A 57545-nucleotide genomic window follows, 5' to 3' on the forward strand; every position below is an offset into this window, starting at 1 on the left:
CCGGACCGTCCGCCACTGGCCGCGGGACCGGCCGTCGGTGCCGTCTGCGGTGAGTTGACCGAGGGACAAGGCGTCGGACTGCGCTGGCCCGACGGAGAGATCACCGAAGCGGTCACCTCCACCGTGACCGGGATGGGAGCCGCATGAGCACGCTGCGCATGGCCGCCGTGGCCGCCGAGTTCGGCCGCGACCTGGAGGAGGACTTCGCGATCGCCGAGCGCCTGATCAAGGAGGCACGGGAGGAGGGCGTACGACTGCTGGCGCTGCCGGAGGCCTGTCTGGGCGGTTATCTGCTGAGCCTGGACGACGGGGCCGAACTGGACGAGGGGCCACCGGCGTTGGCGCTCGACGGCCCGGAGATCCGCCGACTGGCCGCGCTGGCGGGCGAGTTGACGGTGGTCGCCGGCTACTGCGAGGCGGATCCGGACGGCAACCGCTACAACAGCGTCGTCTGCGTGCACGGCGACGGCGTCCTGGGCAACCACCGCAAGGTGCACCAGCCGTTGAGCGAGGACGCCAGCTACTCGTCGGGCGACCGCTTCCACGCCTTCGACACACCGGTCGGGCGGCTCGGCATGATGATCTGCTACGACAAGGCGTTCCCGGAGTCGGCGCGGGCGTTGGCGCTGGACGGCGCGGAGATCGGCGTCTGTGTGTCGGCCTGGCCGGGCGCCCGCACGAACGCGACGGCGGACCTGGCCGAGGACCGCTGGAAGCGCCGTTTCGACCTCTTCGACCGGGCCAGGGCGCTGGAGAACCAGATCATGTGGCTGTCGGCGAACCAGTCAGGCACCTTCGGCTCGCTACGCTTCGTCGGCAGCGCCAAGGTCGTCGACCCGGGCGGCGAGATCCTGGCCGACACCGGCGTCGGCGCGGGCGTGGCGATCGCCGAACTGGACGTCGTACAAGCCCTGGAGACCGCTCGCCGGTCGATGGGTCACCTGCGCGACCGGCGTCCGGAGACCTACACACCCGCGGGAGCAGTCACCGTATGAGCACCGTCCGGATCGCGGCCGTGGCCGCCCACTTCGGCCGCGACCTGGAGTTCGACCTGGCGAGGATCGCCAAACTCATCGACGACGCACGGGCGTCGGGCGCGGGCCTGCTGGTCCTGCCGGACGCGGCACTGGGCGGCTATCTCGCCGACCTGCGCCACCCGGACCCGGAGGCACTGCCCCCCGCCCTGAAGCCGGACGACCCCCTCCTCCTCCAAGTCGCGCGCCTGGCCGCCGAGATGGTGGTCTGCGTCGGCTACTGCGAGGACGGCGGCACCGAGCGCTACAACGCCGCGGTCTGTGTCTCCGGCGACGGCGTCCTCGGCCGCCACCGCAAGGTCCACCTCCCGGCGGGCGAGGTCGCGGCCTACTCCCCCGGCGACCGCTTCGACGCCTTCGACACCCCGGTGGGGCGCGTGGGCATGCTGATCGACTACGACAAGACCTTCCCGGAGTCGGCGCGTTCACTGGCGCTGGACGGAGCGGAGATCCTGGCGTGCCTCTCCGCGTGGCCGACCAGCATCACCAACCGCGCGCCCCGCATGGCCCAGGACCGCCAGGCCAAGCTCTTCGACCTCTACGACCAGTCCCGCGCCGCCGAGAACCAGGTCGTCCTCGCCTCCTCCAACCAGACCGGCGCGATGGGCGGCATGCGCTTCCTCGGCCAGGCCAAGGTGGTCGGCCCCGGCGGCGACATCCTCGCCCGCACCTGGTCCAAGGCGGGCCTCGCGGTGGCCGAGATCGACATCGCGGCGGAGATCGACCGGGCACGACGGGTGCTGCGGCATCTGGACGAGCGGCGGCCGGGGGCGTATCGGGAGACGCGGTCGTGACCGCCGAGCGGGAGTACGTCCGGGTGGCTGGGACCGCCCTGCGAAGGGAGCACGTCCGTTGAAGATCGCCCTGCTCAGCTACTCCACCAAGCCGCGCGGCGGGGTCGTGCACACCCTCGCCCTCGCGGAGGCGCTGGCCGCGCTGGGCGAGGACGTCACGGTGTGGACGCTCGGCCGAGGCGGGGATCAGGGGTTCTTCCGGCCGGTGGACGCGCGGGTGCGGCTGCGGATCGTGCCGTTCCCGGACGGCCCCGCCGACGAGTCGACCGGTGCCCGCATCCTCCGCTCCATCGCCACCCTCCGCGCGGCCTTCGACCCCGCCCCCTACGACGTCGTGCACGCCCAGGACTGCATCAGCGCCAACGCGGTGCACGGCCGCTGCGTCCGCACGGTCCACCACCTCGACCGGTTCACCACCCCCGAACTGGCCGCCTGCCACGAACGCGCCATCGTCGAACCCCACGCCCACATCTGCGTGTCGGCGTCCGTCGCAGCCGAACTCGCCGAAGGCTGGGGCATCCAGGCGACGGTCATCCCCAACGGCGTCGCGTACGACCGCTTCGCCGCCGCGGCCCAGGACGCGGAGGGCAGGTCCAACTGGCGCCGCCGCCTGGGCCGTTACATCCTCACGGTCGGCGGCATCGAACCCCGCAAGGGCTCCCTGGACCTGCTGGAGGCGTACGCGCTGCTGCGCGCCCGGCATCCCGACGTACGGCTGGTGATCGCGGGCGGCGAGACCCTCTTCGACTACCGCGACTACCGGGCCCGCTGGGAGACGCGGGCGGCCGAACTCGGCGTAGAGCCGGTCGTGTTGGGACCCGTCCCGGACCCTGACCTGCCCACCCTCGTGGCCGGCGCCGACGCCTTCGCCTTCCCGTCCCTCAAGGAGGGGTTCGGGCTCGCGGCGATGGAGGCACTGGCGGCGGGCGTACCGCTGGTGGTGCGTGATCTGCCGGTGCTGCGGGAGGTGTTCGACGGGGCGGCCCGATTCGCGGGCACGGCACGGGAGTTGGCGGAGGAGTTGGGGCGGGCGCTCGCGGACGACGAGGGGACCGCACGGCGGGAGTCCGGGCGGAGGCTGGCCGCGCAGCACACGTGGGAGGCGGCGGCTCGGGGCCACGTCGACTTCTATCGCGGCGTCGAGGAGAAGCACTCCCCGGACGAGAGGCGCTCGGAGGAGGAGACGCGCTAGTACGGCGGAACTGATCCCCGGCCGCGGATTCGGTCCCGTACGCATGCCGGGCATGGACGGCACGACGAAGACCGACTCTCGGGCCGGGTGCAGGCGGTGATCTTCGCGCACGAGACGGGGTTGGCAGGGCCGGCCCGGCTCCGGCGGCGCGGCCACCGCCGTACGGTCAGCTGCCCTCGATCAACTGCCCTCGATCAACTGCCTACGGTCAGCTCCGCCGGGGGTCGTCCAACAGCGCCTGGCTCTGCCCGCCGAACCACGACATCCCGTACGCTTCGGCCCCGCGCGACGCCTCCCGCAACAACCGGACAGCGTGTTGCTCACTCCCCTGCCCCGCGGCCCGGCGCAGCGCACGGGCGCGGGCCAGGCGGAGGCGGGCGAGTTCCGGTTGGGAGGAGCGGGCCGGGACCTCGGCCTGCCGAAAGTGTTCGAGGGCGGTCTCCGGCTCCCCCGCGGCCAGGGCGAGCAGCCCGCAGGCCCGGGCGGTCGGCCCGAGAAGAACGGTGGGCCACCCGGCGAGCGCGATCTGCTCACCGTCGTGCGGTGAGAGATGCGCACGTAGTTGAGGAACCACCTGCGCCAGCTCCCCCTCGAATCCCCCCTCCAGATCGAGCGCGGCGCAGACCTCCGCGAGGATGACGAGGGTGGGCACGGCCCAGCCGGACGGCGGAAACAGTTCGACGTCGGCGGCGCAGCCGAGGAAGAGATCAGCCCCTTCCGCGTACTGCCCGGTCTCGCACAGGGCGAGGGCGAGTCCGGCGCGCCAGATCGGGAAGTAGGCGTGCCGCTCGACGTCCCCGGCCAGGTCGGAGGTGAACAGCTCGGCCAGCCGCCCCTGTTGACGCAGCAGCCAGTAGGCCTGGCCGAGCCGGGTCTGGCGCAGGTTGTCGGCGGGTACGGCGAAGTCGGCGCTGAGGAGCTCGGTGAATTCGAGGGACTCGCGGAAGACCCAGTCCGCGGCGGCGTCGAAGCGGCCGTGCCAGAGGTCGAGGAGGGCGTCGAGGGTGCGCTGTTGCCAGACGACGAGGGTGCTGTGGGTGTCGGCGGCGTGCTTGCGGTACTGGTTCGCGGTGGCCAGGCCGCTGAAGATCTTGCCGTTGCGCAACTGGTCGATGGCGAGGGCCATGAGCGCCTCGCCACGGAAGTAGGGCGAGTCGTGCCGAGCGGCGGCGTCGCGGAGCTGTTCGGAGAGGACGAGCGCGTCGGGAGCGGACATGAAGTCGTAGCGGGCCCACCGGCATTCGGTGAGCACTTCGCAGCGCACCTCGTCGTCACCGACGTCGGGTAATCGGCGCAGCGTGTCCTCGGCGAGCCGCGCCCCCTCGCCGGGACCGGCCAGGCCCGCCGCGGTGTCCTGGCTGACCGCCAGGGACGTCTTCTTCGCCAGGTGGGCTTCCAGACGCAGTCGCAGGCCCGCGGCCTCGATGCTGTCATCGCCCTGTAACGCGGCCAGACACCTTCGGAGCGACTGCAACAACTCACGGTCGACCTGCCCGGGATCGGACCACCGCCGAGCCATCCGGATCACGGCCTCGGCCTGCGCCCGCGAATCCCCGGCGGCGCTGCGGAAGGCGGCGGTGTAGTGCCGCTCGGCGTCCCGCATCTCACCGGCGGCATGACTGAGATCACCGCGCCGCAACAACCGCCGAAACTCGGCACGGTCCTGCGCGGGAGCCGAACCCGGCTCTCTCCGGGGCGACTTGACCAGGTCGATCGCCCGCTCGCCGGAACCACGCCGACCAGCCCTCTGCTGGGTGTCGGACCCCGGCGCCGGCACCAGACCGACCAACGCCCCCTTGGCACGCAGCACTTCATCACACAGCTGGGCCAACTCCAGTGAGGCCCTGCGCCGCCCGTTCTCGACACGGCTCAGGAAGCTTCGACTGCAGTACACCTTGCCGGCCAGCTCACTCAGCGACAGGCCGGCCGCGATGCGGCGCCGACGCAATTCGGCACCGAATCCGTCGTGCTCGATGATCATCCCCCCAACAGCGCACCGTCCGCCACGTGTTGCCAAAATGCCACTGGCAACAGCCCACCCCTGCAGACCGGCGCGCTTACGAACGAATCTGTTGGTGCCGGAGCCTACCGGGCCCCTGTGCCTGCCGACCGGCAGAACAGGAGCACTGCCCATGACTTCGTGCAATCCCGGGGCGACGACGGCGCCCACCCACCCGTTCTGACACCGACCTGGGGGCAGGGTCAGAACGGGACCTCCGGTCCGGGGCGCGCGGGGGGCGCTCCGGGCCGGGGATCGACATGCAGGGCGGTCTCCCCATCCGGGCCTTTTTCGCGGCTTTTTATCCGGTTCAGGCATTTTATTTGCCAATGATTTACTGGTTTAGACTGCCCCCAGGGTTGATTTGATCTTGTTTGCTTCGCTTTCAGTCTCGATATGTTTCACGGCGCCTCACATCTGTGGGGTTTCTGTGAACAAGGAGATTGAGTGCGCAAGAGAGCCTGGAGCAGGCAAGGACACGGCTTGCCGAGACCCGAGCGGGGGTGGGGTCGGGGCATAGCCGGCTCGCTCGCGCTGGTGATAGCCGTGACCACGTTGGCGGAGGCATCGCCGACGTTCGCTGCCGATTCCGCCGGGCAGAGAGCCGAGTCGGCCTCGTCGCACCGGAGCAAGCACTATCCGTCGGCCGCCGCCGACCTGGCCTCGGCGCGCGTACTGGCACGGTTGTCGGGGAAGCGGATCGAAGCGCTCGGGGAGCGTACGGAGACGGCGACGACGTGGGTGAACCCGAACGGTTCACTGACGACGGAGTTGTCGGCGGGGCCGGTGCGGTTCCGCGACGGGGGCAAGTGGCGTGCGGTCGACCTGGACCTCCAGGCCGCCGGTGGCGCCGTCGCCCCGAAGGCACATCCGCGAGGGCTCCGGTTGGCCGGCGGCCGGGCCGGGTTCAAGGCCGCGGCGGGGAGCGGGCGTTCGGGCCCGTCGACGGACCTTGTCACGCTGGGCGAGGGCGACCGGCAGATCGGTCTGCGCTGGAAGGGCGATCTGCCCAAGCCCCGGCTGAAGGGAAACCGGGCCACCTACCGTGGCGCGGTACCCGGTGGTGACGTGGTCGTGGAGGCGACGCGCACCGGGTTCGAGCAGTTCGTGAACGTCAACGCCCGGCCGCAGGGCGGGGGTTACTCGTACACACTGCCGCTGAGGGCGAAGGGGCTCAAGGTCGTCCAGCAGAAGGACGGCGGCCTGCTCTTCTCGGACCGGAAGGGCAAGAAGCAGGCGGTCATGCCGGCGCCGGTGATGTGGGACGCCCGCGTCGACCCGGTTTCGGGCGAGCACACCCACCGGGCGCCGGTGAAACTCACCGTGCGGAAGTCCAAGGGTGCGATCGATCTGGTCTTCACCCCGGACGCGAAGTTCCTGGCGGACCCGGAGACGAAGTTCCCGGTGACGGTGGACCCGTCGACGTCCGCGCTGTCGAACGTCTTCGACACCTATGTCCAACAGGGTGAGACCGTCGACTGGTCCAGCGATGTGGAGCTGGACCTGGGTAATCCGGGGACGAAGAACAGCGACGGCACCGCGCGGATCGCGCGGTCGTTCGTCACCTGGAACACCGCACCCGTCAGCGACGCCCTGGTATCGAGCGCCAAGTTGTCGTTGTGGAACTTCCACTCGGGCAACACCGACTGCAAGGCCTATCCCTGGGACGTCTGGGCCGCGGGCAAGGCGTCCACCGCATCGCGGTGGACCGCTCAACCCGCCTGGACCCAGAAGATGGCCACGTCCACCGAGACCAAGGGCAACCCCGGCTGCACCTCGGCCCCTGACGGCTGGGTCAACGCGGATGTCACCGACCTGGTGCAGAGCTGGGCGTCCGCGAAGAACGCGACGTCCGGCATGGGTCTGCGCGCCCCCGACGAGGCGTCGGTCATGCAGTGGAAGCGGTTCAACTCGGCCAACGCCGCCTCGAACGTGCCGAAGCTGACCGTCACCTACAACTACCGGCCCAAGACCGGCACCGATCAGCAGGCCGGCCCGCCGTTCTTCCAGGACGGGGCGGGGGCGTGGTTCGTGAACACGACCACTCCGACCCTGAGCGACGCGTTCATCGACGCCAACAACGACAAGGTCAACGGCACCTTCGAGGTCGACGACGCGGCCACCGGCACGCAGGTCGGGAACTTCCTGGTCTCGCCGTATGTGCCCAGCGGCCGGACGGCGTCGGTGACGGTCCCTTCCGGTCTCCTGGCGAACGGCAAGACGTACAAGTTCCGTACCAACCCCTACGACGGAACCCACTACAACCTCGACTGGTCACCGTGGACCACGTTCACCGTGGACACCTCTGCCCCTTCCGCGCCGACATCGGTGACGTCCACGGACTACCCCTCGACCGCGTGGGTCAAGGGCGCCGGCCAGGCCGGCGTGTTCAAGGTGACCCCTCCGTCGGGCGACCAGAACGGCGTCGAGTGGTCGCTGGACGGCACCACTTGGACCAAGGTCGCCACCAGCGGCACGAGTCCGGTCAACATCACCGTCAAGCCCGCCAAGGCAGGCACCAACACCCTCCAGGTACGGGCGACGGACCGAGCGGACAACAAGTCCGAACCTCTCACCTACACCTTCCATGTCGGCCCCGGCGGAGTCACCAGCCCCGACGAGGGCACCCGCACCGCCGCCCGCCTCCCGCTCACCGCGGAGGCCGACGGCGCCAAGTTCGACCACGTGACGTTCTCCTGGCGCCGCGGTGACGCCGACACCTGGACGAGCGTCCCAGCAGCCGACGTGTCGGTGGGCGGACAGCCGCTCACGGCGTGGCCCGTCGTGTTGACCTCGGGCAAGAGCCCCAAGATCACCTGGAACGCCACCACCACCGTCAACCCCGACGGCGCCGTGCAGATTCGCGCCGACTTCAGCGGCCCGAACAACGCGACCGCGTCCTCCGACCCGGTCGCCGCGGTAGTGGACCGCACCGCGGACGGCGCCGCCACGGAGGAGGTGGGTCCCGGCTCGCTGAACCTGCTGAACGGCGACTACACCCTCGCCGACAACGACGCGTCGTTCTTCGGTCTCTCGATCGACCGCACCGCGTCGTCGCGCTCCCCGCAGGCAGGCGGCGGCGACGGGCAGCAGGCGCCGATCTTCGGCAAGGAATGGCTCTACGGCGCTTCCAGCGAGCAGACCACCACACCGTGGTCAGGCATGTCGAAGACCTCGTCGACGTCGGTGAGCGTGCTGGCCGCCGGCCACGACAGCCACCTGGACTTCACCCAGAACTCCGCGAAGACCGGCTGGATCCCCGAGACGGGCTCCGAGGACTACGACCTCACCGGCGCCTTCGGCGGCACCTTCACCCTGAAGAACTCCGACGGCGAGACCACCACCTTCACCCCGGTCAGCGGCAGCTCGACGCTCTACAACGCCACCACCTCCTACCTGGACGGCCTGTCCGACACCACGACGACCACCGTCAGCGAGCCGGTGACGCTGGGCGAGTACCGGACCTCCCGCCCCAAGATGATCGTCGCGCCGACGTCGGCGGTCTCCGCCTCGACCTGCGTGACCACGCCGGCCACCAAGGGGTGCCGCGTACTGGAGTTCGGCTACGCGCCGGCCACCACCGCGACCTCGTCGGCACTGGGCGACGTGAAGGACCAGGTGTCGTCGATCAAGCTGTGGTCGACCGCGCCGGGCGCCTCCGCCGCCACCGCGCAGACCGTCGCGCAGTACGCGTACGACAACAGCGGACGGCTGCGCGAGCAGTGGGACCCGCGGATCAGCCCCGCGCTGAAGACGGCCTACACCTACGACAGCGCCGGCCGTGTCGGCACGCTGACGCCTCCCGGGCAGCTGCCGTGGACGTTCACCTACGGACAGGCCGGATCCAACCCGGCCGCCGGTGCCGGCATGCTGCTGAAGGCCTCGCGCCCCACCCTCACGCCCGGCAGCGCCGACCAGACCAACGGCACCGCCGCGACCAGCGTCGTCTACGGAGTGCCGCTGTCCGGCACGGCCGCCCCGGAGAACCTCGGTTCCTCCGCGACGGACTCGTGGGGGCAGACGGACCGGCCCAGCGACGCCACCGCGGTGTTCCCCGCCGACCAGGTGCCCTCGGGCAACGACGGCAGCTCCCTGACCGCGGGAAGCTACACCCGCGCCGACATCCACTACTTGAACGCCTCCGGCCGTGAGGTCGACACGGTCACCCCGGGTCACCACATCGGGGTCACCGAGTACGACCAGTTCGGCAACACCGTGCGCAGCCTGAGCGCGGGCAACCGTGAACTGGCCCTGGGCACCACCGCCGACCAGCGGGCCAGACTGACCGCGCTCGGCATCATCAACCTGTCCTCCGCCGAACGTGCCCAGCTGTTGTCGACCGTCACTCTCTACAACGACGCCGGCACCCGCGAACTCGAAGAGGACGGGCCGCTGCATCCGGTCACCCTCGCCGCCAAACTCATGAACGGCACGGCGACGGTCGCACAGGCCGGCAGTACGGTCATGGCCCGTACCCGGACCGTCAAGGACTACGACGGCGGCCGGCCCACGGACGGCACCGCCGCCGTGCGGGACCAGGTCACCCAGCAGACCGTGGGCGCGCAGCTGCGGTCCTGGCCGTCGCTGACCGCGGACGCCAGGGTCACGGCCATCGGCTACGACTGGACCAAGGGTGTGGCCAACAGCAGCACCGCCGACCCGGGCGGGCTGGCACTGACCGCGACCACGTCCTACGACAACCAGGGCCGCGTCACCAAGACCCAGCGGCCCGCTGCCACCGGCACCGACGCCGGAACGACCCTCACCAGCTACTACACGAGCGACGGAACCGGTACCTGCGGCGGCAGGCCCGAATGGGCCGGCGCGGTCTGCCAGACCGGTCCCGCCGCGGCCGTCACCGGCGGCGGCTCCAACCCGGGCCAGCTCCCGGTCAGGACCGTCGAGTACGGCACGTTCGGCCAGACCACCAAGATCACCGAGACCGCCAACGGCGTCACCCGCACCACCGTGAACGGCTATGACACCGCCGGCCGGCCCACCACGGTCACCGTCTCCGGCGGAACCGGTTCAGCCGTTCCGGCCACGACCACGTCGTACGACCCCGCCACCGGCGACGAGAACAAGCAGACCTCGACGGCCGGCGGCACCATCACCAAGACGTTCGACCGGCTCGGCCGCCAGATGTCCTACACGGACGCCGACGGCGGTACCACCAGCACTCGGTACGACGCGCTCGACCGGCCCACCACCGTCACCGACACCGTCCCCTCGACCACCACGTACACCTACGACACCGCGATCGACCCCCGGGGACTGGCCACTTCGGTGGGCGACTCCGTCGCCGGCACCTTCTCCGCCCGCTACGACGCCGACGGGACTGTGGCGAGCCAGGGTCTGCCGGGTGGCTACACCATGGAGCAGGACCTGGACCCGGCAGGACGTCCGGTCGCACGCACCTACACCCGTGACAGCGACGGCACCGTGCTGGTCTCCGACAGTGTCACCGCGACCGTCCAGGGCCAGGTGGCCACCCACACCGGCACGCCCGGCGTGACGGCTTCCCAGGCCTACACCTACGACAAGGCCGGTCGTCTCGGCCAGGTGCAGGACACCGGAGCCGACGCGGTCTGCACCACCCGCTCCTACACCTTCGACAAGAACAGCAACCGCAAGACGCTCGCGACCGCCGTCTCGGCCCCGGGCATCGACTGCACCACGACCGGCGGTACGAGCACCGCCTACACCTACGACAGCGCGGACCGGCTGGTGAACACCGGCTACACCTACGACGCTTTCGGGCGCACCACCGCGCTGCCGGGCACCACGCTGGCCTACTTCGCCAATGATCTCGTCCAGCAGCAGACCGCCGGCTCCCAGCGCCAGACCTGGGCCCTGGACTCCGCCCTGAGGTTCCGCTCCTGGACCACAGAGTCCAACGCGTCCGGCACCTGGACCCAGACCGGATCCAAGCTCAACCACTACGACTCGGATGCGGACGACCCGCGCTGGATCGTGGAGAACACCGCCAGCGGAGCCCTGGCCCGCAACGTCGACGGCCCCGACGGCGATCTCGCCGCCACCACCGGCAAGACCGGCGACACGGTCCTCATGCTGTCGAACCTGCACGGCGACATCACCCTCGCGCTGCCGGTCGACACCAGTACGGCGCCGATCGTCTTCGACGCCGACGAGTACGGCAACCCGCGGGCCGACCAGCCGGCGACCCGCTACGACTGGCTGGGCGGCAAGCAGCGTTCGTCCGAGACCGTCACGGGCCTCATCTTGATGGGCGTCCGCCTGTACGACGCGACCACCGGCCGGTTCCTCCAGGTCGACCCGGTCGCCGGCGGCAGCTGCAACAACTACGACTACGTCTGCGGCGACCCGGTCAACATGGTCGACCTCGACGGACGCATGGCCGCGATCGCCCTGGTCGGGCTCGCGGTGGGCGGAGCGAGCGCCAGTACGGTACTCGCCATCATCGGCGTCGCCGCAGTCGTGGCGATCATCGGCCTCATCTGGTGGTACGGCAAGAGCTGGGCGATCCACAAGGTCCAGGTCCTGTGGAAGGAAGCCAAGAAGTCCGGCAAGGCCAAGGGCAACGACGTACCCAACTTCGCCAAGGGCCAACGCAGAGGCTCCGGTGAGTCACTGGATCACGCGACGGACCGGGTGATGAAGCACGGCGGCTACCGCCCGCCCTACAAGAAGGGGCCCGGCTCGATCTACAACAAGGTGCGGAAGTACCTCTCCCGCAACTAGAAGTACCTGTACCCCGATCAACCGCCCGCAGAAAGAAAGCAAAGGCTACGAGACCGCATGAACGGACCCTCAAAGGTGTACCTGCTGTGGCACGTGCATCATCAGGCCGAAGAGGACGGCGTGGTCCGGCACTTCACGGAACCCGACGACTTCTGGTCCGACGAAGAAGCCGGTGACGACGTCAAGCATCTCGGCACCTATTCGAGCCGGGACGCCGCCCAGAGCCGCATCGAGCGCGCCCGGCTGCTTCCTGGGTTCGCCGAAGAGCCCAACTGCTTCTATGTGGAAGAGGCGGTGATCGACGAGGACCAGTGGACGGAAGGCTACGTGACGGAACCCGAGGCTTCCGCGTAGCCGTCCGAGCGTCGGCGGTGCACTCCCTTCGGGGCGTGCACCGCCTCGTCCACCGAGCCGACAACAAGCAAGTCAGGATCCTCAAGGCTCGGAGTCACCACGCCGACCAGGCCGATTCATGCGCACTGGCCGATACGCCAGGCTACAAAACGGCCCCCCAAAGTACGACCGACTGCGCAGACGGCGAAAGCCCGCCCTGGTGTGACCCTGCGCAAGGATCAGGCCACGATTCCCACAGCGAGGGGTCCGTCGGGGAGAATGCCTGAACGATGACGTCGATGCCTTCCGGACCGGCCCGGGCCGGGTATACGCCCTTCGCTCATCTGACCGTGCCCAACGCCGCCCTCTACCGCCAGGTGATGGGAGCGTTCCTGGCCGCGAAGGAGCGCTTCGCCGTCCATCTGCGGCCTGAGGATGTGGTCGCCGCGCTGCCGCCGGAGCACCGCCCCGGCGACGTGGACACGGTGGTCAAGGCATTGGACAGGCTTGTCGATTGGGGCAACCTGCGGGCGGATCCGGACACTTCCCGGGTCACCGCGGTCGAGGACTTCTACCGCAAACGCTTCATCTACCAGCTGACCCAAGCCGGCGAAGCCGCCGAGCAGGCGCTGTCCACGTACGACGAGGCGCTGGGGCGGCGCGGTGCACTGCAAGCGGTGGCCCTGCACGACATCGTCACCCAGTTGCGGGTCCTGCTGGTGCTCTCCGCCGAGCAGGAGGAAGGCGAGCCGGACGCGGCCAAGACGCAACTGGCGCTGTCTGCTCTGACGAGCAGGTTCGAGGCTCTGGCGGAGAACGCGCGGGCCTTTATGGGCTCCCTGCAGCGCACCATCGATCTGCACGGTGTGGAGGTCGATGTCTTCCTCGCCTACAAGGACCGCCTGATTCAGTATCTGGAGCGGTTCATTCAGGACCTGATCACTCTGGGAGGGCGGATCGCCCTGCTCATCGGCGAGTTGGAGGAGCGGGACCGGGTCGGTGTGCTGTTGCGGCTGGCGGCGGTCCGGGAGGCGGCCGACGCCGCCCCGGACGAGGCCGAGAGCGCCGAGGCACGAGCGTATGAGCGGTGGTCGGGCAGGTGGTCGGGGCTGGCCGCATGGTTCGTGTCGGCGGACGGTCGCGAGTCACAGGCCCGTCTGCTCCGTGGCCGCGCCCTGGGAGCTATCCCGCAACTACTCGCGGTCGTTCGGCAGTTGAACGAGCGACGGGCCGGACGCTCGGACCGCTCGGCGGACTTCCGCACGCTGGCCCGCTGGTTCGCCGAGGCCCCCGACGACGCGGCGCGGCACCGGCTGTGGCGTGCCGCGTTCGGGCTGTATCCCGCACGTCATCTCACCGTCGACGCCGACACCCTCGACCGGCGCTCGGCCCACCCGGTGACCGCCTCCACCCCGTGGGCCGAGGCTGAGCCGCTGCGGATCAGTCCGCAACTGCGCCGCACCGGTAGCTACGAGAGGCGCGGCAGGACCCGCCGGGTGCTGGACCGGTCCGAGCAGCGCAGGCATCTGGCCGAGTTCGCCGCCAAGCAGGCGCAGGAGATCGCGGCAGCGCGCGCTCGGCTCGCGACGGACGGCACCACGAGGCTGTCCGCGCTCGGGGAGCTCGACCCGCTCGCCTTCGGGCTGTTCCTGCAGCTGCTCGGCGACGCCCTGGCCACCTGGCGGCCCGGCACGACGGCCACCGTCGCGACCAGCAACGACGGCACGATGGAAATCCGGCTCACGGCTTTGACGAACGGCACGAGGGCCCAGATTCGCACCCCAGGTGGCACTTTCCGCGGCCCCGACCACCTGGTCGAGATCACGGATCTCACCCGGGCCGGCCGGGCGAGCGGCGTCGACACTTTCGACGGGGAGGCGCTTTGACCACACCTCTGGGCGAGGTGCTGGAGGGCCGGCGCACCTCCGAGTTCCACAGGGCCGCCCGCGCGTTGCTGAAGGAGCCGCTGCTGCTCGCGCACGGGCCGCACGTGGAGGAGTTCCGGCTGGTGCGCCGGCACGCCGGGGACCTGCGCGACTGGTTCGACCGCAACACCGGGTGGCCGCTGCGGGTGGACGCGGACGCGGCGCGGCTGGCCAGAGCACCCGGCACCCTGGCCGACCCCACCCATCCGGCCCGCGAGGCCTCCCGTGCCCGCGCGCCGTTCACCCGCCGCCGCTATGTGCTGCTGTGCCTGGCGCTGGCCGCACTGGAGCGCGGCGAGGCGCAGATCGCGCTCGGCCGGCTCGCCGAGCAGGTGGTCCTGGACGCCACCGATCCCCATCTGGCCGCCGCCGGGATCGAGTTCACGCTGGAGCGGCGCGAGGAACGGCTGGATCTGGCCGCGGTGGTACGACTGCTCATGCGCTACGGGGTGCTGCGCCGGGTTGCCGGGGACGAGGACGCCTACGTCAGCGGGTCGGGCGATGTGCTCTACGACGTCCAGCGTCGAGTCCTGGCCGGACTGCTCGCCGCCCGCCACGGCCCGTCGATGATCACCGCGGACGGTTTCGAGGACCGCCTGGCCGAGCTGACCTCCGAGAGTGCGCTGGACAGCGACGAACTGCGCTTCCGTGCCATCCGCCAGCGGTTGACCCGGCGGCTGCTGGACGACCCGGTGCTGTACTACGCCGAGTTGACCGACGAAGAGCTCGCCTACCTCACTCGCCAGCGCGCCTTCATCACCGCCCGGATCGCCGAACTGACCGGCCTGGTCGCGGAGGTGCGTGCCGAGGGCATCGCCATGGTCGATCCTCTGGACGATCTGACCGACGTACGGATGCCCGAGCAGGGCACCCACGGACACGTCACCCTGCTGCTCGCCGAGCACCTCTCGACCGCTGACGGTGCGGTCGGCCGTGGTGAGCTGGAGCGCAGGGTGCGCGAGTTGGCCATCGAACACGGCGGCTTCTGGTCCAAGAGCGCCAGACAGCCGGGCGCGGACGCGGAGTTGGTCGACCAGGCCCTGACCAGACTGACCGCGCTCGGCCTGGTCGCCGTCACGCCCGCCGGCATCGTCGCACTGCCTGCGCTGGCTCGCTACGCGGTCGGCGAGACCGTGGTACGGGAGCCCGGAGTCCCCACCCCTCGTACCTCTCAGCGAAAGGCATGACCGCCGTGACCGCCCTGCCCACTCCCGCACCCGGCCGGTGGCGGCCGCTGCGGATCGGCCTGGTCGATCTCTTCTACTACGACACCGAGGAGTTCTGGTTCCGAGATGGACGGCTGCTGTTGCGCGGCAACAACGGCACCGGCAAGTCCAAGGTCCTCGCCCTCACCCTGCCCTTCCTGCTGGATGGCGACCTGTCCGCGCGCCGCGTGGAGCCCGACGCCGACCCCGGCAAGCGCATGGAGTGGAACCTGCTGCTGGGCGGGCAGCATCCGTACCCCGAGCGGCTCGGTTACACCTGGATCGAGTTCGGCCGCCACGACGAGGCCACGGGACAGAACCGCTTCCTCACCCTGGCCTGCGGACTGAAGGCGGTGGCGGGGCGGGGCATCGCCCGTCACTGGTACGCCGTCACCGACCAGCGGATCGGACCGGAGCTCAGTCTGCTCGACGCCACCGGCACCGCACTGTCGCGGGACCGGCTCGCGGAGGCTCTCGCCGGGCGCGGCATGGTGTACGACACGGCCACGGCGTACCGCAGGGCGGTGGACGAGGCGCTGTTCGGGCTGGGTGAGCGCCGGTACGCGGCCCTGGTGGACCTGCTCGTCCAGTTGCGCCAGCCGCAGCTGTCGAAGCGGCCCAATGAAACGGCGCTCTCGCGTGCGCTGACCGAGGCGTTGCCGCCCATGGACCAGGCGGTGATCGCCGATGTGGCCGAGGCCTTCCGGTCCTTGGACGAGGAGAAGGAGGAGCTGCGGGCGGCCACCGAGGCCGAGCGCGCCGCCTCCGCCTTTCTGGACCACTACCGCCGTTACGCCCGCGTCGCCACCCGCCGCCGTGCCCGGCTCCCCCGTCACGAGCACGCCCGCTACGAACAGCTGAACCGCGACCTCGCACAGGCCCAGACCGAGCGGTCGCAGGCCGAGGAGGACAGGCAGCGGATCGCCGGGCGGCTCGCGCAGCTGGAGGAGAGTGCCGCGCGGCTTAAGGCACAGGAAGCCGCGCTGCGCGAGGGCCCCGAGATGCGCAGCGCGCGGGAATTGGAGCAGGCGGCTGCCGACGCCCGCCGCACCACCGGGGAGCTGTCCCGCACCGAGGCGGACCGGGAGCTGGCCGCCCGGGTGCACACCCGCGCTCTGGGCCGACTCAGAGGTGCCGGCAGTCGGTTCGCGGCGGCCGAGGCACAGGTCGCGGACACACTCTCGCGCGAGCGGCATGCGGCGTCGGCCGCCCGCCTCGACGCCGATCTGCGTATCGAGGACGTGCCAGAGGCCGAACTGCGCCGCGCGACCGAGGAGTCGGTGGCGCGCAGGCTGCGCACGGTCGAGCACGTGGAGGAGATGGCATCGCGTGCCGAGGAGGCAGCGGCCGAGCGGCGCACCGCCTTACGCCGGCTGGACGAGGCGCAGACCGAGGCCGGACACACTGCCGAGCGGCAGGCCCAGGCGGAGACCGCCGTGGCCCAGGTGGGCGAGGAGCTGGTCGCTGCCGTACGCGAACACCTCGGCGTATGCGAGGAATTGACCCCGCAGGACCCGGTGGGCCTGCTGGACGGTCTGCAGGACTGGGCCGCGCATCTGCAGGGTCCCTCTCCCGCACGGGTGCATGCCGCCGACGCCCACCGTGCCCGGGCCACGGACCTGGCCGACCGGACGGCGACCCTCGGCCAACGGCTGACCGCACTGCGCACCCAGCGCGCCGGGAGCGAGCGAGAGCTGGCCAACCTGGAAGCAGGAGGCCAGCGCGGCCCCACGGCACCGCTCACACGTGCTCCCGGCGTGCGTGAGCAGGCGCCCGGAGCTCCCCTGTGGCGGTTGGTCGACTTCCACGATCACGTCACCACCGGTGAACGCGCAGGTCTGGAGGCGGCGTTGGAGGCCTCCGGAATCCTGGACGCCTGGGTGTGCCCGGACGGCACCCTCCTGCGCCCGGACCTGCACGACGTCCTGCTGTCACCGGGCGCCCCGCTCAGCGGGCCGGTGCTCGGCAACGTGCTGCGCCCGGCCGTCGACCGCGGTGACCTGCGCGCCGTGGCGGTGGGCGAGCAGACGGTGGCCCGCCTCCTGGCTGCCGTTGGCCTCGGCTCCGGCGGCGACACCTGGGTGGGGGCCGATGGCCGTTTCCGCATCGGAGCACTGACCGGCAGCTGGTCGAAGCAGGCCGCCGTATACGTGGGCGAGGGCGCCCGCGAAGAGGCGCGCCGAGCTCGGATCGCCGCGTTGCACGGTGAACTAAACGTCCTGGCAGGCCAGTTGAACGAGCTGGAGACCGAGCGAGCAATAGTGGCCCGGCGCCGTCGCACGCTGGATGCCGAACTGGCCGCCATTCCGGACGACGCCGGCCTGCGCGACGCGCACGCGCTGGCCGCGGCTGCCGCGGACGCCGCCCACCGGGCCCGTACCCGCCAGGACGAACGCTCCGCGGAAGTGGCCGCAGCGGCCGAGCAGGAAGCCGAGGCCGCCACCGAACTCGCCGATACGGCCGCGGCCGTGAACCTGCCCACCGACCGTCCGCAGCTGCTCGCCGTCCGCCAGGCGCTGGCCGACTACGCCGTCGTCCTGGCGGCCCTGTGGCCCGCCCTGCGTGAGCGCGCCGATGCCGGACACGCGATGGCCGAAGAGCGCACGGAAGCCGAAGAAGCGGGCGCGCGGGTGGCCGAACTGGCTCTGCGTGCGGAGGAGTCGGCCCGCCTGGCAGCCGCCGCCGACGAACGGCACACCACCTTGCGTTCCACCGTCGGTGCCGCCGTCGCGGAACTGGAGCGACGCCTGGCCGCCACCGCCGACGCGCTGATCGAGTGCGACCTCGACCAGCGCCGCTCCCGCGAGGAGCACACTGCTGCCGGACGGCGCGTCGGCCATGCGGAGGGCCGTATCGAGCAACTGGAGAAGGACGTGGACGAGGCCGCCGCCTCCCGCGCAGAGGCTATCGCCGCGCTCCAGCGGTTCGCGGCCACCGGACTGCTGGCCGTGGCGCTGCCCGAGGTGGCCCTGCCCCCACTGGACGGCGGACCGTGGGCGGCCACTCCGGCCGTCGCGCTCGCCCGCGCCATCGAGGCGCACCTATCGGGCACGTCCGGCACCGACGACTCCGACGGCGCCTGGGAACGCGTGCAGAAACGGCTCAGCGAGGAGTACAAGAAACTCCAGGACGCCCTCTCTCGCGGCGGCCACACGGCCACCGCCCGCATGGTCGAGGACGGCATGGTCGTCGACATCGTCTACCAGGGCCGTCAGCGCACCGTGCCCGACCTGGCCGCAGCCCTCTCCGCCGAGGTGACCGAACTGGCGCACATCCTGTCCGCGCACGAACGCGAGATCCTCGAAACCCACCTGCTCACCGAGGTCGCGGGCACCCTGCAAGAGCTGATCGCCGCCGCCGAGCGGCAGGTCCGGGCCATGAACGCCGAACTGCAGGAGCGGCCCACGTCCACCGGCATGAAACTGCGCCTGGTGTGGCGCTCCTCGCGCAAGGCGCCGACCGGGCTGGCCCAGGCAAGGGAGCGCCTGCGCCAGTCCGCCGACGCCTGGGCACCCGAGGACCGGGCGGCGGTCGGGGAATTCCTCCAGGCCGAGATCGCCCACCGGCAGTCCGACGACACGGCGGGCAGCTGGCTTGAGGTACTCACCGCGGCACTGGACTACCGGTCCTGGCACGAGTTCGGCATCGAGCGCCACCAGCACGGCGCCTGGGTTCCGGCCACCGGCCCCGCCTCCGGAGGCGAACGCGTCCTGGCCGTGTCCGTACCACTGTTCGCCGCCGCCTCCTCGCACTACGCCACCGCCGCCCCCGACGCCCCGCGCCTGGTCACCCTGGACGAGGCGTTCGCGGGCGTGGACGACGACTCGCGGGCCAAGTGCCTGGGCCTGCTGCACGCCTTCGACCTGGACGTGGTGATGACCAGCGAACGCGAATGGGCCTGCTACCCCCAGGTCCCCGGCATCGCCATCGCCCAGCTCTCCCGCGTCGACGAGATCGCCGCGGTCCTGGTGACCCGCTGGGAATGGGACGGCACCGATCGCCTACGGGGCAATGAACCGGACCACCACCTCGCGGCCATCCCCGCCCAGGCGACTCCCCCGGTCCTTGCGTTGGGCGCGGCCACACCCGTGCCCACCGACGGCACCGACCCCGGCCAGGACCCGCTGTGGGCATGAGCGGGACCGGGCAGCCCGGTCCCTCCGACGAACCCGGACCCCGCATCGACCTCGACCGCCTCGGCCGGCTACTCGGCGACCCGGGCCTGGCCTGGCTGGTCGCGCGGGTCCGGCGACGCATGGAGCGGGACGAACCCCTCACCGGACCCCTCACCCTGACCGCCCCCACCTCCGCCGAACGCGCTGCCGCCGAACGCCTGTTGGGCCGTATCCCACGCGCCGGACGCTCACTGACCGTGCGCCTCGACGCGGTCGATGCCGTGCTGCGCCGCTCGGGCATCAGCCCCGACGGCCTCACCACAGCCGTGACCGCCCTCACCGGCCCCGTCGCCCGGCTCGCCGACGTACGCGAACAGGAGGCGAAGTCCTGGCAGGAGGCGTACGCCCCACTGGCCGTGCTGCGGCCCGAACTGGCCGAGTGGGCAGACCAGTTGCGCAAGGACGGTCTCATCCGCCGCCTCGCCCGCACCCCGCAAACGGCGAAGGTCCTGCTCACCGACGCCGCGACGGCCCTGCGGATACTGCCCGCCGACCCGGCGGTGTCCCTGCCCGCCTTCGCCGCCACCGCCCTCGGCGACGCCCACTCGCTCGATGACGGAACCCCGCTCGCCACCGTCGTCCTCTCCGGCATCCGTGCCCTGACCGGCTTCCCGGACGGCAACGGAGCCGAATGGCGTCGCGAGGCCTGGGCCTCGGCCGGCCTGCTCAGAGATGCCCTCTCCTCCACCGTCCTCACCCTCGGCCTGCGCGGCACCCCCGCCCTCGACTGGATGACCGACGCGGGCGAACCGGCCGTCCTGACGCTGCGCCAACTCACCCACAGCCCGCCGAAGACGGCTCCCGAGACCGTATATGTCTGCGAGAACCCGACCGTCCTGGCCACCGCGGCCGACACCCAAGGACCCACCTGCCCACCCCTGGTCTGTCTCCAGGGCCAGCCCTCGGCCGCCGCCCTCACCCTCCTGCGCCACCTCCACTCCCACGGATCCACGCTCCGCTACCACGGTGACTTCGACTGGGGCGGCCTGCGCATCGCCGACGCGCTGCTGCGTCGCGTCCCCTGGCAGCCCTGGCACTACACGGCCGCCGACTACCGCACGGCTGCCGCCGCCACACCCTTGGCGCCACCCCTCACCGGCACACCGGCCACCGCCGCATGGGACCCCGACCTGCCCATGGCACTGGCCGAACTCGGCGTGCGCATCGAGGAAGAGACCGTCCTGGACATCCTCCTGGCCGACCTCACGCCCTGACCTCGGCGTGCAGGCGGCACATGGACATCGCACGCCGACAGCCACGCCATACTGGTCGACCGCGGATTCTGAGCCAGGCTCAGTACGACGCACTCGCTCAGACAACGGGCCTGACGATCCCCTTTCCCTCCCCGCTCCCCAGGTGCTGGCGGATGTGCGCCGTCCTTGCGGCGCCCTGGCGCTGAGGCTGCCGCCGACGCGCAACAGGAACGATGCCGCCCCGATCCCCCGGCGGCACGCACCCGCTCCTTCGCCCGCCGTCCCCTGTTTCCTTTGTTCTGGGGGCGAGCGCGGGGGTGTGCAGAGGGGGATGTCGGGCTGCCGACCACGCCAACAGGCCATGGTGACCTGTGGTTACGTCGTCCGGTCGCGGACTGGAGGGGACAGGTGTCGGCGGGGATATCGGCGAGGTTGTCGGCCCGGTCGAGGGCGGTGTTGTCGCAGCGTGACCGTGGTCGGGCCCTCCTGGTCGCCCGTGTGGTCGGGGTTGGCCGCTGTCGTGGCCGGTACGCGCGGCGCCGTAGCGAACGGAGCCGCCCTGTACTGGAGAGAGGGTCGGCGATGACGGACGTGGATGTGGGCAGTGGGGACCGGCTGGCGTTGGCGGTGCTGGTGCAGTACCGGATGGCCACCACCGAGCAGATGCACCGGGTGATCGCCCCGGGAGTGCGCAGCGAGCAGACTCGGCGCAGGCTGGCCAAGTTGCGCGAGGAGGGGCTGATCGATCGCATCACCCTGCCCAGGGCGGGGCGACTGCGGGTGTGGTTTCCCACGCCCTACGGTGTGCAGGTCGCGTGCGAGTGGCCGGAGTTGCGTGGGCGGCGGCCATCGAAAACAGTGTCCGATCCGACCGCCGCACGGCTACGGGTCGGGCACACGCTGACGGTGACCGAGACCGCGCTGGTTTTCCTGGAGCACGCCCGTCGCCGCGGTGAGCTGTGCCGGCCACTGGACTGGATACCCGAGGTCTACCACTCCATCGGAGGCGGCGAGGCCGTCATCCCCGACGCGCTCATGTACTACCGGCGCGGACCTGAGGGCGGCGAAGGGTCGATGACGCGAGCATTCATCGAGGTCGACCGGGCCACCATGGGCCCGGAACGCCTGGCTGCGAAACTTACCTCCTACGCCCGCCTCCACCGATACATCCCAGCTCCCCCAGGACGGCGCCGACGGAACATCGGGCAGATAGAGGCGCAGGAGCAGGAGGAGCAATGGCGACAGCGTTATCCGCTCTTCCCTCGCATTCTGTTCGTCCTGGACGGCACCGGCCCCGCCGGCGTCAGCACCCGCATCCACGCCCTGCGCACGGTCCCGAAGGACCCGGCGCTGGCCCTCTTCCTGCACACCGTCCCCGTCCTGGCCGCGGCGCTTGCAGACCTACACGCACGCGGCCCCTCCGAGCCCGTCTGGCATCCCGTCCACGACCCTGGCTCTGGCCCTGGTCGGATGGTCGCGTGGAGTTGGTCGCCGCATTCGTAGACAGAAAGCGCTGCCGTTGCGTAACGCCCACCACCGCTGCGCGGCGACTGCGCAGAGCCCGACCATGACCCCGACCACGGTGATGCGCAGCCCTCTGCGCACGGAACGCGCAGGGGGTTGCGCAGCACGGGTGTACGGCTGCGCAGTCAGAGCACGCGGGCTGCACGCAGTCTGCGCAACCGCCCGCCTACCTGCCGTGGTTGGGCTCATGGTCGCCCCGGGCCGGCTGGACCCACCGGGCTTTGCGCACCCGGCGTGTCGCGGAGTGCGTGCGCATCGGGCGTAGTTGGACGGGCGATGCGCAGTTGGTGCGCGTGAGGAGTCCGGCTAGGGGCGGTGCCGTGACCGCGCACCGTCCGTGTGGGCCGTCCCGCCCCCCGGAAGATCATTACGGCCGTCGTCGCCCCAACCGATAGGCGTCCAGCAGTTGTCGGCTCGCGACCGTGAAGGGGTGTTCGGGTCCCAGATCGCGTTCGCGTCGCTCGACGACGTCGGTCATCAGCCTGATCCCCTCCTCCAAGTGGCCGAGCGCGGCCCGGGTCCGGGAGAGGAGTTGTCGGGCGGCGAGCACTATCGGGTACTCGGGCCCGAAACGCCGCACGTAGGTCTCGGCGACCCGCCGGATCTCGCGGTCGGCCTCGTCGACGCGGCCCAAGAGGTACAGCGCCCACGCGTGGTTGTGTCCGGCGCCCAGTGTCACGGTGTGGTCGGGACCGAGGAACCGATCGCATTCCGACGGCAGCGTGAGCAGTGTGCCGCCCTCCTCGGTCACCACTTCGGCGGCAGGCAGCATCTCCAGCAGGCTGGCGCGGGCCCGAAGGGTCAGCGGATGCGTCGGACCCAGCGCCGAGCGCCGCCCGGCGACGGTGTCGCGAAGCAGCGTGACGGATTCCTCGCGTCTGCCGAGGTTCGCCAGCACGAGCTGGAGGCCGTAGCCGCTGTCCGTGGTGTCGGGGTCGTCGGCACCGAAGAGGCGCTCCTGCGTGGACCGGACCACGCGGAGCGCCACTTCGGCTTCGGCGTACCTGCCCAGCCGGAACAGTGCCCGCCCTGCCCGCGAGCGGGCGGCCAGGACCGTACGGTGATCCGCGCCGAGGAGTCGCTCCGCGAGGTCCGCCGCGCTACGGGCGGTCTCCCAGGCGGACAGGTAGTCACCGGTCCGGTGCAGGGCGACGGACAGCCGGGTCGCGACGGCCAGGGCGTCGGCAGCGACGGTCGGCTCGCCGATGTGCCGCAGCAGGGCCAACGCGTGAGGTACCAGCAGGCGTAATCGCGGATCGTGCGGACCTGCGTCGGGTACGCCGGGCACGGCAGCGTCGAGCAGCCGCACGGCAGTCGTGTCGAGGGCGGGCACCAGGTCCGCGGGAGTTGCTGCCGAGACGCTGTCGAGTAGGACGCCATGACTCTGTACGCAGCGCACGCCGGCGGCGTCGACCAGCTCGGACAGCGACTGGTCGAGGAGGGCCCTGAGAGCTGTCTCGGTTCGGGCACGAGGCAGTACGGCGCCGACGTCGGCGTGGTTGAGCAGAGTCAGCGGCAGCGGCTCGGCGGCGAACCGGGCCAACAGTCTGAGCAGTGCCGCCGCTTCGGGCAGCCCGCGCACCTCGAACGCGTCGAGGGTCAACTGCCAGGTCAGGCCGACCAGATGCCGGGGATCCGCTTCGGACAGGGCGTCGGCGCCCCGGTCGATCAACTGGACCCGTTCGCCTCCGTCGAGTTGGTCCCCGTAGGCGTCCATCGTCCAGGGATCGAGGACCTGGTGGGAGAGGAAGCCACCCGCCAAGGTGAGAGCGAGGGGCAGTCGCCCGAGCCGGTCCGCGACCCGCGCCGCCTGCTCCGTCGTACCGCTGTGCGGTGCGAGATCGCGCAGCACGAGTGCGGCGTCCTCCCGGGGCAGGACGCCGATGTACTGAAGCTCGGCGCCCGGCCACCACCGGGCCGCCGCACGCCGTGTGGTCACCAGGACGGTGCCGCGCGGGCTGGTGCGCAGCCAACTTCCGTCCCGCAGGATCTCCGGCTCGTCGGTGTTGTCCAGGACCAGTAGCCAGGGTTCGGCGGAACTGTCGAGATGCTGCCAGACGAGATCGGCGGCAGGCCTCAGACCGTTGCGGGCGGCGAGCAGTTCACCGTCGCCCGCCCCTCGGTCGGCGGCGACCGCGAGCATGCCGGCGCGCAGGCTCGCACGGTCGGAAGCGTTGACCCACAGGCCCACCCGGCCCTGTTCTCCGGCGACTTCCTGGAACAGGGCGCAGGCGACCGCCGTCTTGCCCGAGCCGCCCATGCCGTACAGCACGTAGACCTCGCCGCAGCGATCCGCCCGGACGCTCGCCCGCAGGCGTTCCATCACCTCGCTGCGGTCGCGCAGTACGACAGGAGGCCGCCCGACCGCCGGGCGGCGCACCGAGTCCGGTCCACCGGGCTCCGGCCCGTCATGGCCGTAGTGGTGGTGTTCGCTTATGTGCTGGTCACCCGACGACTGGTACACACGCCCCTGGTCCTCCGCGTGGCCGTCCGTCCCGCCCGTCATCGGTCGGCGATGTGCTGGTCACGTCCCGCTTGGTAGACCCGGGCCTGACCGGACGCGGTCGCGTGCTGGCTGATCTGCCGGGCAGCCGTGCCGTCCGGATCGAGTTGGTCCAGCAGTGCACGCAGTTCCTCGACGGCGGCGGGCCGGGCAACGAGCAGCCGCCGCACCAACCCCTGCCACTGAAGGCGGAGTTCGTCCAGGGTCTCCTGGTCGCCCGCTGCCACGGCGGCCACCGCATCCTCACGGCCGGCCTCCAACTCGGCGGCGACCGTCTCGGCGCGCTCGGGTTGTGCCCTGCGCCAGAGCTGTGTGATCCCGTCACGCACGCGGTGCCAGGCATCGGTCGCCATCAACGTGACCAAGGTGGTTCCCGCGCTCTGTGCGAGCGAGGCCACTTCCGCGTCCACAGCCACCCCTTCGTTCACCTGATTTTCCGACAGCACAGCTGGAAAGCATCGTCCGCCAGGCGTTGACATGATTTTCTTTCCGATCAATATCATTCCACCCTTGAGCGACATGAGACAAGGAGGAATCAATCCTCGCCATTACCCCCTTTGACCGCCTCTAACACATGGTCAGACAGTCCCGTTGCAGGCTACAGTGAAGCGTCTCGACCGATCTAGGGGGCGATGGAAATGGCCAGGCCATGGGAAGCAGATCCGGACACAGGTTTCAAACAGCGACTGGGAAAGACACCCCAGGAGTTAGGAAACACAACCGGCACTCCTGACTGCCCGGACATCTGGGAACTCGCCAATGGCGACATCGCTGTCATCGGCCGGGACCTCACCCAGTCGCTCGGCGCGAACCTGCCCGCCGGAGTCTCGATCGGGTCGGACGAACGCCTCGTGGTCATCCCCAGGAACATGCTCATCGCGGCGAAGCCGGACATCCCCAATGTTTGAATCCTTCCCTGGTGGCGCCGCCGAACGTCTGGACCGCCCCAGGTACCACGCAGACCTGAGCCGGGTCTACGGCAGCGGGATCGGTTTCCTCAACAAGCTCGAGCGCGGCCAGCACTTCAAGGAACGCGGCTTCCCGAGCTGGGAGGCCTTCGCCGACGGCGACTGGCAGGGGGCTCTGTCCCTGGCCGACGAGAGGCGCGAGGACTACGCCCAGGAACTCCACCAGGCATCGCGACTGGGCGTCACGCATCGCCGCGTTCGCGTCGTGGAATTCCCGATCACGCCGTATGTGCAATGGGAATTGTTCGTCCTGCGCGTACGCGTGGACGTGGGCGACGACATCAAGATTCTCGACGCTCGCGATATTTCGAACATCGAGCGGAGTCGCCCGGTTCCAGAAGTGGTGATTCTCGGCGATGCGGCCATGTATGAGGTCGTTTACGACGAGGACGGAAATGCGGCCGGAGCCAAACGTTACACCGACCGCTCACTGATCCGGGAAATGAACGCCGGATTCAATGCGCTGTATGACCGGGGTGAGAGGTTCCACGATTTCTTCGACCGGGAGATCCTCACTCTGGCACCACCTCAGCTGTCTGGTGCTCCGACGGGTTCTCGCGGCTCACGGTGATCAGCGCGTCGGGATGGCGATCGACGGTGGCAGCGGCGTCCGCGCCGCGCTGTTCGGCATGTGCTGTGGCGAAAGGCCCATCGTCTTCAACGACTTCACCGTCTACGACTTCCCCATCCATCGCTCGTTTCGACGGCTCTGCCAGCGGCAGGGCGGCGAGGTGCTTCTTGAGCCGCTTGGCCATCGGCAGATAGGTCGCAAGAGTGAGCCCGCCGGAGACGACGGCCCCGACGACAGGGATGGCTTTCGAGACCGTCTTCGCGAAGGACTGCTTTGTCATCTGAACGCCGAGGTAAGCCGCGACCTTTTTCACGATCGGATAGATGACGCCCTTGGTGAGTGCCTTCTGAGGCAGCTTCTTGGCAACCTGCTCCGCCATCATCCCGGCGACCTTCCCCACAGCGGCATTCGCCGTCTGAGTGCCGAACATCACGCCGAAGAACAGCGTGAGCACCCCCATGGTCGCGTCATCGACGTCCTCGCCCTCGTCGGAGAACAGATCGGGCCAGCTGTAGAGGTACGCGAGTTTCTGCGCGATACGCACCAAGTGGCCGAAGTACTGAGCCACGTCGGCGGGCACAGTGGCGGGAAGGGCGAGGACACCGGGGATCCCGGCAGCGGCGGAGAGAGCGCTGACCTTGGCGGTTTCGTAGCGGATGGAGTCGTTGGCCACTTTGTCGAGAACCTCGACAGGGATTCCCGCCGCAGCGGGGCTCTCATCCACCGCTCGCCGGATGTCATCTTCTGAGCAGTGGCGAGCCAGCGCACTTCGGAGGTACGCCTCCCTGTTGATACGCACACCTGGAAGCTTTGCTGCCGCCAGCAGTACCGCGGAGAAGCGCGACTCGGGGTTCTCGATCCCTTTGCCCTGTTTCATGGCAGGAACCTACAGCAGCTCCGCGCTCCAAGGACCGTACTGCGTCAGCTCAGTTGGGCCCTCGCCATGTGAGTGACGGTGGCGTGCGGGCTGAGTCCCTCACGACCTCTAGCGCGTCGCCTGCGGCTCCTCCACCGCCACCGCGTCCTCGTCGAAGGTCATCTCCGGCGGCGCCTTACGGAAACCCTTCGTCAGATAGGCCAGATAGCAGACCCCGAGAGCCAGCCAAATGAGGCCAAGAGTGCGGGCCTTGCTGTCAAGGTGGACCAGCAGCCACAGGTCGACGACGGCCCCGATCGCGGGGATCAGCACGTAGGACCACACGGCGGGCCGCCGACCCGCGCGCCGCTCGCGGACGTAAGTGGCGATGACGGCGAGATTGACGAAGGTGAACGCGGTGAACGCACCGAAGTTGATGAAGGACGTGGACGTGGCGACGTCCAGGCGCAGCGCGATCAGGCCGACCGCGCCCGCGAGAAGGATGTTCAGCGCGGGGGTGCGGTACTTGGCGTGGATCCGCCCGAAGACCCTCTGGGGCAGTACCGAGTCACGGCCCATCGCGTAGAGCAGCCGCGACGTGCTGGCCTGCGCGGCGACCCCGGAGGCGAACTGCGCGACGATCAGACCCGCCACGAAGAGGGACGAGAACAGGTCGCCGCCGATCTCCTTCGCGATCTCGAACGCGGCGGAGCTGGGATCGGTGAACGCGTAGCCGGGGTGGGCCAGTTGCGTGGCGTACGCGACCGCGACGAAGATGCCGCCGCCGATCAGGGCGATCAGCAGGATGGCGCGGGGAATCGTGCGCTGCGGCTCGATGGTCTCCTCGGTCAGCGTGGTGACCGCGTCGAACCCGAGGAAGGAATAGGCGGCGAGGGCGGCACCGGAGGAGATGCCCGCGAGGGTGGTCGCGTCGTTGCCGAACGGCGTCGCGCTGACGAGCCCCGCGGCCCCCTGGTCCTGGAAGACGTGCCGCAGGCACAGCACGGCGAAGATCCCGACGACCAGGACCTGGAAGATCATCAGCAGGTCGTTCACGCGCTCCGCGGTCTTGATGCCCCTGATGTTGAGCGCAGTGGTGATCGTGATGAACCCGATGATCCACACCCAGAACGGGACCGACGGGTACTCGGCCTGAAGATAGGCCCCGCCGATCAGCCAGATGACCATCGGCAGGAAGAAGTAGTCCAGCAGCGTCGCCCAGCCGACGAGGAACCCGACTCTGGAGTCGATGGAACGCCGTACGTAGGTGTAGGCCGACCCGGCGACGGGGTGGGCCGCGGCCATCTTCCCGTAGCTGTGCGCGGTGAAGAGCATCGCGCCCAACGCCAGCAGATAGGCCGTCGGTACGGAGCCGTGGGTGGTGTCCGCGACGACACCGTACGTGCCCAGCACGATGATCGGGGTCATGTAGGCCAACCCGAAGACCACCACGGATCTCAGGGTCAGACTGCGGGCGAGGGTGGGAGCGGGGGCGGGAGCGGACATGGGGTTCCTTGCGCGACGGGGACGAGGAGGGCGGGGACGAGAAGGCCAAGGAGGGTGCGGGTCAGTCGTCGGCGGGCCGCCAGCGACGCGGGTCCATCCGCCCGTCGTACAGCGGAAGTTCGATAGGGACATCGGTGTCGGTGAAGTGGTCCCACATGCGGTTGAGGCCGGCCGTGCCGAACGTCCGCACACGCGATACGTCATCCAGGTCGAGGACATCGGTCAGCACGGTCGGCCCGGAGTCGGCCGCCTGGACGCGGACGCGCCCCTCGGGATCGACGATGATGCTGCGCCCGGTACCAACCGGCCCCGCGGTGTTGACGCTGACGACGTAGACCTGGTTGACGATGGCGTTGGCCTGGGCGATGACGAGTTCCTGGGCGCGGTCCGCCGAGGTGGTCATGACCGGGTTGACGATCACCTCGGCTCCCATCCAGGCCAGGTGACGGGCCACTTCCGGGAACCATGCGTCGTAGCAGATCGCGAATCCGATACGTCCGCCCTCCGGGAGGTCGAGGACGACGAAGCGGTCACCGGGGGCGTACGGCTCGTAGGGCCGCCACGGGAAGACCTTGCGGTAGTGGGCGGCGAGCTGCCCTTGCGGGGAGAAGGCGAGGGCGGTGTTGAACAGCTCGCCGGCGGCACCGCGCTCGCACACGGTGCCGGGGAACAACCAGACGCCCAGGTCACCCGCGAGCTCGGCGAGCAGCTTCGCACGCGGCCCGTCGAGAGGCTCGGCCGCGGCCTGGAGCCGGCTCTCGGATTCGACGGCCGGGCCGTCGACGCCGCACAGGTGCAGCTCCGGGTAGGCGATCAGCCGGGTCTGCGGGAAGCGCGCCAGCACCCCCTCGACGTCGGCGGCGAATCCGGACAGAGGGTCCGTGGCCAGGCGGGGAGGGGCCTGGACCAGGGCGACGGGGAGCGGTCGGGACATACGCAGGAAATTAGCTCAAGATGAGCCCTTATACAATGGCCTCATTATGAGCACTTTTCCTGGCCGCTATCTTGAGGGCATGGTCGGCACCCCGGACGAACCCGCACCGGCGAGCACCGAGGAGATCGATCTCTCCCTCAACTCGCCCAAGCTGAAAGGCATTCGCCGACTCACCGCCCTGGACACGGTGCGCGCCCGCATCGCCATGGCGGTCGATCTCGGACTGCTCTCCCCCGGCGAGCGGCTGCCGCCGACCGACGCCATCGCCCAGGCGCTCGACGTCGGCGAGATCACTGTGCGTCGCGCGCTCAGCTCCCTCTGTGCGGACGGCGTCCTGGAGCGCAGACGCGGCCGCAAGGGCGGCACGCTGGTGGCCGAGCAGCCGACCCGGAAGGCCGTGGACGCCGCCGAGGTGTACCGCGGGCAGGCCGCCGAGGTGCACCACCTGATCGACGAACGCCTCGTCATGGAGTGCGGAATCGCCCACCTCGCGACCCGCGCCGCAACCACCGCGGACCTCGACGAACTCCACCAACTCGTCGAGATCATGGCCAAGGCGGAAAGCTGGGCGGAGTTCCACTCCTGCGACGAACGGTTCCACCTCACCCTGGCCCGCACCACCGGCCTCGCCGAAACCGTGGACACGTACGCCACCGTCCTGCGCAGGCTCTACGCGTACTACCTCCCCTACCCCCTCCCCGCCCTGCGCGAGTCCAACGACGAACACCGGGCCCTGGTGGAGGCGATGCGCGCGGGTGACGCGGCCCTGGCGGCCGACATCGCGTGCCGTCACGTACGGACACTGCACAACACGATGTTCGTCGGACTGACGGACGGACGACCTGACGAACTGACGAACTGAGCCGCAGGGCAGCGGGGTTGGTGCGCTGTCAGGTGCCGAAGACCTGGAACTCCCAGAGCGAGTAGCCGTATTGGGTGGAGCGCGCGGTGCCGTACATCCGCACGTACCGCCCCGAACCGGTGACCGCCAGCGTCTGGCTGCCGCCGGTACCGGCCGTGGTGGTGTAAATGGTCGTCCAGTTCACCCCGTCGGCCGAGGTCTGGATCTGGTACGAAGTCCCGTACGCGGCCTCCCAGTTGAGCCCCACCGAGCTGATGGCGTGCGTGGCGCCGAGGTCCACCTGCAGCCACTGGGGATCACTGAACGCGCTCGACCAGCGGGTACCGGTGTTGCCGTCGACGGCCATCGGAGCGGTGAAACTGGCGTTCTCCGAGGAGGAGGCGGTGGCCGACTTGCCCTGCGACAGCAGCGTCCCGGGATTCCCGCCGGTCGTCGAACCGTAGAGCCTGAACTCGTAGAGCGAGGCACCGTAGGCCGAGTTCCTCCCCGTCGCATAGATCCGGACGTATCTCCCGGAGCCCGAGAGCGCGGTGTCCTGGAGCAGTTGTGGACTGTTGTTGTTGGAGTAGATCGTGGTCCACGTACTGCCGTTCGCGGAGGTCTGTATCTGGTAGGCCGATGCGGCGGCCGCCTCCCAAATCACCGTCGCATGGGTGAGGTTGTAAGTAGCCCCGAGGTCGACCTGCAGCCACTGCGGGTCGTTGAACGCGCTAGACCACCGTGTACTGATGCTGCCGTCGGTGGCATTGGACGCCGGGAACGAGGCGCTCTCCGCCGACGACGCCGTGGTGGGCTTGCCCTGGGCGATGTTGGTGCCCGTGGTGCCGGCCGGCGCCTTGTTGTAGACGGCGACGTAGTCGATGTTCATCGAACCGCCGGACACGGTGGCCGCGGTGGGACCGCCGCCGTAAGCGGCCGGGAAGGCGCCGCCGATGGCCAGGTCGTAGATGATGAAGAAGCTGTGGTCGACCGCGTTGGACCAGGCGGTGGCGTCGACCTGGTTGGAGCTGAGCGTGTAGAACAGGGCCCCGTCGAGATACCACCGAATCTGCTCGGGAGAGGTGGAGCGGTCGATCTCCACGGCATACGTGTGGTACCCGGTCTGACAGCCGGAGCAGGCGCGTTCACCGCTGCCGACGCCGGTGTTCTCGTTGCACGGACCGCCCGGAGCGGTGCCGCAGTGCAGCGTCCCGAAGGTCGAACTGCGGCCGTTGATGTCCTCCATGATGTCGATCTCACCGGACCCGGGCCAGACGGTCCCGACCCGCAGCGGCGACCCCAGCATCCAGAACGCCGGCCAATACCCAAGGCTGTTAGCCGTGTTGACGTTCGGCTGCTGAATGGACGACTGCATCCGTACGACACCACCGGGCAGCGCCCCGAACCCGTCGGCCTGCGTCTCGACCCGCCCCGAGGTCCACCCGGCGACCGGGTCGGAGCCCGTGTGCAGAGCCTTCAGCACCAGGTGGCCGTTGCCATCCTGGTAAACGTTGGCGGTGCTGTTGGTCATGGTCTCGACCTCACCGGTACCGAACGTCCAGCCCTCACCCACGTCATAACGCCAAGTCCCGGTGTCCAGACCGGTGTTGGCGGCGCCGGAGAAGTCGTCGCTCCAGGTGGTGGTGAAGCCGGCGGGGGCGGCGGGTACGGCGGCGGGGGCAGCCGGTGCGGCGACCGCCGCGGGCTGCGCGGCGATGGACGTCAACGGGGCTTGCGCGGAGGCCCCTTGGACGGCGGGGGCACCGGCCAATGCGACGGTCGCGATGGCCGATGCGACCGCGAGCAGGCCAATGCCGTTTCGTCGCCTGCCTCTTCGGCGCGAAAACAGCGGAAGCAAGTGCGAGCTCATGTCTCTGATGGACATCCGTGCTCCTTCCCCTTGTGGGGGGCAAGGAGGACCACTTGAACGATGCTCCGTCAGATGGTGTCCCTGTGGGGTGGAGGTGAGAGCGCTCTCCGGAGCGTGTTCCTGCGGGCGGGTCCATGTCAAGGGAGGCGGCAATGGTTGCAGGGCCGGGGGGTGGACTGTGCCGCGGTCAGTTGGCGGCCGTGGCCCCTTACCAAAGGGGCGGCAACGGCACAAAGCCAGTGAGGCGGCTTCGACCTTGAGCGGCCAACACTACAGCCGCTGCCTCAGCTGCGGAAACAAAGAGCGGCAGACGAGTCGAGCTGTACGCCGCAGACAATCACCGCAGCACTATGACCTGCGCAAACGTTCAGATAGGGCACACCCGTGGCTACTCCGATGGCTACGTAAGTAGCTGTTGTCGTTCCGATCTTGAGGGGTGTGTGTCGAACGGGAGTCTCGATCGGGTGGTTGCCGCCGGCTGCGGGCATGAAGGCAGGGCCTCTTGGTAGCTCGGGGTTGCGAAGCCAACCGAGATCCAGGAGACCCTGTTGCCGCAGTTCTACGTGCTCACGCCGGTGGAGTTCAACTCGGCTGCACCGACGTGTGATTGTGTCGCTCACCGGTTCGGAAACGCGGCCGATCACCCGGAACGTGTTCGGCGGTATCCCTCGGACATGACGGACGCGGAGTGGGCCGTGGTCCGGCCGCTGCTGCCGGTGCCCGGCTGGCTGCGCGGCCGGGGCGGGCAGCCGGAGGCGTACTGCCACCGGGCAATACTCGATGCGATCCACTACCTCGTCGACAACGGCATCAAGTGGCGGGCGATGCCGGCCGACTTCCCGCCGTGGGACCGGGTCTACGCGTTCTTCCGCCGCTGGCGCGACCACGCCCTGGTCAAGGAGTTCCACGACCGGCTGCGCGCACGGGTCCGCGAGAGGGAGGGGCGGGATGCGGAGCCGACGGCCGGCGTGATCGACTCGCAGTCCGTCAAGGCGGCCGCCGTCGTCGGATCGGACAGCCGCGGCTTCGACGGCGGCAAACTGATCAACGGGCGCAAGCGGCATGTCGTGGTCGACACCCTCGGCCTGCTGCTGGGGGTGACGGTCACCGCCGCGGACACCGGCGACCGCGCCGCCGCCCAGGTCCTGCTCGGGCAGGTCACCGACGCGCACCACCGACTGGAACTGGTCTGGGCCGACGGCGGCTACACCGGCAACCTCGTCGGGCACTGCCTCACCGTGCTCGCGCTGGTCCTGGCGATCGTCAAACGCAGCGACGACATGCGCGGCTTCGTCATCCTGCCCAAACGGTGGATCGTTGAGCGCCTCTTCGCCCACCTGATGCGCACCCGCCGCCTGGCACGCGACTTTGAGCGCCGTACCACCAGCGCCGAAGCGATGATCTACTGGTCGATGATCCTGCTCATGACCCGCCGCCTGGCCCGGCCACACCCTGAGCGAGGGTGAACCGGCCCGGCTGCCGCTCGGCCAGCCAGCCCCGCGCGACCAGACGTTTCGCCTTCGACCGCAGCGCCTCCACCTTGGCTGGCACCGCGTCCAGACCGAACATCACGGCCAACTCCTGACAGGTCAGCGGCCCTTGATGGAGCCGGTCCCGGTCCGCAAGCGCGGTGAGGATGCGCTGGTAGTCCACCGACAGCACCGACCAGGCCAGCCCCTCACGCCACACCGCAACCTGCGACCTCGCCCTCGCCGCCTGCTGGGACGTCGAGCCCGCGACCGGGCCGGAGACGGCCTCCTCGACAGCGACGCTGCCGCCGTCCGGAGCCAGGACCGTGCCCACTCGCCTGCGGGCGATCGCCCACTCCTGCCATTCCTCCTCCGCCGCGGCCAGCTCGGCCTGGATGCGATCGGCTTCCTCACGCAACCCCTCGACACGACGACGAGCAGCAAGCTCGTGCTGTTCCAGCAGTCCGACCACCGACGGCATCCGCGACCTCCCGGGGAGCGACGATATGACACGCCACCACTCCCACCGAATCGCCGGCCCTATGCCTGACCAGCGAAAACATCGCCCTCAGATTCGGAACGACAACAACTTCTCAGGGGCGCGAGGCTTGTCAAGGCGTTCAACAGCATCAACGAACAGCACATCACCAGTCTGGCTCGTCCCGAAGGTGATGCAGATCGCAGCGCGCTACCGATCGCCGGTAACGACACGGAAGCAAAGGTCAGCGCTGCCGCTTTGATCAGCCAGCTCGGCTTCGACACGGTGGATGCCGGACCGCTGGCGGAGAGTTGGCGCTTCGAGCCGGAGACCACTGCCTACGTCACGCCATACTTTGCCGACCCCGTCGCTCTACAAGAGTCCCTGGGCAAGCTCGCGGAGGAGATCCGTTCCGGGATTCCACCGCGGTCCTTCGCACCTGTGGACGCAGGAAGGACACTGTCTGCCGAGCAACTGAACCGTCTTCTTTCTCAATCTTCCCGCAAGCTAAATGCCGACCGCGTCCTGGGCTGACCCGCCCGCCTGAGGCTGCCCCTTCGGAGTGGACACCTTGATAATGGATCTTGATGGTCCAGGGAGGGATGTCCAGGTAGGACGCAAGTCTCCGTATCCGGAGGAGTTCCGTAAGGATGCTGTCGCGCTGTATCGCGTGTCGGGCGGTAAGCGGACGTACGCGGCGGTGGCCGCGGATCTCGGGATCACCGGGGAGACGCTGCACACGTGGGTCCGCAAGGACACCAGCCGGCCTGCGCCCGGGCCGCCGAGTGGCACGGCGCTCAGCCAGGCCGAGGAGCTGGCCCGGCTGCGGGCCGAGAATCAGCGGCTGCTGAAGGCGGAGACGGAGTGGCAGCTGGAGCGGGAGATCCTGCGCCGGGCAGCCGCCTATTTCGCTCGGGAGGTGAAGTGAGTCCTGGCCGCTGGGACTTCATCTCCGGCCATCGCGCCGTCTTCGGCGCGCAGCGGATCTGCCGGGTCATGGACGTCTCCCGTTCCGGCTACTACCGGCACCAGGCCACCGCGCAGGCACGCGCCGCGCGTCAGGCCGAGCAGGCCGCCGCGGTCGCTGAGATCCGGCAGATCCACGCCGAGCACCACGGCGCCTACGGCGCCCCGCGGGTCCATGCCGAGCTCCGGGCCCGGGGCCGCAAGGTCAACCGCAAGCGCGTCACCCGGCTGATGCGCGTCAACCATATTGTCGGCCGTCATCTGCGTCGGAAGAAGCGGACCACGATCTCGGACAAGACGGCCCCGCCCGCACCGGACCTGGTTATGCGTGATTTCACGGCCACGGCGCTGAACACCAGGTGGCCACCGCGGCACCGCTCCCGACTGCGAGAGCGAGATCCATCGTGGGCCCGGCACGCAGTCCGTTGTTCACCAACTGATACACCGTGTCCGGCGGAAGATATCGAGTGTTGTCGCCGTGCCGCTTCGGAATCGCGACCCCGCCTTTTACGAGCTTTCCGTCCTCGTTCAAAGTCTTGGTGACCACCGCCCAGCGGGCAGTCCCCGGAAGCGCCTGTACTTCGATCACGAGGTAGCCGAGGTCGAGGTTCTCGGGATCTTCGTACCAAAAGAAATCGACCCCCATGGACGGGCTCACGAGATCGGCGATGACGGCCTTGTACCGCTCGGTGTTGACCAGTCTCTTCGCGAAGGGTGTCTGCTTCAGCGCGGCCTCGTGGAGATCGGTCGGCCGACGGGTCACCTTGAACCCGCACACGAGGAGACCACCGGCCGCATTGGCGAACGCCGCGACATCCTTGGCCAGTTCGTACTTCTTCGACTCGAGGCTGAGGTCGTACGGGCCCGCCGGTCCCGCGCTCTTGAAGTCAACCCACTCAGACTCCGCGATCCCCAGCACGGCTTCGGGCCGCTGCTGAGCGAGCAGGGTGACGATCCTGACACGGTTGTCTACGACGCTCATGGTCTCCAAGTCTACTGAGCCTTCGAGCCGATCATCAGCGTTCGGCATCACACGGGCGCCGACCGACCTCGTTCGAGGGCCCAGCGCCCGACGGTCTGTGCCTGAACTCAACGCGGACGAGGACGTCTGGTCGCTGCTCCGTCGCTCTGAAACTGTCAACGCCCGTTGAGCGGCAGACTATTGCTCTGGGATGATCTCGCTCTAAACGAGAGGCCGCAGAGTGAAGATCTCACGCATCGAAGCGCATGGGTTCATGTCGTTCTCCAGGATTGAGCTGGCTCTGAACGCGGGTACCACTGTGGTGACCGGCCCCAATTCCGCAGGCAAGTCGAATCTGGGCCGGATCATTGATGTGGTCCGCCTTGTCGTGGCCTCTCACGCCGGCTCACAGCACGGGGACCGGCTCGATGTGTACGCACGTGCTCCCCGGCACGGTGTCCGGCGTTGCCGGCTGATCATGGGTATCGAGATGGATCAGCCGTGGGAGCAAGAACTCGTGGCTACGTTCGTCCGTGCCTCCTACGCATCCAGCAGCACTGATCTCAAAACCTCCAGTGACGCACCATCAGTGTCACCTGAGCTTCGAGACCAGGATGTCCGCGAACGACTGGCGCCAGAGAGCGTGCATCTTCTGTTGCGCGGTTTCCTCATCGTCAGCTACGACGAAGGAGCACAACCGCACTGGCGGGCTAGCTGGCACCATTCCCCCACCGGTGATCTCCTCGAATCAGGCGAGCCGGTGTGGATCATGGACCTGCGAAACGGGGCAACCATGATGCGTGCCACCGGAGACGTCCCCGCGTCGACCGTCTCTCTCGCTGAGGCCTGGCGGCGCGTATTCCCTGACGACCAGATTGGCACGCGCGCTTCGGGCCCGAAGCTTGATTTCATGAAGCTCTTCACGGAGATCGAGCAGCCAATCAGCCTTCTAACCAACGTGAAGAGTGACAGTCTGCCTCTCTTGGACAGTGTCCGGGACCTTCACATGCTTCTGGGCCGGACGACAGAGGACGCCCATCGCATGCAGGTCTATTTCACTCATGTCCTAGACGCCGTACTCCAACGCGGGATCGTCCTGACGGACAACCGCCGCCTGCCGCTGGAGCGCTCTTTCAGCGTAGCGACCCTCGGTCGGAAAGCCGACCTCCAAGACGGGAGTCAGATCCCCGCCGAGCTCTACCGTCTCAAGAACGGTCCTCTGCCCCTGAGACAGCGCTACCAGCGAATTCAGGACCGCTTCAAGCAACTGGTCGGCACTGACTTCGATGTCCAGGCGACACCCGATCCCGAGCACTCTGGGAACCTGCTCATCGACGTCACCATCCCCGAAGGCGACTACGAGTACCCGGTCGCCTTCTCAGGTGCCGGCCGACAAGAGGCACTCTTCCTGAGCACCGTTCTCGTCGGCGACCCTGGACGTGTCATCGTCCTGGACGAACCCGGGGTCCACATCGAACCGACTCTGCAGCGGCGCATCGCTCAAGCAGCCGACAACGACAGCCAGTGCCTCGTCATCACCCACAGCGCTGATCTTGTCCCCGTCACAGCACCTGGCGACCTGGCTCGCATTGTTCGCCTCGCCCCCTCACCCAATGGCAGCAAAACCCATCGCATCGACTCGCTTGACCCGAAGGAGCAAGCACGCTGGCTGCAGGTCCTCGGACCACGTGATACCCGCGCGTTGCTGTTCTCTGCTGGAGCCGTGCTGTGCGAAGGGTCCACCGAGGTGAGCGCCTTGAACACGTGGTGGGAAGGCAGCAACAATCCGCCCGGCAGCGCGAACATCGCCTTGATCGACGTTGGCGGGGACAAAGCGTTCGGACGCTACATCGAGTTCCTGCAGGCCTTCAACATTCCGTGGGCCGTTATCGCCGACGGGCCCGCACTGCACCCCAGCAGCAAGCTGTACCAGCAGATGACGGCGCAGGGGCTTCTCTCTGCAGTGGAACCCGACAGCGCAGAACCCGACTTCAATGAATGGAAGGAATTCTGGGAGGCACACGGCGTGTTCAGCGTTTCTGATGTATTCGGGCATGACGGATCGCAATCCGGAGAATTCGAGGCCTACCTCAGGCGGCTGGATCCAGAGCTCATGAGTCATGTCGACGGAGAGCGGAGCAAGCCTCGAGTAGGGGCGGCATTCGCCGCCCGGCATCCAATGCCGAAGAACATTGCCGACCTCTACGTCCAGGTCCAGCGTCGGCTACGACCAACCGAGTAGTCGCAACTGAGAGCTCGCGGATACGGGAGGGTGGCCGGCATTGAGTTACGAAGACCAGGTTGGACACCCTATTACAACGACTAACGCAATGAGCGTTTTCAGCGTTGCCTCTCCAGGGTGAGGACGGATTTGGTGATGACGCTCATGCGGTCCTCACCCTGGAGCGTCAGCGCTGAGAAGGGTCACTGCCCGCACCCGCCTTTACCCGCAAACGATCAAAGCCGGCTTGCGCACGGTATGCGATAGAGATCAGCTCGGTACGGTGCGCGGCAAGGAAACGAGCAGGTCAGGTCATGTCTGCGGGCAGTGGAAGGCATTGCCTCCGGAGCCGTGTGCGCAGGTTCGAATCCGGCCAGGGCTCGAACCTGCGGTCCCGTGTCAGCCCTCGTCGGGCGTCAGCCGCAGCGAGATGCTGTTGATGCAGTACCGCTGATCAGTCGGCGTCGCATACCCCTCGCCCTCGAACAGGTGCCCAAGATGCGACCCGCACCGAGCGCACCGCACCTCCGTCCGGACCATCCCGTGCGACCGGTCCGCCAAAAGTTCCACCGCATCGCTATTGCGTGCATCGAAGAAGGACAGCCAACCGTGCACGAGGTCGTTAGCCACAGCCTGAGGCAGCCGCAGGGCTCCCGCGCGCCGCATTCGCGAGAGTCCTGCGGTTGACGACGGACCACATTGCGCCGAGGAAGTCGGACTTCTGGTTCATGTAACTGCAACTACAGGGCGTAAGCCGCGCCTTGAACCCCCTGAACAACCACCTGGACTCGGTGACGACGGCAACGTGTCTCAGCACGCCGCACTGCGCGTGCATGATCATTGCGCGAGTTTGACCGAAGGAGACAGCTCGTACATGTACTTCCGCACGCAGCAACGTCCGAGATGTCTACTACGAAGCGACACCGGACCGCATTTGACACCCGGAATGCCCAAATATGCGGCGTGGACGGCAGACAGAAACGACAATACCTACAGCCCGAATTCGACCCGGATTCGACCCTGAGGGTAAGTTCAATCAGCAAACATGACATCTGACCTGCGGAAATGCGGAGCGGCAGACGAGTCGGGCTGTACGCCGGGTTCTGTCACCCGACCACCTCGCGGCAGCCGGGGCGACGGCCATCCATCTACGACCGACGTTGCCGTCGGCCTCCTGCGGTCTACCCGCGGACTCGGGCGAGCAGCCCTCGGGCGTCCGCGCAGAGCGCGCCTTACGGCGGCGCTCCTTTTGACCTTGCTCCGGGTGGGGTTTACCTAGCCGCCTGAGTCACCTCAGGCGCTGGTGGTCTCTTACACCACCGTTTCACCCTTACCCGGCGCCGAAGCGCCGGGCGGTTTGTTTTCTGTGGCACTGTCCCGCGGGTCACCCCGGGTGGCCGTTAGCCACCACCCTGCTCTGTGGAGCCCGGACGTTCCTCGGGAAGCCCCCGTCAAGGGGACTCCACGCGGCCGTCCGCCCGGCTCGTCTGCCGTGTCGACCATGCTACCGGGCGGGTGCCTTTGCGCGGACCACGCGGACCACGCGGACCGGAGGCCGCCGTGGCCAGGATCGAGCCCGCCAGGATCAGGGTGAAGGCCGTTGCGATCCCGAGGGTGAACGCCTCGTTCAGGAAGAGCGCTCCCGCCGCCACCGCCACCGCCGGATTCACGTACGTGATCACTGTGGAGCGAGTGGGGCCTACCTCCTTGATCAGTTCCAAGAAAGCTACGAACGCCACCGCCGTGCAGATCACGCCCAAGCCCGCCAGCGACGCCAGCACCGACGCGGAGGGGACCGTCGACGGCCATGTCATCGCCGCCGCCGGCGCGTACACCAACGCCGCCAACGCCAGGCACGGGGCCGTCAGTTGCAGCGTCGGGACGTCCTTCAGGTAGCGCGCCGCGATCAGCGGTGCCGTCGCGTAGCCCAGGACCGTCACGAACACCTCCGCCAGGGAGCGTGCGTCGCCGCCAGTGAGGTGGGGGACCGTCAGGACTCCTACGCCCGCCAGGCCCAGCCCCAAGCCCGTCACCCGCCGTGCGCCCAAGCGTTCCGTGTCGCCGAAGAAGCGGGCCAGCACTACGCCGACTATCGGGACGCCGGCGATCAGCAGGCCCGCCGTCGAGCTCGACAGGTGCCGTTCCGCGTCCGTCAGTGTGAACCACGGGCCGATGATCTCGATGCACGCGAAGGCCAGCATCGGCAGCCAGTGGGAGCGGACCGTGCGGATCAGGCCGCCGCCGCGCAGGGCGAAGGGGAACAGGAGGAGCGCGCCCAGGGCACAGCGTGTGAAGACGACCATCGACGGGGAGAGATCGTCCACCGCCACCTTGATCATCAGGTAGGGGATGCCCCAGATGACGCCCATGAGGGAGAACAGGAACCAGCCGCGTGCAGTCATGACGGGAGCATGCGGCCCCTCAGCGCCCCGCGTCTTGAACGCTATTGCGGTACGCCGCCGGCGTCACGCCCTGGGCACGCGGCGTCCCCCCTCAACGCCCCCACCCAAAACACTGCTCCGATAAACCGCCGGCGTCACCCCCAGCACCCGCCGGAACCAGCGCGTCAGGTGCGCCTGGTCCGCGAAACCGACCAGTGGAGCCACCTCCGCCGGTCTCAGGCCCGTGTCCAGGAGGCGGCGGGCCCTGGAGACCCGGTGCTGGGCCAGCCAGGCGTACGGCGGCAGCCCCGTCGCCGTGCGGAAGGCCCGTAGGAGCTGGTAGCGGGACAGGTCCAGGTCCGCGGCCAGGGAGAACAGGGACGGCGGGTCCAGGAGTTCGTCGGCCAGCCGGTCCCGTACCGCTCGGGCTATGGCGTCCGCGCCCGGGGCCTGGTCGCAGGTCGGGCGGGACGTGGAGTGGCGGCGGGCCAGGGCCGTGAGCAGCCAGGGGAGGCGGGACTCGGCCTCCAGGGGGTCCGGGCAGGCGCTCAGTTCGGAGTGGGTCAGCAGCAGTGCGGACGCCAGTTCCGGGTCGTCCAGGAGCGGTTCGCGGAAGTGCGGGATGCCGCCCACCGTGCCCTCCGTCAGGAGCGTCGGCTCGGCGTACAGGGCCCGGTACGCGTAGCCGTCGGTCGGGCTGCCGGGGCCGCCCGTGTGGATCTCGCCCGGGGCCAGGACGACGATCGAGCCGGGGCCCGTACGGATGTGACCGCCTCGGTAGTCGATCACTTCGGAGCCGTCCACGCAGACACCGATCGTGAACTCGTCGTGCGCGTGCGGTGCGTACACGTGCTTGTCGAAGCAGGCCGTCAGGAGGTGGAGCGCGGGGCCGCAACGGCCCAGGCGCGCCTTCGTCCACAGAGCCTCTTCGGCCATCGCCCCGCACCCCCTCCTACGCCGGCCGCACCCCCTCGTACGCCGTACGCCGGCCCCATTCACTCCTACGGACGCAACACCTTCAAGCCCTTTTCCATGCCCCCGCCTCCACCTTCCCCCATCGGCACCCGCGCGGCAGCGCCGTCGCTTGACCCTGCCGCAACGTCAACGTTTCTACTGGTCCCATGCGGATCGGAGAACTCGCCGCCACCGTCGGCGTCACCACGCGGGCCGTGCGGCACTACCACCATCAGGGGCTGCTGCCTGAGCCCGAGCGGCTGTCGAACGGCTACCGGCAGTACACGCTGCGGCACGCCGTCGTGCTGGCGCGGATCCGGCGGCTGACCGAGTTGGGGCTCGGTCTTGCCGAGGTGCGGGACGTCCTCGCCGAGGACGCCGGGAAGGATCTGGCCGAGGTGCTCACCGAGCTGGACGAGGACCTCGCCCGGCAGGAGGCGGCGATCCGGGAGCGGCGGTCGCGGTTGCGGGCGTTGTTGGAGACGGAGGGCGGGCTGTCCGCCGATGCCCCGCTCTCGCCCGAGCTGGCCGCGCTGTTCGAGCGGACCGCGCACTGGTCGGACTCCCCCATGGCCGCCAAGGACCGCGAGGTCCTCGCCCTGGTCGAGACGGCCGCGACCCCCGAGGACCGGGAACGGCTGCTGGCGGCGATGGGGGTCGTCGCCGACTCACCGGAGACGGTGGCCAAGGCCAATGAGGCGTACATGCTGCTCGACCGGCTCGTCGACGCCGATCCCGGCGATCCCCGGGTGGAGGCCGCGGCCCGGCTGCTCGCCGAGTGCACCCCGCCGCAGTTGCTCCCGGACTCCGGCCCGCTCGACCACGACAACGGCTTCCTGCGCGCCTTCTACGCCGACTTCGCCCCGGCCCAGGCCGCCGCGATCCGCCGCGCCCTGCGCATCCTCGCCGAGGAACGACGAACGGAGGAACAGCCATGAACACCGCCGTGACGACAGCGACGAGAACCGCGCACGCCGTCCTCCGCCACGAACTCCGGTTGCTCGCAAGCCTCGTGCTCTGGGTGACCCGCCGCACGCACGGCACCGAGGGCAAGCAGGCCTTCGGGTACGCCCGTGGACAGGCCGCGATGATGTACGGCTTCGCCTTCGTGTGCGTGGTCGAGACGGTGGCCATGTCCGTGCTGCTCCGCGAACTGCCCGTCCTGCACGCGGTGTTGCTCGTCCTGGACGTCTACACCGTCCTGTTCGTCCTCGGCATGCACGCGGCCTCGGTCGTACGGCCGCATGTGCTCGACGTCGACGCCCGCTCCCTGCGCGTCCGCCAGGCCGGGCATATCGATCTGCGGATACCGCTGGAGAGGATCGCGTCCGTGCGGCGCGAACTGCGCATGACCCACACCAAGACCGACGGCCGACTCGACCTCCCCATCGGCTCGCAGACCACCATCACCCTCGAACTCGCCGAGCCGGTCACCCACTTCGGCTTCACCTGCCGTCAACGGCCCCTCCACCTCGTCCGCTTCCACGCCGACGACGCCGACGGACTCGTAAAAGCGATCAAGCAGGCAATGGAAGAGACCCTCACAGAGACCCTCACGCCGGCACGAACAGCACCTTCGCGGCCGCTCCCGGGTCGGCCCGGCTGAGTCGTACGCGCAGCCGTTCCCCCAGCGGCAGTTGGTCCCCCTCGATGCGGCCGATGATCGCCGGTGACTCCAACTGCACCGTCCCGACACCGGACTTGTGCTCGTCGAGTTCCACGACCACCGCGTCGAAGAGTTCCCCCACCCGGTCCTTCAGCAGGGCCGCCTCGACGATGTCCACGCAGGCCCGTTCCACCGCGCCCGCGCGGCGCGTGCCGTCGGCCATCTCCTTCGGCAGCGCATCCAGTGCGGCCAGGACCCAGTCCGGTACGGCCGTCCCCGCGACGGCGGCCAGGCAGATCTCGGCGGCGTAGCGGTCGACCATGCGGCGGAGGGGGGCGGTGCAGTGGGCGTAGGGGGCCGCGACGGCGGCGTGCGTGGTGATGGGCGGCAGCTTGCCGTCCCGGAAGACCGTGTAGCCGGCGCCGCGCAGCAGGGTCGTGCACTCCTGGAGGAAGGCCGCATGGTCGGGGCAGTGCGGGTCGAGGGAGCGGACGAGGCGCGCGTACGAGACGTGGTGCGGCCAGTCGATGTGCAGGGCGCGCGCGGTACGGCGCAGGCGGCCGACGGCGCCGTCGGGGGCGGCCGGGAGGGTGCGCAGGACGCCGGTGCCGTGGGCGAGCATGAGGTCGGCCGCCGCCATGCCGGTGAGCAGGGAGACCTGGGCGTTCCAGCCGTCGGCGGGGAGCGGGGCGCGGAAGCCGAGTTCGTACTGCCCGTCCCGCTCGACGATCTCCTGCTCGGGCACGTTGAGCGAGATGCCGCCGCGTTCGACCTCCAGTGCCTCCCGAAGCCCCCCGATCACCTTGAGCAGCGCGAGCGGTTCCTCGGCCGTGCCTGCGTCGATCTGCCGTTGTACGCCCGCGTAGTCGAGCTTGGCGCGGCTGCGGACCAGGGCCCGGCGGACGTCGACGGCGACCGTGCAGCCGTCCGCGTCGAGGTCGATCGTCCACAGCGCGGCCGGACAGGTCTGGTCCGGCAGCAGGCTCGCCGCACCCTCGCTCAGCACGGTCGGGTGCAGCGGGACCTTCTCGTCGGGGAAGTACAGGGTCGTCACGCGCCGGTGCGCCTCCAGGTCCAACGGCGCGCCCGGTACGACGAAGGCGGCGACGTCGGCGATGGCGTACCGGACGCGGTAGCCACCGGGGCGCCGGCTCAGGTGCATCGCCTGGTCGAGGTCGGTGGAGGTGGGCGGGTCGATGGTGAACAGGGGGATGTCGGTGGCGTCGTACGGCGGCAGCGCGGGCGCCTTCGCGGCCCGCTCGGCCTCGGCGAGGGCCTCGGGCGGGTAGCTCTCGGGCACCTCCAGTTCGGCACGCAGCGCGGTGAGGGCCGCCCGGAGCGGGGCTTCGGGGGCGCCGGTCACGCGGATGTGGCGGCTGGGCATGTAGCGAGCGTAGGTCCCGGTCCGCCGGGTGGCACGCCGTACGCTGTCCCGGAGCTCAACCGAAGGAGACCGATCCCGTGCTCGTCCTGCTGCCGCCCTCCGAAGGCAAGGCGTCCTTTGGCCGTGGTACCCCGCTGAAGATGGAGTCGCTGTCGCTGCCGGGGCTCTCCGACGCCCGCGCGGCCGTGCTCGACGAGCTGGTCGAACTGTGCGCCGCCGACGAGGAGAAGGCGCGCGAGGTGCTCGGGCTGACCGAGGGACTGCGCGGCGAGATCGCGAAGAACGTCGACCTGCGCACGGCCGCCGCCCGGCCCGCCGGGGAGATCTATACGGGGGTGCTGTACGACGCCCTCGACCTGGCCACGCTGGACACTGCCGCCAAGAGGCGGGCCGCGCGGTCGCTGCTGGTCTTCTCGGGACTGTGGGGCGCGGTCCGCGTCACCGACCGCATCCCCTCCTACCGCTGCTCGATGGGCGTGAAGCTGCCGGGGCTCGGGGCGCTGGGCGGCCACTGGCGGGCGCCGATGGCCGCCGTCCTGCCCGAGGTCGCCGGCGACGGACTCGTCCTCGACCTGCGGTCCTCCGCGTACGCGTCCGCCTGGAAGCCCAGGGGCGAGGTGGCCGACCGGACGGCGAGCGTACGGGTGCTGCACGCGCCGACCCGGAAGGTGGTCAGCCACTTCAACAAGGCGACCAAGGGGCGGATCGTACGGAGTCTGCTGTCGGCCGGGGTGGCGCCGAAGGGGCCCGCTGAGCTGGTGGAGGCCTTGCGGGACCTGGGGTATGTGGTGGAGGGGGAGGCGCCTGCGCGGGGTGGGCAGGCGTGGTCGTTGGATGTCTTGGTGGACGAGATCCACTGACAGCACATTGAAGTCTGTTGCAGTGTGCGCAACGCCCTTTGCGTAGCCTGCATCACCCCGGCAGGATGAGCGGCATGCCCACGTCTGTACTGGACCTTGCCCCCGTCGTGCCCGTCGTCGTCCTCGATGACGTCGCCGATGCCGTTCCGCTCGCGCGGGCGCTGGTCGCCGGTGGGCTGCCCGCGATCGAGGTGACGCTGCGGACGCCGGTCGCGCTGGACGCGATCCGGGCGATCGCGGCTGCGGTGCCGGACGCGGTGGTCGGGGCCGGGACCGTCATCACGCCGGCGCAGGTGACGGAGTCGGTGGCGGCGGGGGCGCGGTTCCTGGTCAGCCCGGGCTGGACCGACGTACTGCTGGAGGCGATGCGGGCGTCCGGGGTGCCGTATCTGCCGGGGGTGTCGACGACCTCGGAGGTCGTGGCGCTGCTCGAGCGCGGGGTGCGGGAGATGAAGTTCTTCCCGGCGCAGGCGGCGGGCGGGACGGCGTATCTGAAGTCCCTCGCGGGGCCGTTGCCGCAGGCGCGGTTCTGTCCGACGGGCGGGATCGGGGCGGCCAACGCGCCGGAGTATCTGGAGCTGCCCAACGTCGGCTGCGTGGGCGGGACTTGGATGATTCCGGCGGATGCGGTGGCGGCCGGGGACTGGGGGCGGATCGAGGGGCTGGCGCGGGAGGCCGCGGGGCTCAGGCGATCCGGATGACGACCTTGCCGAAGGCGGCGCCCGTCGCGTAGTACGCGTACGCCTTGCGCACGTCGTCGTGGCCGAAGCCGAACACCCGGTCCACGGGCGGCCGGAGAGCGTGCAGGGTGATCGCGCGGTTCATCCGCTCGAAGTCGGCGCGGCTGCCGACGAAGAGGCGTCGCATGGTGACCAGGGCGGAGCCGAGCGCCTCGGTGCTGATCTCCAGGGACTTCCGGTCCGGGCTGTTGCCGGCGATCAGCGCGATACGGCCGTAGAGCGCGGCGGCGCGCACCGACTGCTCGACGGTCTCCGGGCCGCCGGTCTCCACGACGAGATCGGCGCCGCGTCCGCCGGTCAGCTCGCGGACTTCACGCCACCAGGCCGGATTCCGGGCGTAGTTGAGGACGTGGTCCGCGCCCAGCGCCTTGAGACGTTCCGCCTTGGCGGGACCGGACGTCGTGGCGACGACCTCGGCGCCCAGGACCTTCGCGAACGACACGGCGAAGAGCGCGAGGGCGCCCGTGCCGAGGGTCAGGACCGTCTCGCCCGGGAGCATCGGTTCGGCGCCGCCGGTCACCGCGTTCCAGGCCGTGACGCCGGCGCAGGGCAGAGCGGCCGTCTCCTCCCAGGTCAGGTGGCCGGGTACGGCGACGGCCGCGTCCTGGTCGAGGCGGACGTACTCGGCGAGCATGCCCGGGAGGGTGACGCCGGGCTGGTCGATCAGGGCCGGGGTGATCCGGCCGTCGAGCCAGCGCGGGAAGTACGTACTGGTCACCCGGTCGCCGACGGAGAACCGCGTGACCTCGTCCCCGACGGCGACGACCTCGCCCGCGCCATCGCTGAGCGGGACCACATCGGGGGCCGCCTTCAGCGGGTAACTCCCGTCCAGGATCAGCAGATCCCGCCGGTTGAGCGAGACGGCACGCATCCGGACGACGAGGTCGCGGGGGCCGGGGTCGGGGCGACGGGCGGTGTCGCGGGCGACGATGCCGTCGAAGGAGCCGAGGGTTTCCAAGTGGTAGGTGCGCATGGGGTCATGCTGGTCAGGCGGGGGGCGGGGCTCAATTCCCGGCGGGGTATGGGAGCCGCGGGATCCAGCAGGGCGGGGGTCTCGCCGGCCCTGGTTGTCGTACCCGTCCCGTACAACTGACCCCATGACCACTGTGGGACAACCACCCCCCTTCGCCCGCGAGTTGCTGCGGTGGCGCACCGCGCGCCGGGTCAGTCAGCTGGAGCTGGCCTCGCGGGCCGGGACCACTCAGCGGTACGTCAGTTTCATCGAGCGGGGGCGTTCGGTGCCGGGGCGGGCCGTCGTGCTGCGGTTGGCCGAGTCGCTGGAGTTGACCCTGCGGGAGCGCAACACGCTGTTGCTCGCGGCGGGTTACGCGCCCGCGTACCCCGAGTCACCGTTGGACGCGGTCGAACTGGGGCCCGTGCGGGAGGCGTTGGACGGCATCCTGGAAGGGCATCTGCCGTATCCGGCGCTCGTCGCCGGGCCGCGCGGTGAACTCGTCGCGGCGAACGGCGCGTTCGACGTGCTCACCGAGGGGGTGGCGGCGGAGCTTCTGGCGCCGCCGGTCAACGTGCTGCGGCTGGCGCTGCATCCACGCGGGATGGCGCCTCGGGTGGTCAACCTGGACGCGTGGGGACGGCACATCGTGGAGAACCTGCGGGCGCGGGCGGCCCGCGGTCCCGACCCGTCGCTGGACGGGCTCGCGGCGGAGCTGGCCTCGTACGTGCCGGCACCGGATGTCTCCGGCGACGACTATCTCGGCTTCGCCGTACCCCTGCGACTGCGGTGTGCCGAGGGCGAGTTGCGGCTGCTGACGACGTTGACCTCGTTCGCCACCGCCGTCGACGTCACGCTCGCCGAGCTGCACCTGGAGGCGTTCCTGCCCGCGGACGCGCGGACGGCGGAGATTCTGCGCGCCCGGGCCGCTCAGCGCAGGTGAGAGGTGTCGTTGAAGAGCCGGACGCTCGCGTTGCCGTCCGCGAAGTACGCCACCGCCGAGAGGGCCGCGGCCGAGAGTTCCATGCGGAACAGGGCCTCGGGCGGGGCGCCCAGGGCGAGGCGTACGAAGGTCTTGATCGGGGTGACGTGGCTGACGAGGAGGACCGTGCGGCCCGCGTGGGCCGCGACCAACCTGTCGCGGGTGGCGGCGATTCGGGTGGCGGTCGCCGCGAAGCTCTCGCCGTCGCCGGTGGGTTGGGCCTCGGGGTCGGCCAACCAGGCGGTCATGTCGTCCGGGTAGCGCTCGCGGACTTCTCCGAAGGTGAGGCCTTCCCACGCGCCGAAGTCCGTTTCGCGTAGGCCTTCGTCGATGGTTACGTCGAGGCCGAGGTGGCTGGCGACGATGGCTGCGGTTTCGCGGGTGCGGGTCAGGGGGGACGCGATGACGGCTTGGATCGTGCCGCGTTTTGCCAGGGCGGCGCCGGCGCGCTCCGCCTGGTCGCGGCCGACGTCTGAGAGGGCGGGGTCGGTGCCGCCGCTGCCGGAGAAGCGCTTTTGGGGAGTCAGCGGGGTTTCGCCGTGGCGGAGGAGGACGAAGGTGGCGGGGGCGCCCATGTCGGGGGACGAGCCCCAGCCCACGGTGGGTTTCGGCTCCGTCGATGCGTTGCGCGCGGCGCGGGTGTCGGCGGTGGTCTTAGCGGTAGTCGTCACAGTGCCGGCCTGTGGGGGCTGGTCGCGCAGTTCCCCGCGCCCCTTAAAAGGCATGTCCGAGTGCGCCCCGGACGTCACGGCCGGCCGGCCATCGCCCTTCTGACCGGCATCAAGCTCCGCCGTCGACGCCTCCGCCGACCATTGCTCGCCCCGCTTGCCCGCGTCCATCGCCTCGTTCGCCAAGCGGTCCGCGTGCTTGTTCTGCTCTCTCGGGATCCACTCGTATGTCACCCGGTCCGGCGGGAAGACGGTCGCCGCCTCTGCCGCCAGGGGCTTCATGTCCGGGTGTTTGATCTTCCAGCGGCCCGACATCTGCTCGACGACGAGCTTGGAATCCATGCGGACGTGGACGGAGGCGGCGGGGTCCAGGGTGTGGGCCGCGCGGAGGCCCGCCAGCAGGCCGCGGTACTCGGCGACGTTGTTCGTGGCGACGCCGATGTACTCCGCCGCTTCCGTCAACGTCTCGCCCGTCGTGGCATCCAGCACCACGGAACCGTAGCCCGCCGGCCCCGGGTTGCCCCGTGAGCCGCCGTCGGCCTCGATGATGAACTCCCGCACGCCCAGGGCTCCTTACAGACCGGACTCGGACGTACGCACCAGGATGCGGCGGCAGTTCTCGCAGCGGACGACCGTGTCGGGGGCGGCGGCGCGGATCGCGTTGATGTCGGTGATGGCCAGCTCCTGGCGGCAGCCCTGGCAGCTGCGCTGGTACAGCTTGGCCGCGCCGATGCCGCCCTGCTGCTCGCGGAGCTTGTCGTAGAGCTTGAGGAGGTCCGCGGGGATCGTGCCCGAGATGACCTCGCGCTCCTTGGTGACCGTGGCCACCTCGCCGTCGATCTCCTTCACCGCGGCGTCGCGGCGCGCGGTCGCGTCGTCGATCTTCGACTGGACGGAGGAGACCCGCTCGGTGAGCTCGGCGATCCGCTCCTGCACGGACTCGATGCGCTCCATGACCTCCAGGACGACGTCCTCCAGGTCACCCTGGCGCTTGGCGAGGGAGACGATCTCGCGCTGGAGGTTCTCCAGGTCCTTGGGCGAGGTGACGGCGCCGGAGTCCAGGCGCTGCTGGTCGCGGACGGCGCGCTGGCGCACCTGGTCCACGTCCTGCTCGGCCTTGGTCTGCTCGCGGGTGGTGTCGCTCTCCTCGGTCTGCGCGGCCACCAGCAAGTCGCGCAGCTGGGTGGCGTCCTTGGTCAGCGCGTCGATCTCGGCGTGCTCGGGCAGCGAGCGGCGGCGGTGCGCGAGCTGCTGGAGGCGGACGTCGAGGGCCTGGACTTCGAGGAGTCGGATCTGGTCGGCGGGCGCGGCGTTCAGTTGGGGGCTCCAGGGGTGTGCGTCGGGTTGGACGCCGCGTGGGCGGTCCAGGGGTCGGTGACCGTCGGCGAGACATGGACGCGCAGGTCCCAGCCGTGCCGGTCGGAGATCTCGTCGAGCTGGGCTGCGGCCAGCTCGCACCAGGGCCACTCGGTGGCCCAGTGCGCCGCGTCGAGCAGCGCGAGGGGGCTGTGGGGGTTGTGTGCCACCGCTTCGGAGGCCGGGTGGTGGCGCAGGTCCGCGGTGAGGAAGGCGTCGACGCCGGCCGCGCGGACCTGGTCGAACAGGCTGTCCCCGGAGCCGCCGCTGACGGCGACCGTGCGGATCATCGCCTCGGGGTCGCCTGCCACCCTGATGCCCTGCGCGGTGGCGGGCAGCCGTTCGGCAGCGCGGGCGGCGAACTCCCGCAGCGGCAGCGGGGGGTCCAGTTCGGCGATCCGGCCCAGGCCGCGGCGGCCCCGCGGGTCGGTCGGGTCCGGTACGAGGGGTCGTACCACCCGCAGGTCTAGGGCGCCGGCGAGTGCGTCGGAGACGCCCGGGTCGGCGGTGTCCGCGTTGGTGTGGGCGACGTGCAGCGCGATGTCGTTCTTGATCAGCGTGTGCACGACCCGGCCCTTGAAGTGCGTGGCCGCCACCGTCGTCGTACCGCGGAGGTAGAGCGGGTGGTGGGTGACCAGCAGGTCGGCGCCCAGCTTCACCGCCTCGTCGACGATCTCCTGGACGGGGTCCACGGCGAACAGGACCCGGGTGACCTCCTGCTCGGGGTCGCCCACGACCGTGCCGACCGCGTCCCAGGACTCGGCCCGCGCGGCGGGCCACAGTTCGTCCAGCGCGGCGATGACTTCAGACAGACGGGGCACGGGGAAAGGCTACCTGGCTGATCTGTGGCGCTGAACCGACAAAACCACCCGGCCTCTCCCCTGGGCCCCGCTCAGCACATCCGCCACCGTTTCCTCAGGCGAATCGTTCCTGGGCCACCCTTATGTGTGAAGAGGGTGCCTGGTGGTCCCACGTCCGTGCGTACGAAAACTAGCTTCGTGGCCGGAGGTGACCAGACGATGACGGCCTGTGCGATCGAACCCGGGACGACCCCGGAGGAGACGACACCTGAGGAGGGGGCTCCGCAGGTGGAGTGCACGATCAGCGCGGACGGTGCCTACGCCGCCCGCCTCGCGCTCGACGGCGGCTCCTGGTTCCCGGAGCGCTGGACCCTGGACGGCCCCGAGCCGTACGCCGTCCCGCTGCCCGGCAACCAGCCGGAGGAGCCCGGCACCGAGGTGCAGCCGATGGGCGACGGGCGGGTCCTGATCCGGCGCCTGGTGGACGGGCGGCACGTCTTCACGCTGCTGTACCCGACCGGACCCGGCACCGGCGAGGTGCTGATCGGCGGGGTCGAGTGCCCGGACGAGGACACCCGGCTGCGGCTGCTGCCGCCCGCGCCGTGCGGCGAGAAGGCGTACGCCCTCGCCGTGGGCCGGCGCGCCAGCACGCTGTGGCTGGTGGCGGGCGGCTCCTTCGGGCCCGAGCACGTGGCGGAGATCCCGGGGCGCTGTTCGGGCGGGGTGTGGCTGGACCGGACGGGCCGGATGCTGGCCCTGGACCGGGAGGTCGGCGGCTGCACCAAGGCGATCGTGGTCGACCTGGAGCGGGCCGGCGAGGTCTCGCCGCTGCTCCAGATCGCGGCCGGCAGCGACGACCGGCTGCTGCTCGCCGACCCGGACAGCGGGCTGCTGCTGATCCGCTCGGACGCGCCGTCGCCGGGCGAGGACCGGCTGGGCTGGGGGGTGCTGGGCAGCACGCTGCCGGTGCGCTTCCCGGAGAGTCTGCGGCTGCCGGACTGCGCGGTGACGCCGTTCGCGATCCAGCCGGGGCTGGTGCTGATGCCGGAGAGCTGCGGGGTGGCGCTGCGCGTGGACGGGCCGGTCGGCAGTTGGGTCGGCGCATGGCGGCCGTCCGAGCGGCGGATGCGCCATCTCCCGGCGCCCGAGGGCTGGTTGGCGGGCACCGGGTTGTGGACCAGGGACGGGGTGCTCCAACTGCCCTTCACCACGGCCGAGGTGCCGTGCGGGGTGGCGCGGGTGGTGGTGCCCTGGGGGGAGACGGGGGACCGGGGGGAAACGGGGGATGCGGGGATGACGGGGGGATCGGGGGACGCGGGGGGCGCGGGCCCGGGGGGTTCGGATCGGGGCGGTACGGCCGTGTCGGCGGCGTCGGGGAGTTCGTTCCCGGCCGCGGACGGGTCGTCGCAGCCGGATCCCCCGGTGCCCGCCGTGCCCGCGGCGCCGCGTCCGGTGCCGCTGGGGAAGGCGCCGTTGGCGCGTCTTGTAACGAACTAGTGCCGGTTGGCGCGCCCTTGTGGATCCGAGGTCAGGTGTGCTGGATAAACTCGCCGGGCTGTTAGAAAGATCATGTTGACGGGGTGAACCTTCCGATGAGCGACGCAAGCACGATGCAGCCGCTGACCGCCGATACCCACGAGGACAACGGGCAGGGCCGACACCGGGGGCCGGTCTCGGCCCAGGACGGCGAGACGGCCCCTCGCGGCCGACACCGCAAGCCGGAGTCGGGCGAATAGGTGGCCTGACGGCACGTAGATGAAGGGGGTGGCCCGGGTTACGGGGCCACCCCCTTCTGTACTTCTGGGCGTCAGTCCCGCTTGAGCCCCAGCACCTCCGCCGCCGCGAACGTCTCCCCCGTCGGCCGCTCCGCGTAGTGCGGAGTGAGCAGGGCGTCGAGTTCGTCGTAGCTGAAGATGTCCTGCTTGCTGTCGAACTTCGCCTGGACGTGCGGGCGTTCCACGATCGCGACCATGCCGCCGTGCACCACCAGGAGCTGTCCGTTGACGCGGGCCGCGGCGGGCGAGGCCAAGTAGCCGACGAGCGGGGCGACATGCTCGGGCGCGAGCGGGTCGAGGCCCTCCTCCGGGGTGGCGAAGCCGGCGAAGACGTCCTCGGTCATCCGGGTGCGGGCGCGGGGGCAGATGGCGTTGGCGGTCACGCCGTACTTGGCGAGCGCGAGGGCCGTGGAGGTGGTGAGGCCGACGATCCCGCCCTTCGCGGCCGCGTAGTTGGGCTGTCCGGCCGAGCCCGCGAGGAACGCCTCCGAGGAGGTGTTCACGATCCGCCCGTACACCGGTGCGCCGGCCCCCTTGGACCGCTCGCGCCAGTGCGCGGACGCGAAGTGGGTCGTGTTGAAGTGGCCCTTGAGATGGACCCGGATCACCGCGTCCCACTCGCCCTCGGTCATCGAGAAGACCATCCGGTCGCGCAGGATGCCCGCGTTGTTGACCAGGATGTCCAGCTTGCCGAACTCGGACACGGCCGTTTCGACGAGCGCGCGGGCCTGGGCGAAGTCGGCGACGTCCCCGGTGTGGGCGACCGCCGTGCCGCCCGTCGCGCGGATCTCGGCGGCGACCTCCTCGGCGGGGCCCGCGGAGGCGTCCCCCGATCCGTCCCGGCCCGGCTGACCGAAGTCGTTGACGACGACGGCCGCGCCGAGCCGGGCGAGCTCCAGCGCCTCGGCCCGGCCCAGGCCCCGGCCGGCGCCGGTGACGACGGCGGAGAGCCCCTCAAGTGGCAGCGACGACACAGGAACTCCCGTCAGATCTCGATGCACGTACGCAGGGCCGTCCCGGTACGCATCTGGTCCAGGGCCTCGTTGATGTCGGCCAGCGGGACCCGGTGGGTGATCAGGCCCTCCAGGTCGATGCGGCCGGCCCGCCACAGGGCGATGGTCCGCTCGTAGGAGCGCAGCACGTCGCCGCCGCCGTACATCGACGGCAGGATCCGCTTCTCGTCGAAGAACAGCTCGAACATGTTGAGTTGGAGGAAGTCGTCCATGGCGCCCGCACCGACGATGATCAGGCTGCCGCCGCGCCGGGTGTTGTCGTAGGCGGTGCGGGCGGTGCTGGAGCGGCCGACGACCTCGAAGACGTAGTCGAACCCCTCGCCCGCGGTGACCTGTTGCTTGGCGTCGGCCAGTTCCTCGGGCGAAACGGCCCTGGTGGCACCGAACTTGAGCGCCGACTCGCGCCGGGAGGCGACCGGGTCGACGGCGACTATCTCGGCGGCGCCCTTGAGCCGGGCGCCCTGGATCGCGGAGATCCCGACGCCCCCGCAGCCGATGACGGCGACCGACGAACCGGCCTCCACGTCAGCGGTGTTGAGGGCGGCGCCGAGTCCCGTGGTCACCCCGCAGCCGATCAGCGCGGCGATGTCGAAGGGCACGTCGTCGGGGATCGGGACCGCGCAGCCCGCGTCGACGACGACCTCCTCGGCGAAGGTGCCGGTGCCCGCGAAGCCGAAGAGGTCACCGGTGGGACGTCGGAAGTTGGGGGTACCGGCGTTCATGAACCCGGCCAGACACAGCTCGGTCTGGCCGCGCTTGCAGGCGGCACACTCGCCGCAGGCCGGCAGCCAGCACACGACGACCCGGTCACCGGCCTTCAAGTTGCTGACGCCTTCCCCGACTTCGAGGATCTCGCCCGCGCCCTCGTGCCCGGGCACGAACGGCGCCGGCTGCGGCAGCACCCCGCTCATCGCGGACAGGTCGGAGTGGCACAGGCCCGTGGCCCGCACCCGGATCCGCACCTTGCCGGGCCCGAAGCCCACCGTCTCGACGTCGTCGAGGACCTCCAGTTTGTCCTGGCCGATCTCTTGCAGTACGGCTGCGCGCATGGTGCGGCTCCCCTCGGGTGATCCCGGTCCAAGTCGTCCCGGTCAAGTCGTCGTCCTGGTCAAGTCGGCGTGGATTCAGGAGTGCAAGTCGGCGTGGATTCAGGAGTGTTGGACGATGGTGTCGGCGAGGACGGGCGCGTCGTCCCGCTCCACGGCGCTCACGGCCACCCGGACCGAGCCGTCCAGCCGCCACATCCGGATGCGCAGGGTCTCGCCGGGATACACGACACCCGCGAACCGGGTGCTGTACGCGCGGACCCGCCCGACATCACCGTCGAGCAGCGTGTCGACGACCGCCTTCAGCGTCATGCCGTACGTGCACAGGCCGTGCAGGATCGGCTTCTCGAACCCGGCCACCTTCGCGAACTCGGGGTCCGCGTGCAGCGGGTTCCAGTCGCCGGAGAGCCGGTAGAGCAGCGCCTGGTCCTCACGGATGCCGCGCTCGACGGTCCGGTCGGGTTCACCGGAGGGCGGGTCGAGACGAGCGGAAGGACCACGATCGCCACCCCATCCCCCTTCTCCCCGTACGAAGATCTGCGAGTCGTTGGTCCACAACGGGCCCTCGGCGTCGGCGACTTCGGAGCGCATCAGCAGGACGGCCGCCTTGCCCTTGTCGTACACGGCGGCGATCCGGTTGGTGGTGGTCGCGCTGCCCGTCGCCGGGATCGGGCGGTGCAGCTCCAGCGTCTGACCGCCGTGCAGCACCTTGGCCAGTTCGACGTCGATCCCGGGCAGGGACAGTCCGCTGATCACGCCGGGCGCGCCGGATCCGGCGACGGTGGCGAAGCTCGGCAGGACGTGCAGCCGGGACTCCAGGGTGTAGCGCAGTTCGTCGGGGTCGGTGGCGGGGCGGCCGGCCCCGATGCCGAGGTGGTACAGCTGGACGTCCTTCGAGGTCCAGGTGATCTCGCCGGTCCGGGGTTCGGCGGCCAGGGCCTTGGCGGCGTCGATGGGCAATGCGGCTCCCTGAGTAATCGGAGAGACCCCGGTACGGCCGTCCGCACCGTCGGCCGCACCGAGGTCGTCACGGGCCGATCTAGAACGCGTTCCAGTCCGGCGCCCCTTGTATAGCCCAGCGCACCGCACTTGTGAAGGCTCCTGACACTGTGTCAGGTGACCGGACGCGCCCTGGCCGGCTCCCGGCCCCCCTCCCGTTCCGGGCCATGACATTTGTCCTGCCGGAGTCCGTACAAGCGCATCTGCCGCGAGGTGGGGCCGAGTTCGTAGCGTCATAGCCATGACTCAGGGGACGGGTACAGAGACAGCGAACGCGCAGACACCGGACGCAGGGACAACAGCCGCACAGACAGACACAGCCGTACGGTTCACCGCCGCCGCCAAATCCTTCGGCGCCGTCCGTGCCGTGGACGGCATCGACCTCGACATCGCCCCCGGCGAGACCGTGGCCCTGCTGGGCCGCAACGGCGCCGGCAAGTCGACGACGATCTCGCTGCTGCTCGGCCTGAACGAGCCCGACGAGGGCACCGTCCGGCTCTTCGGCGCTCCCCCGGAGCTGTCGGTGCGGGCCGGACGGGTCGGCGCCATGCTCCAGGAGGCACGCGCGGTGCCCCGGGTCACGGTCCGCGAACTGGTCGCCTTCGTCGCCGGGCGCTACCCGGCCCCGCTCCCCGTCTCCGAGGCCCTGCGGCTGGCCGGCATCACCGAACTGGCCGGGCGGCGCGTGGACCGGCTCTCCGGCGGCCAGACCCAGCGGGTCCGGTTCGCCGTGGCGCTGGCCGGGAACCCCTCGCTGATCGTGCTCGACGAGCCGACCGCCGCCCTGGACGTGGAGGCGCGGCAGGCCTTCTGGGCGTCGATGCGGGTGTTCGCACGCCGCGGCCACACGGTCCTGTTCTCCACGCACCACCTGGAGGAGGCGGACGCCTACGCCGACCGCATCCTCGTCATCGACCGCGGCCGGATCGTCGCCGACGGCACCGGCGAGCAGCTCAAGCGCTCGGTGGGCGGCGGCCTGGTCGCCTTCGACCTCGCCGGGCGCGACACCGCGGACCTCGACCGGCTGCCCGGGGTGCGGTCCCTGGAGGTGCGCGGCGACCGGGCGCGGCTGCGCACCGACGACCCGGACGCGACGGTGATCGCACTCGCCTCGCTCGGCGCGATCCGCGGTCTGGAGGTCGCCCCGGCCTCCCTGGACGACGCGTTCCTGGCGCTGACGTCGGGCTCCACCACCTCCGCCCCCGCCACTTCCACCTCGCCCTCCGGCTCCACCTCGACCTCGGTGGAGGTGGCGTGATGCTGGACTACCTGCGGCTCGAAGTGCGCCGGACCCTGCGTGACGCGGGCTTCGTGATCGGCGGCATCGCGATGCCGGTGCTGATGTACCTGCTCTTCACCAACCTCGGCGCGGACGACGGCGGTTGGAAGACCGGCTCGATGATCGGCATGGCCGGGTACGGCGCCGTCGGCTGCGCCCTGAACACCGGCGGCGGGGTCGCCGAGGACCGGGCGATCGGCTGGCTGCGCCAGCTGCGGGTGACCCCGATGACCCCGCGCCAGGTCGTGGTGGGCCGCACCCTGACCGGTTCGGTGACCGTGCTGCCGGCCATCGTCGTGGTGCTCGCGGCGGGCGGTCTGGTCAACGGCGTCCGGCTGGCCGCCTGGCAGTGGGCGGCCGTCGCCCTGCTGCTGTGGCTGGGCTCGGTGCCCTTCACGCTGCTGGGCCTGGGCAACGGCTACCGACTGACCGGGCAGACCACCGGCGTGACCAACATGGCCTGCAACCTGGGCCTGGCCGTCCTCGGCGGCCTGTGGTTCCCGGTCACC

44 protein-coding genes, 1 other RNA gene and 3 pseudogenes (2 of these 48 only partly in view) are annotated in these 57545 nt (G+C 70.0%); 27 read left to right on the forward strand and 21 right to left on the reverse strand.

What is annotated here, in order from left to right:
* The 4 genes in view from ACIP6U_RS45725 to ACIP6U_RS45740 are tightly spaced (at most 58 nt apart) and all read left to right on the forward strand, a layout consistent with a single transcriptional unit that may run on beyond the window.
* On the forward strand, positions 1 to 147 hold the end of the coding sequence (locus tag ACIP6U_RS45725) for an MSMEG_0567/sll0787 family protein (RefSeq protein WP_401729151.1). The gene continues 1287 nt to the left of window position 1, outside the view; 147 of the gene's 1434 nt are visible here — the last part of the coding sequence; the start codon falls outside the window, past its left edge; it ends in the stop codon at positions 145 to 147.
* Positions 144 to 995, forward strand: a complete 852-nt coding sequence (locus tag ACIP6U_RS45730; RefSeq protein WP_401729153.1) for a carbon-nitrogen hydrolase family protein — start codon at positions 144 to 146, stop codon at positions 993 to 995. Before ACIP6U_RS45725 ends, ACIP6U_RS45730 begins: the two co-directional genes overlap by 4 nt.
* Positions 992 to 1828 carry a carbon-nitrogen hydrolase family protein gene (locus tag ACIP6U_RS45735; protein ID WP_401729155.1) on the forward strand — a complete coding sequence of 279 codons (837 nt, stop codon included), beginning with the start codon at positions 992 to 994 and terminating at the stop codon, positions 1826 to 1828. Before ACIP6U_RS45730 ends, ACIP6U_RS45735 begins: the two co-directional genes overlap by 4 nt.
* A 58-nt stretch (positions 1829 to 1886) precedes the next feature.
* Positions 1887 to 3020 carry an MSMEG_0565 family glycosyltransferase gene (locus ACIP6U_RS45740; RefSeq protein WP_401729156.1) on the forward strand — a complete coding sequence of 378 codons (1134 nt, stop codon included), beginning with the start codon at positions 1887 to 1889 and terminating at the stop codon, positions 3018 to 3020.
* A 208-nt stretch (positions 3021 to 3228) separates the two neighbouring features.
* Here the strand turns inward: ACIP6U_RS45740 and ACIP6U_RS45745 are convergent, their stop codons facing one another.
* A complete protein-coding gene (locus ACIP6U_RS45745) occupies positions 3229 to 5001 on the reverse strand; it encodes a helix-turn-helix domain-containing protein (protein WP_401729158.1) in 1773 nt (590 codons plus the stop codon).
* Between the two features lie 501 nt (positions 5002 to 5502).
* Between ACIP6U_RS45745 and ACIP6U_RS45750 the strand changes: the two genes are divergently transcribed.
* The 7 genes from ACIP6U_RS45750 to ACIP6U_RS45780 all read left to right on the forward strand — a co-directional run bounded on the left by ACIP6U_RS45750 (position 5503) and on the right by ACIP6U_RS45780 (position 22076).
* Entirely contained in the window at positions 5503 to 11742 is a 6240-nt protein-coding gene (locus ACIP6U_RS45750; protein WP_401729160.1) for a DNRLRE domain-containing protein, read from the forward strand.
* 57 nt (positions 11743 to 11799) lie between these two features.
* Complete coding sequence (locus ACIP6U_RS45755; RefSeq protein WP_401729161.1) at positions 11800 to 12096, forward strand: hypothetical protein; 297 nt, start codon at positions 11800 to 11802, stop codon at positions 12094 to 12096.
* A 278-nt stretch (positions 12097 to 12374) separates the two neighbouring features.
* A complete protein-coding gene (locus ACIP6U_RS45760) occupies positions 12375 to 13961 on the forward strand; it encodes a TIGR02677 family protein (RefSeq protein ID WP_401729162.1) in 1587 nt (528 codons plus the stop codon).
* Positions 13958 to 15187 carry a TIGR02678 family protein gene (locus ACIP6U_RS45765; RefSeq protein ID WP_401729164.1) on the forward strand — a complete coding sequence of 410 codons (1230 nt, stop codon included), beginning with the start codon at positions 13958 to 13960 and terminating at the stop codon, positions 15185 to 15187. The genes ACIP6U_RS45760 and ACIP6U_RS45765 overlap by 4 nt, the downstream gene beginning before the upstream one ends.
* A complete protein-coding gene (locus ACIP6U_RS45770) occupies positions 15184 to 19341 on the forward strand; it encodes a TIGR02680 family protein (RefSeq protein WP_401729165.1) in 4158 nt (1385 codons plus the stop codon). The genes ACIP6U_RS45765 and ACIP6U_RS45770 overlap by 4 nt, the downstream gene beginning before the upstream one ends.
* On the forward strand, positions 19338 to 20594 hold the full coding sequence (locus tag ACIP6U_RS45775) for a TIGR02679 family protein (RefSeq protein ID WP_401729166.1): 1257 nt from the start codon (positions 19338 to 19340) through the stop codon (positions 20592 to 20594). The genes ACIP6U_RS45770 and ACIP6U_RS45775 overlap by 4 nt, the downstream gene beginning before the upstream one ends.
* A 561-nt stretch (positions 20595 to 21155) precedes the next feature.
* On the forward strand, positions 21156 to 22076 hold the full coding sequence (locus ACIP6U_RS45780; RefSeq protein ID WP_401729167.1) for a replication-relaxation family protein: 921 nt from the start codon (positions 21156 to 21158) through the stop codon (positions 22074 to 22076).
* A 388-nt stretch (positions 22077 to 22464) separates the two neighbouring features.
* Here the strand turns inward: ACIP6U_RS45780 and ACIP6U_RS45785 are convergent, their stop codons facing one another.
* Both ACIP6U_RS45785 and ACIP6U_RS45790 read right to left on the reverse strand, forming a co-directional pair.
* Positions 22465 to 24603 (reverse strand): tetratricopeptide repeat protein, encoded by a 2139-nt coding sequence (locus ACIP6U_RS45785; RefSeq protein ID WP_401729169.1) that lies wholly within the window; start codon positions 24601 to 24603, stop codon positions 22465 to 22467.
* The gene (locus ACIP6U_RS45790) at positions 24600 to 25010 is read right to left on the reverse strand and encodes a hypothetical protein (RefSeq protein WP_401729171.1); all 411 of its coding nucleotides are present in this window, start codon (positions 25008 to 25010) and stop codon (positions 24600 to 24602) included. The genes ACIP6U_RS45785 and ACIP6U_RS45790 overlap by 4 nt, the downstream gene beginning before the upstream one ends.
* A gap of 228 nt (positions 25011 to 25238) precedes the next feature.
* Here ACIP6U_RS45790 and ACIP6U_RS45795 point away from each other — a divergent pair, with 228 nt between their 5' ends.
* A complete protein-coding gene (locus tag ACIP6U_RS45795) occupies positions 25239 to 25508 on the forward strand; it encodes a hypothetical protein (protein ID WP_401729173.1) in 270 nt (89 codons plus the stop codon).
* Positions 25501 to 26139, forward strand: a complete 639-nt coding sequence (locus ACIP6U_RS45800; RefSeq protein ID WP_401729175.1) for a DUF6879 family protein — start codon at positions 25501 to 25503, stop codon at positions 26137 to 26139. Before ACIP6U_RS45795 ends, ACIP6U_RS45800 begins: the two co-directional genes overlap by 8 nt.
* Here the strand turns inward: ACIP6U_RS45800 and ACIP6U_RS45805 are convergent.
* The 3 genes from ACIP6U_RS45805 to ACIP6U_RS45815 all read right to left on the reverse strand — a co-directional run bounded on the left by ACIP6U_RS45805 (position 26081) and on the right by ACIP6U_RS45815 (position 29435).
* Positions 26081 to 27016 carry a hypothetical protein gene (locus ACIP6U_RS45805; protein WP_401729176.1) on the reverse strand — a complete coding sequence of 312 codons (936 nt, stop codon included), beginning with the start codon at positions 27014 to 27016 and terminating at the stop codon, positions 26081 to 26083. The genes ACIP6U_RS45800 and ACIP6U_RS45805 overlap by 59 nt on opposite strands.
* A 108-nt stretch (positions 27017 to 27124) precedes the next feature.
* A complete protein-coding gene (locus ACIP6U_RS45810) occupies positions 27125 to 28501 on the reverse strand; it encodes an APC family permease (RefSeq protein WP_401729177.1) in 1377 nt (458 codons plus the stop codon).
* A gap of 61 nt (positions 28502 to 28562) precedes the next feature.
* Positions 28563 to 29435, reverse strand: a complete 873-nt coding sequence (locus tag ACIP6U_RS45815) for a carbon-nitrogen hydrolase family protein (RefSeq protein ID WP_401729179.1) — start codon at positions 29433 to 29435, stop codon at positions 28563 to 28565.
* Between the two features lie 46 nt (positions 29436 to 29481).
* On the opposite strand from ACIP6U_RS45815, the gene ACIP6U_RS45820 reads away from it, so the two are divergent.
* On the forward strand, positions 29482 to 30297 hold the full coding sequence (locus ACIP6U_RS45820) for a FadR/GntR family transcriptional regulator (RefSeq protein WP_401729180.1): 816 nt from the start codon (positions 29482 to 29484) through the stop codon (positions 30295 to 30297).
* Positions 30298 to 30325: 28 nt separating this feature from the next.
* Here the strand turns inward: ACIP6U_RS45820 and ACIP6U_RS45825 are convergent, their stop codons facing one another.
* The gene (locus tag ACIP6U_RS45825; RefSeq protein WP_401729181.1) at positions 30326 to 32002 is read right to left on the reverse strand and encodes a discoidin domain-containing protein; all 1677 of its coding nucleotides are present in this window, start codon (positions 32000 to 32002) and stop codon (positions 30326 to 30328) included.
* An 818-nt stretch (positions 32003 to 32820) separates the two neighbouring features.
* Here ACIP6U_RS45825 and ACIP6U_RS45830 point away from each other — a divergent pair.
* On the forward strand, positions 32821 to 33612 hold the full coding sequence (locus tag ACIP6U_RS45830; RefSeq protein WP_401729182.1) for an IS5 family transposase: 792 nt from the start codon (positions 32821 to 32823) through the stop codon (positions 33610 to 33612).
* Here ACIP6U_RS45830 and ACIP6U_RS45835 read toward each other — a convergent pair.
* Complete coding sequence (locus tag ACIP6U_RS45835) at positions 33569 to 34096, reverse strand: hypothetical protein (RefSeq protein WP_401729183.1); 528 nt, start codon at positions 34094 to 34096, stop codon at positions 33569 to 33571. The two genes, ACIP6U_RS45830 and ACIP6U_RS45835, sit on opposite strands and share 44 nt — an antisense overlap.
* Positions 34097 to 34351: 255 nt before the next feature.
* On the opposite strand from ACIP6U_RS45835, the gene ACIP6U_RS45840 reads away from it, so the two are divergent.
* Positions 34352 to 34627: a hypothetical protein gene (locus ACIP6U_RS45840; RefSeq protein WP_401729184.1), complete on the forward strand. Its 276-nt coding sequence runs from the start codon at positions 34352 to 34354 to the stop codon at positions 34625 to 34627.
* Between the two features lie 43 nt (positions 34628 to 34670).
* Positions 34671 to 35422: pseudogene (locus ACIP6U_RS45845) on the forward strand (IS3 family transposase); the annotation flags it as partial.
* On the opposite strand, the gene ACIP6U_RS45850 reads toward ACIP6U_RS45845, so the two are convergent.
* Positions 35394 to 36089, reverse strand: coding sequence for a helix-turn-helix domain-containing protein (locus ACIP6U_RS45850; RefSeq protein WP_401729226.1), 696 nt, complete (start codon positions 36087 to 36089; stop codon positions 35394 to 35396). The pseudogene ACIP6U_RS45845 and the gene ACIP6U_RS45850 overlap by 29 nt on opposite strands.
* Before the next feature lie 172 nt (positions 36090 to 36261).
* Between ACIP6U_RS45850 and ACIP6U_RS45855 the strand changes: the two genes are divergently transcribed.
* Positions 36262 to 38262: a TOPRIM nucleotidyl transferase/hydrolase domain-containing protein gene (locus tag ACIP6U_RS45855; protein WP_401729186.1), complete on the forward strand. Its 2001-nt coding sequence runs from the start codon at positions 36262 to 36264 to the stop codon at positions 38260 to 38262.
* Between the two features lie 378 nt (positions 38263 to 38640).
* On the opposite strand, the pseudogene ACIP6U_RS45860 reads toward ACIP6U_RS45855, so the two are convergent.
* From ACIP6U_RS45860 to ACIP6U_RS45875, 4 genes and pseudogenes are all read right to left on the reverse strand, one after another.
* Positions 38641 to 38850, reverse strand: a pseudogene (locus tag ACIP6U_RS45860) (peptide-methionine (R)-S-oxide reductase); the annotation flags it as partial.
* Positions 38851 to 39317: 467 nt separating this feature from the next.
* Positions 39318 to 39727: RNase P RNA component class A (rnpB, locus tag ACIP6U_RS45865), an RNA gene on the reverse strand.
* A 136-nt stretch (positions 39728 to 39863) separates the two neighbouring features.
* A pseudogene (locus ACIP6U_RS45870) lies at positions 39864 to 40643 on the reverse strand (DMT family transporter); the annotation flags it as partial.
* A gap of 63 nt (positions 40644 to 40706) precedes the next feature.
* On the reverse strand, positions 40707 to 41558 hold the full coding sequence (locus ACIP6U_RS45875; RefSeq protein ID WP_401729187.1) for an AraC family transcriptional regulator: 852 nt from the start codon (positions 41556 to 41558) through the stop codon (positions 40707 to 40709).
* A gap of 185 nt (positions 41559 to 41743) precedes the next feature.
* Here ACIP6U_RS45875 and ACIP6U_RS45880 point away from each other — a divergent pair, with 185 nt between their 5' ends.
* Entirely contained in the window at positions 41744 to 42514 is a 771-nt protein-coding gene (locus ACIP6U_RS45880) for a MerR family transcriptional regulator (RefSeq protein ID WP_401729189.1), read from the forward strand.
* A complete protein-coding gene (locus ACIP6U_RS45885) occupies positions 42511 to 43182 on the forward strand; it encodes a hypothetical protein (RefSeq protein ID WP_401729191.1) in 672 nt (223 codons plus the stop codon). The genes ACIP6U_RS45880 and ACIP6U_RS45885 overlap by 4 nt, the downstream gene beginning before the upstream one ends.
* Here ACIP6U_RS45885 and ACIP6U_RS45890 read toward each other — a convergent pair.
* Positions 43130 to 44566 (reverse strand): RNB domain-containing ribonuclease, encoded by a 1437-nt coding sequence (locus tag ACIP6U_RS45890; RefSeq protein WP_401729192.1) that lies wholly within the window; start codon positions 44564 to 44566, stop codon positions 43130 to 43132. The genes ACIP6U_RS45885 and ACIP6U_RS45890 overlap by 53 nt on opposite strands.
* A gap of 77 nt (positions 44567 to 44643) precedes the next feature.
* Here ACIP6U_RS45890 and yaaA point away from each other — a divergent pair, with 77 nt between their 5' ends.
* Positions 44644 to 45426, forward strand: a complete 783-nt coding sequence (gene yaaA, locus ACIP6U_RS45895; protein ID WP_401729194.1) for a peroxide stress protein YaaA — start codon at positions 44644 to 44646, stop codon at positions 45424 to 45426.
* 74 nt (positions 45427 to 45500) lie between these two features.
* Entirely contained in the window at positions 45501 to 46127 is a 627-nt protein-coding gene (eda, locus tag ACIP6U_RS45900; protein ID WP_401729195.1) for a bifunctional 4-hydroxy-2-oxoglutarate aldolase/2-dehydro-3-deoxy-phosphogluconate aldolase, read from the forward strand.
* Here the strand turns inward: eda and ACIP6U_RS45905 are convergent.
* On the reverse strand, positions 46111 to 47139 hold the full coding sequence (locus ACIP6U_RS45905) for an NAD(P)-dependent alcohol dehydrogenase (RefSeq protein WP_401729196.1): 1029 nt from the start codon (positions 47137 to 47139) through the stop codon (positions 46111 to 46113). The two genes, eda and ACIP6U_RS45905, sit on opposite strands and share 17 nt — an antisense overlap.
* A 124-nt stretch (positions 47140 to 47263) precedes the next feature.
* Between ACIP6U_RS45905 and ACIP6U_RS45910 the strand changes: the two genes are divergently transcribed.
* Positions 47264 to 48061 (forward strand): helix-turn-helix domain-containing protein, encoded by a 798-nt coding sequence (locus ACIP6U_RS45910; protein ID WP_401729197.1) that lies wholly within the window; start codon positions 47264 to 47266, stop codon positions 48059 to 48061.
* On the opposite strand, the gene ACIP6U_RS45915 is transcribed toward ACIP6U_RS45910, so the two are convergent.
* The 3 genes from ACIP6U_RS45915 to ACIP6U_RS45925 are packed head-to-tail and all read right to left on the reverse strand — an operon-like array spanning position 48049 to position 50945.
* A complete protein-coding gene (locus ACIP6U_RS45915; protein WP_401729198.1) occupies positions 48049 to 49329 on the reverse strand; it encodes a bifunctional RNase H/acid phosphatase in 1281 nt (426 codons plus the stop codon). The genes ACIP6U_RS45910 and ACIP6U_RS45915 overlap by 13 nt on opposite strands.
* A 12-nt stretch (positions 49330 to 49341) precedes the next feature.
* A complete protein-coding gene (locus tag ACIP6U_RS45920) occupies positions 49342 to 50085 on the reverse strand; it encodes a zinc ribbon domain-containing protein (protein WP_401729228.1) in 744 nt (247 codons plus the stop codon).
* Complete coding sequence (locus ACIP6U_RS45925; RefSeq protein ID WP_401729200.1) at positions 50082 to 50945, reverse strand: Nif3-like dinuclear metal center hexameric protein; 864 nt, start codon at positions 50943 to 50945, stop codon at positions 50082 to 50084. The genes ACIP6U_RS45920 and ACIP6U_RS45925 overlap by 4 nt, the downstream gene beginning before the upstream one ends.
* 198 nt (positions 50946 to 51143) lie before the next feature.
* On the opposite strand from ACIP6U_RS45925, the gene ACIP6U_RS45930 reads away from it, so the two are divergent.
* Both ACIP6U_RS45930 and ACIP6U_RS45935 read left to right on the forward strand, forming a co-directional pair.
* Complete coding sequence (locus ACIP6U_RS45930; protein ID WP_401729229.1) at positions 51144 to 52421, forward strand: hypothetical protein; 1278 nt, start codon at positions 51144 to 51146, stop codon at positions 52419 to 52421.
* Between the two features lie 95 nt (positions 52422 to 52516).
* Entirely contained in the window at positions 52517 to 52660 is a 144-nt protein-coding gene (locus ACIP6U_RS45935; RefSeq protein ID WP_401729201.1) for a hypothetical protein, read from the forward strand.
* A gap of 71 nt (positions 52661 to 52731) precedes the next feature.
* On the opposite strand, the gene ACIP6U_RS45940 is transcribed toward ACIP6U_RS45935, so the two are convergent.
* The 3 genes from ACIP6U_RS45940 to ACIP6U_RS45950 all read right to left on the reverse strand — a co-directional run bounded on the left by ACIP6U_RS45940 (position 52732) and on the right by ACIP6U_RS45950 (position 55718).
* A complete protein-coding gene (locus tag ACIP6U_RS45940) occupies positions 52732 to 53673 on the reverse strand; it encodes a 3-oxoacyl-ACP reductase (protein ID WP_401729202.1) in 942 nt (313 codons plus the stop codon).
* A gap of 11 nt (positions 53674 to 53684) precedes the next feature.
* Entirely contained in the window at positions 53685 to 54761 is a 1077-nt protein-coding gene (locus ACIP6U_RS45945; RefSeq protein WP_401729203.1) for a Zn-dependent alcohol dehydrogenase, read from the reverse strand.
* Positions 54762 to 54860: 99 nt separating this feature from the next.
* Positions 54861 to 55718, reverse strand: a complete 858-nt coding sequence (locus ACIP6U_RS45950; RefSeq protein ID WP_401729204.1) for a MaoC/PaaZ C-terminal domain-containing protein — start codon at positions 55716 to 55718, stop codon at positions 54861 to 54863.
* Positions 55719 to 55998: 280 nt separating this feature from the next.
* Here ACIP6U_RS45950 and ACIP6U_RS45955 point away from each other — a divergent pair, with 280 nt between their 5' ends.
* Together ACIP6U_RS45955 and ACIP6U_RS45960 are read left to right on the forward strand one after the other, a co-directional pair.
* On the forward strand, positions 55999 to 57015 hold the full coding sequence (locus ACIP6U_RS45955) for an ABC transporter ATP-binding protein (RefSeq protein ID WP_401729206.1): 1017 nt from the start codon (positions 55999 to 56001) through the stop codon (positions 57013 to 57015).
* Positions 57015 to 57545, forward strand: partial view of an ABC transporter permease gene (locus tag ACIP6U_RS45960; protein WP_401729208.1) — the 5' portion only. Its footprint extends 186 nt past the window's final position; the window shows 531 of its 717 coding nt (coding positions 1-531); its start codon is at positions 57015 to 57017; the stop codon falls past the right edge of the window. Before ACIP6U_RS45955 ends, ACIP6U_RS45960 begins: the two co-directional genes overlap by 1 nt.

It is taken from the genome of Streptomyces sp. NPDC088794, assembly GCF_044750545.1.
In the GTDB taxonomy this organism is placed as follows: Bacteria; Actinomycetota; Actinomycetes; order Streptomycetales; family Streptomycetaceae; genus Streptomyces.

What these genes read in the sequence shown, in the direction of transcription:
- ACIP6U_RS45755 (WP_401729161.1), top strand. Translation starts at nt 11,800, where the DNA reads ATGAACGGACCCTCAAAGGTGTACCTGCTGTGGCACGTGCATCATCAG.
- ACIP6U_RS45945 (WP_401729203.1), bottom strand. Translation starts at nt 54,761, where the DNA reads ATGCGCGCAGCCGTACTGCAAGAGATCGGCCAGGACAAACTGGAGGTC.
- ACIP6U_RS45875 (WP_401729187.1), bottom strand. Translation starts at nt 41,558, where the DNA reads ATGGCCGAAGAGGCTCTGTGGACGAAGGCGCGCCTGGGCCGTTGCGGC.
- ACIP6U_RS45850 (WP_401729226.1), bottom strand. Translation starts at nt 36,089, where the DNA reads ATGCCGAACGCTGATGATCGGCTCGAAGGCTCAGTAGACTTGGAGACC.
- ACIP6U_RS45785 (WP_401729169.1), bottom strand. Translation starts at nt 24,603, where the DNA reads ATGACGGGCGGGACGGACGGCCACGCGGAGGACCAGGGGCGTGTGTAC.
- ACIP6U_RS45905 (WP_401729196.1), bottom strand. Translation starts at nt 47,139, where the DNA reads ATGCGCACCTACCACTTGGAAACCCTCGGCTCCTTCGACGGCATCGTC.
- ACIP6U_RS45770 (WP_401729165.1), top strand. Translation starts at nt 15,184, where the DNA reads ATGACCGCCGTGACCGCCCTGCCCACTCCCGCACCCGGCCGGTGGCGG.
- ACIP6U_RS45795 (WP_401729173.1), top strand. Translation starts at nt 25,239, where the DNA reads ATGGCCAGGCCATGGGAAGCAGATCCGGACACAGGTTTCAAACAGCGA.
- ACIP6U_RS45910 (WP_401729197.1), top strand. Translation starts at nt 47,264, where the DNA reads ATGACCACTGTGGGACAACCACCCCCCTTCGCCCGCGAGTTGCTGCGG.
- ACIP6U_RS45835 (WP_401729183.1), bottom strand. Translation starts at nt 34,096, where the DNA reads ATGCCGTCGGTGGTCGGACTGCTGGAACAGCACGAGCTTGCTGCTCGT.
- ACIP6U_RS45815 (WP_401729179.1), bottom strand. Translation starts at nt 29,435, where the DNA reads ATGTCCCGACCGCTCCCCGTCGCCCTGGTCCAGGCCCCTCCCCGCCTG.
- ACIP6U_RS45830 (WP_401729182.1), top strand. Translation starts at nt 32,821, where the DNA reads ATGACGGACGCGGAGTGGGCCGTGGTCCGGCCGCTGCTGCCGGTGCCC.
- ACIP6U_RS45935 (WP_401729201.1), top strand. Translation starts at nt 52,517, where the DNA reads ATGAGCGACGCAAGCACGATGCAGCCGCTGACCGCCGATACCCACGAG.
- ACIP6U_RS45745 (WP_401729158.1), bottom strand. Translation starts at nt 5,001, where the DNA reads ATGATCATCGAGCACGACGGATTCGGTGCCGAATTGCGTCGGCGCCGC.
- ACIP6U_RS45735 (WP_401729155.1), top strand. Translation starts at nt 992, where the DNA reads ATGAGCACCGTCCGGATCGCGGCCGTGGCCGCCCACTTCGGCCGCGAC.
- ACIP6U_RS45955 (WP_401729206.1), top strand. Translation starts at nt 55,999, where the DNA reads ATGACTCAGGGGACGGGTACAGAGACAGCGAACGCGCAGACACCGGAC.
- ACIP6U_RS45820 (WP_401729180.1), top strand. Translation starts at nt 29,482, where the DNA reads ATGAGCACTTTTCCTGGCCGCTATCTTGAGGGCATGGTCGGCACCCCG.
- ACIP6U_RS45730 (WP_401729153.1), top strand. Translation starts at nt 144, where the DNA reads ATGAGCACGCTGCGCATGGCCGCCGTGGCCGCCGAGTTCGGCCGCGAC.
- eda (WP_401729195.1), top strand. Translation starts at nt 45,501, where the DNA reads ATGCCCACGTCTGTACTGGACCTTGCCCCCGTCGTGCCCGTCGTCGTC.
- ACIP6U_RS45885 (WP_401729191.1), top strand. Translation starts at nt 42,511, where the DNA reads ATGAACACCGCCGTGACGACAGCGACGAGAACCGCGCACGCCGTCCTC.
- ACIP6U_RS45780 (WP_401729167.1), top strand. Translation starts at nt 21,156, where the DNA reads ATGACGGACGTGGATGTGGGCAGTGGGGACCGGCTGGCGTTGGCGGTG.
- ACIP6U_RS45880 (WP_401729189.1), top strand. Translation starts at nt 41,744, where the DNA reads ATGCGGATCGGAGAACTCGCCGCCACCGTCGGCGTCACCACGCGGGCC.
- ACIP6U_RS45805 (WP_401729176.1), bottom strand. Translation starts at nt 27,016, where the DNA reads ATGAAACAGGGCAAAGGGATCGAGAACCCCGAGTCGCGCTTCTCCGCG.
- ACIP6U_RS45760 (WP_401729162.1), top strand. Translation starts at nt 12,375, where the DNA reads ATGCCTTCCGGACCGGCCCGGGCCGGGTATACGCCCTTCGCTCATCTG.
- ACIP6U_RS45800 (WP_401729175.1), top strand. Translation starts at nt 25,501, where the DNA reads ATGTTTGAATCCTTCCCTGGTGGCGCCGCCGAACGTCTGGACCGCCCC.
- ACIP6U_RS45890 (WP_401729192.1), bottom strand. Translation starts at nt 44,566, where the DNA reads ATGCCCAGCCGCCACATCCGCGTGACCGGCGCCCCCGAAGCCCCGCTC.
- ACIP6U_RS45775 (WP_401729166.1), top strand. Translation starts at nt 19,338, where the DNA reads ATGAGCGGGACCGGGCAGCCCGGTCCCTCCGACGAACCCGGACCCCGC.
- ACIP6U_RS45930 (WP_401729229.1), top strand. Translation starts at nt 51,144, where the DNA reads ATGACGGCCTGTGCGATCGAACCCGGGACGACCCCGGAGGAGACGACA.
- ACIP6U_RS45810 (WP_401729177.1), bottom strand. Translation starts at nt 28,501, where the DNA reads ATGTCCGCTCCCGCCCCCGCTCCCACCCTCGCCCGCAGTCTGACCCTG.